This is a genomic window from Jiangella endophytica, assembly GCF_003427025.1.
Lineage (GTDB): Bacteria > Actinomycetota > Actinomycetes > Jiangellales > Jiangellaceae > Jiangella > Jiangella endophytica.
Genome location: NZ_QVAI01000020.1, coordinates 1 through 57,671, shown reverse-complemented (window position 1 = coordinate 57,671; position 57,671 = coordinate 1). Strand labels below are relative to the sequence as shown.

50 protein-coding genes and 1 tRNA gene (1 of these 51 running past the window's edge) are annotated in these 57,671 nt (G+C 72.8%); 12 read left to right on the top strand and 39 right to left on the bottom strand.

All coding sequences use genetic code 11. The features are described from left to right. Together DZA62_RS29565 and DZA62_RS29560 are read right to left on the bottom strand one after the other, a co-directional pair. Window positions 1-616, bottom strand: partial view of a metal-dependent hydrolase family protein gene (locus DZA62_RS29565; protein ID WP_116952544.1) — the start only. The gene continues 668 nt to the left of window position 1, outside the view; only the first 616 of its 1,284 coding nucleotides appear in the window; it begins with the start codon at window positions 614-616; its stop codon lies beyond the left edge, outside the window. 197 nt (window positions 617-813) lie between these two features. Then, window positions 814-3,249, bottom strand: a complete 2,436-nt coding sequence (locus tag DZA62_RS29560; RefSeq protein ID WP_116952543.1) for a lamin tail domain-containing protein — start codon at window positions 3,247-3,249, stop codon at window positions 814-816. Between the two features lie 184 nt (window positions 3,250-3,433). On the opposite strand from DZA62_RS29560, the gene DZA62_RS29555 reads away from it, so the two are divergent. The 3 genes from DZA62_RS29555 to DZA62_RS29545 are packed head-to-tail and all read left to right on the top strand — an operon-like array spanning window position 3,434 to window position 6,078. Further along, the gene (locus DZA62_RS29555; protein WP_116952542.1) at window positions 3,434-4,108 is read left to right on the top strand and encodes an ArsR/SmtB family transcription factor; all 675 of its coding nucleotides are present in this window, start codon (window positions 3,434-3,436) and stop codon (window positions 4,106-4,108) included. Next, entirely contained in the window at window positions 4,105-5,337 is a 1,233-nt protein-coding gene (locus tag DZA62_RS29550) for an MFS transporter (RefSeq protein ID WP_157987983.1), read from the top strand. Before DZA62_RS29555 ends, DZA62_RS29550 begins: the two co-directional genes overlap by 4 nt. 30 nt (window positions 5,338-5,367) lie before the next feature. Then, complete coding sequence (locus tag DZA62_RS29545) at window positions 5,368-6,078, top strand: helix-turn-helix domain-containing protein (RefSeq protein WP_116952540.1); 711 nt, start codon at window positions 5,368-5,370, stop codon at window positions 6,076-6,078. Here the strand turns inward: DZA62_RS29545 and DZA62_RS29540 are convergent. The 4 genes from DZA62_RS29540 to DZA62_RS29525 all read right to left on the bottom strand — a co-directional run bounded on the left by DZA62_RS29540 (window position 6,060) and on the right by DZA62_RS29525 (window position 9,979). Continuing rightward, window positions 6,060-6,638 carry a dihydrofolate reductase family protein gene (locus DZA62_RS29540; protein WP_116952539.1) on the bottom strand — a complete coding sequence of 193 codons (579 nt, stop codon included), beginning with the start codon at window positions 6,636-6,638 and terminating at the stop codon, window positions 6,060-6,062. The two genes, DZA62_RS29545 and DZA62_RS29540, sit on opposite strands and share 19 nt — an antisense overlap. Before the next feature lie 97 nt (window positions 6,639-6,735). Beyond that, window positions 6,736-7,707 carry a calcium/sodium antiporter gene (locus DZA62_RS29535; protein WP_198664343.1) on the bottom strand — a complete coding sequence of 324 codons (972 nt, stop codon included), beginning with the start codon at window positions 7,705-7,707 and terminating at the stop codon, window positions 6,736-6,738. After that, window positions 7,708-8,829, bottom strand: a complete 1,122-nt coding sequence (locus DZA62_RS29530; protein WP_198664342.1) for a baeRF11 domain-containing protein — start codon at window positions 8,827-8,829, stop codon at window positions 7,708-7,710. It lies immediately after the preceding gene. A gap of 271 nt (window positions 8,830-9,100) precedes the next feature. After that, window positions 9,101-9,979 (bottom strand): LysR family transcriptional regulator, encoded by an 879-nt coding sequence (locus tag DZA62_RS29525; RefSeq protein WP_198664341.1) that lies wholly within the window; start codon window positions 9,977-9,979, stop codon window positions 9,101-9,103. Between the two features lie 197 nt (window positions 9,980-10,176). Here DZA62_RS29525 and DZA62_RS29520 point away from each other — a divergent pair, with 197 nt between their 5' ends. Genes DZA62_RS29520 through DZA62_RS29510 form a run of 3 tightly spaced genes read left to right on the top strand, consistent with a single transcriptional unit; the run spans window position 10,177 to window position 12,077 of the window. Beyond that, the gene (locus tag DZA62_RS29520) at window positions 10,177-10,764 is read left to right on the top strand and encodes a class I SAM-dependent methyltransferase (protein ID WP_157987982.1); all 588 of its coding nucleotides are present in this window, start codon (window positions 10,177-10,179) and stop codon (window positions 10,762-10,764) included. Continuing rightward, on the top strand, window positions 10,761-11,351 hold the full coding sequence (locus DZA62_RS29515; RefSeq protein WP_116952537.1) for a DJ-1/PfpI family protein: 591 nt from the start codon (window positions 10,761-10,763) through the stop codon (window positions 11,349-11,351). The genes DZA62_RS29520 and DZA62_RS29515 overlap by 4 nt, the downstream gene beginning before the upstream one ends. A 60-nt stretch (window positions 11,352-11,411) precedes the next feature. Then, complete coding sequence (locus DZA62_RS29510) at window positions 11,412-12,077, top strand: DJ-1/PfpI family protein (RefSeq protein ID WP_116952536.1); 666 nt, start codon at window positions 11,412-11,414, stop codon at window positions 12,075-12,077. 530 nt (window positions 12,078-12,607) lie between these two features. Here the strand turns inward: DZA62_RS29510 and DZA62_RS29500 are convergent. The 12 genes from DZA62_RS29500 to DZA62_RS29450 all read right to left on the bottom strand — a co-directional run bounded on the left by DZA62_RS29500 (window position 12,608) and on the right by DZA62_RS29450 (window position 23,624). Beyond that, window positions 12,608-12,680: transfer RNA gene (locus DZA62_RS29500), tRNA-Ala, on the bottom strand. A gap of 112 nt (window positions 12,681-12,792) precedes the next feature. Next, window positions 12,793-13,428, bottom strand: a complete 636-nt coding sequence (locus DZA62_RS29495) for a histidine phosphatase family protein (protein WP_198664340.1) — start codon at window positions 13,426-13,428, stop codon at window positions 12,793-12,795. After that, on the bottom strand, window positions 13,425-13,823 hold the full coding sequence (rsfS, locus tag DZA62_RS29490; RefSeq protein ID WP_116952616.1) for a ribosome silencing factor: 399 nt from the start codon (window positions 13,821-13,823) through the stop codon (window positions 13,425-13,427). The genes DZA62_RS29495 and rsfS overlap by 4 nt, the downstream gene beginning before the upstream one ends. Window positions 13,824-13,874: 51 nt before the next feature. Then, on the bottom strand, window positions 13,875-14,471 hold the full coding sequence (nadD, locus tag DZA62_RS29485; RefSeq protein ID WP_232827639.1) for a nicotinate-nucleotide adenylyltransferase: 597 nt from the start codon (window positions 14,469-14,471) through the stop codon (window positions 13,875-13,877). 28 nt (window positions 14,472-14,499) lie between these two features. Beyond that, window positions 14,500-14,646 carry a hypothetical protein gene (locus DZA62_RS36585; protein ID WP_198664339.1) on the bottom strand — a complete coding sequence of 49 codons (147 nt, stop codon included), beginning with the start codon at window positions 14,644-14,646 and terminating at the stop codon, window positions 14,500-14,502. 17 nt (window positions 14,647-14,663) lie between these two features. Next, window positions 14,664-15,914 (bottom strand): glutamate-5-semialdehyde dehydrogenase, encoded by a 1,251-nt coding sequence (locus DZA62_RS29480; protein WP_116952533.1) that lies wholly within the window; start codon window positions 15,912-15,914, stop codon window positions 14,664-14,666. Window positions 15,915-16,032: 118 nt separating this feature from the next. Further along, complete coding sequence (gene proB, locus DZA62_RS29475) at window positions 16,033-17,175, bottom strand: glutamate 5-kinase (protein ID WP_116952532.1); 1,143 nt, start codon at window positions 17,173-17,175, stop codon at window positions 16,033-16,035. A 13-nt stretch (window positions 17,176-17,188) separates the two neighbouring features. Further along, the gene (obgE, locus tag DZA62_RS29470) at window positions 17,189-18,532 is read right to left on the bottom strand and encodes a GTPase ObgE (RefSeq protein WP_116952614.1); all 1,344 of its coding nucleotides are present in this window, start codon (window positions 18,530-18,532) and stop codon (window positions 17,189-17,191) included. A gap of 110 nt (window positions 18,533-18,642) precedes the next feature. Further along, complete coding sequence (rpmA, locus tag DZA62_RS29465) at window positions 18,643-18,903, bottom strand: 50S ribosomal protein L27 (RefSeq protein WP_116952531.1); 261 nt, start codon at window positions 18,901-18,903, stop codon at window positions 18,643-18,645. Between the two features lie 14 nt (window positions 18,904-18,917). After that, window positions 18,918-19,232, bottom strand: a complete 315-nt coding sequence (gene rplU, locus DZA62_RS29460) for a 50S ribosomal protein L21 (RefSeq protein ID WP_116952530.1) — start codon at window positions 19,230-19,232, stop codon at window positions 18,918-18,920. Window positions 19,233-19,357: 125 nt separating this feature from the next. Then, the gene (locus DZA62_RS29455; protein WP_116952529.1) at window positions 19,358-22,462 is read right to left on the bottom strand and encodes an Rne/Rng family ribonuclease; all 3,105 of its coding nucleotides are present in this window, start codon (window positions 22,460-22,462) and stop codon (window positions 19,358-19,360) included. A gap of 469 nt (window positions 22,463-22,931) precedes the next feature. Further along, window positions 22,932-23,624, bottom strand: a complete 693-nt coding sequence (locus tag DZA62_RS29450) for a TIGR03936 family radical SAM-associated protein (RefSeq protein ID WP_269813942.1) — start codon at window positions 23,622-23,624, stop codon at window positions 22,932-22,934. 150 nt (window positions 23,625-23,774) lie between these two features. Here DZA62_RS29450 and DZA62_RS29445 point away from each other — a divergent pair, with 150 nt between their 5' ends. Next, window positions 23,775-25,157, top strand: coding sequence for an FAD-binding oxidoreductase (locus DZA62_RS29445; protein ID WP_116952527.1), 1,383 nt, complete (start codon window positions 23,775-23,777; stop codon window positions 25,155-25,157). A gap of 4 nt (window positions 25,158-25,161) precedes the next feature. Here DZA62_RS29445 and DZA62_RS29440 read toward each other — a convergent pair whose 3' ends face one another. Next, the gene (locus tag DZA62_RS29440; protein ID WP_198664338.1) at window positions 25,162-25,986 is read right to left on the bottom strand and encodes a PhzF family phenazine biosynthesis protein; all 825 of its coding nucleotides are present in this window, start codon (window positions 25,984-25,986) and stop codon (window positions 25,162-25,164) included. Window positions 25,987-26,052: 66 nt separating this feature from the next. Next, window positions 26,053-27,975: a TIGR03960 family B12-binding radical SAM protein gene (locus tag DZA62_RS29435; RefSeq protein ID WP_116952526.1), complete on the bottom strand. Its 1,923-nt coding sequence runs from the start codon at window positions 27,973-27,975 to the stop codon at window positions 26,053-26,055. Window positions 27,976-28,108: 133 nt separating this feature from the next. Between DZA62_RS29435 and DZA62_RS29430 the strand changes: the two genes are divergently transcribed. Continuing rightward, window positions 28,109-28,507 (top strand): hypothetical protein, encoded by a 399-nt coding sequence (locus DZA62_RS29430; protein ID WP_116952525.1) that lies wholly within the window; start codon window positions 28,109-28,111, stop codon window positions 28,505-28,507. Further along, window positions 28,504-29,586, top strand: a complete 1,083-nt coding sequence (locus tag DZA62_RS36580) for a hypothetical protein (protein WP_198664337.1) — start codon at window positions 28,504-28,506, stop codon at window positions 29,584-29,586. Before DZA62_RS29430 ends, DZA62_RS36580 begins: the two co-directional genes overlap by 4 nt. Window positions 29,587-29,620: 34 nt before the next feature. On the opposite strand, the gene DZA62_RS29420 is transcribed toward DZA62_RS36580, so the two are convergent. From DZA62_RS29420 to DZA62_RS29370, 12 genes are all read right to left on the bottom strand, one after another. Next, window positions 29,621-34,303 carry an FtsK/SpoIIIE domain-containing protein gene (locus tag DZA62_RS29420; RefSeq protein WP_116952524.1) on the bottom strand — a complete coding sequence of 1,561 codons (4,683 nt, stop codon included), beginning with the start codon at window positions 34,301-34,303 and terminating at the stop codon, window positions 29,621-29,623. A 179-nt stretch (window positions 34,304-34,482) separates the two neighbouring features. Then, window positions 34,483-34,803 carry a WXG100 family type VII secretion target gene (locus tag DZA62_RS36015; protein ID WP_157987981.1) on the bottom strand — a complete coding sequence of 107 codons (321 nt, stop codon included), beginning with the start codon at window positions 34,801-34,803 and terminating at the stop codon, window positions 34,483-34,485. Between the two features lie 207 nt (window positions 34,804-35,010). Then, window positions 35,011-37,953, bottom strand: a complete 2,943-nt coding sequence (locus DZA62_RS36010; RefSeq protein ID WP_157987980.1) for a hypothetical protein — start codon at window positions 37,951-37,953, stop codon at window positions 35,011-35,013. Continuing rightward, window positions 37,950-38,339: a pilus assembly protein TadG-related protein gene (locus DZA62_RS29410; RefSeq protein ID WP_116952612.1), complete on the bottom strand. Its 390-nt coding sequence runs from the start codon at window positions 38,337-38,339 to the stop codon at window positions 37,950-37,952. Before DZA62_RS29410 ends, DZA62_RS36010 begins: the two co-directional genes overlap by 4 nt. Before the next feature lie 38 nt (window positions 38,340-38,377). Then, the gene (locus DZA62_RS29405) at window positions 38,378-38,752 is read right to left on the bottom strand and encodes a TadE family protein (RefSeq protein WP_116952523.1); all 375 of its coding nucleotides are present in this window, start codon (window positions 38,750-38,752) and stop codon (window positions 38,378-38,380) included. Window positions 38,753-38,799: 47 nt separating this feature from the next. Then, entirely contained in the window at window positions 38,800-39,219 is a 420-nt protein-coding gene (locus DZA62_RS29400; RefSeq protein WP_116952522.1) for a TadE family protein, read from the bottom strand. A 7-nt stretch (window positions 39,220-39,226) separates the two neighbouring features. Continuing rightward, window positions 39,227-39,466: a hypothetical protein gene (locus DZA62_RS29395; protein ID WP_198664335.1), complete on the bottom strand. Its 240-nt coding sequence runs from the start codon at window positions 39,464-39,466 to the stop codon at window positions 39,227-39,229. A 53-nt stretch (window positions 39,467-39,519) separates the two neighbouring features. Beyond that, on the bottom strand, window positions 39,520-40,440 hold the full coding sequence (locus DZA62_RS29390; RefSeq protein WP_198664334.1) for a type II secretion system F family protein: 921 nt from the start codon (window positions 40,438-40,440) through the stop codon (window positions 39,520-39,522). After that, window positions 40,437-41,297, bottom strand: a complete 861-nt coding sequence (locus tag DZA62_RS29385) for a type II secretion system F family protein (protein WP_198664333.1) — start codon at window positions 41,295-41,297, stop codon at window positions 40,437-40,439. Before DZA62_RS29385 ends, DZA62_RS29390 begins: the two co-directional genes overlap by 4 nt. Then, window positions 41,294-42,595 carry a CpaF family protein gene (locus tag DZA62_RS29380; RefSeq protein WP_116952521.1) on the bottom strand — a complete coding sequence of 434 codons (1,302 nt, stop codon included), beginning with the start codon at window positions 42,593-42,595 and terminating at the stop codon, window positions 41,294-41,296. The genes DZA62_RS29385 and DZA62_RS29380 overlap by 4 nt, the downstream gene beginning before the upstream one ends. A gap of 5 nt (window positions 42,596-42,600) precedes the next feature. Then, the gene (locus tag DZA62_RS29375) at window positions 42,601-43,380 is read right to left on the bottom strand and encodes a hypothetical protein (RefSeq protein WP_116952520.1); all 780 of its coding nucleotides are present in this window, start codon (window positions 43,378-43,380) and stop codon (window positions 42,601-42,603) included. A gap of 4 nt (window positions 43,381-43,384) precedes the next feature. Beyond that, on the bottom strand, window positions 43,385-44,116 hold the full coding sequence (locus DZA62_RS29370; RefSeq protein ID WP_116952519.1) for an SAF domain-containing protein: 732 nt from the start codon (window positions 44,114-44,116) through the stop codon (window positions 43,385-43,387). 367 nt (window positions 44,117-44,483) lie between these two features. On the opposite strand from DZA62_RS29370, the gene ndk reads away from it, so the two are divergent. After that, window positions 44,484-44,891 carry a nucleoside-diphosphate kinase gene (gene ndk / locus DZA62_RS36575; protein ID WP_198664332.1) on the top strand — a complete coding sequence of 136 codons (408 nt, stop codon included), beginning with the start codon at window positions 44,484-44,486 and terminating at the stop codon, window positions 44,889-44,891. Window positions 44,892-45,026: 135 nt separating this feature from the next. Further along, a complete protein-coding gene (locus DZA62_RS29360; protein WP_116952517.1) occupies window positions 45,027-46,085 on the top strand; it encodes a hypothetical protein in 1,059 nt (352 codons plus the stop codon). A 46-nt stretch (window positions 46,086-46,131) separates the two neighbouring features. Here the strand turns inward: DZA62_RS29360 and DZA62_RS29355 are convergent, their stop codons facing one another. Genes DZA62_RS29355 through DZA62_RS29345 form a run of 3 tightly spaced genes read right to left on the bottom strand, consistent with a single transcriptional unit; the run spans window position 46,132 to window position 50,434 of the window. After that, window positions 46,132-46,479: a DUF4233 domain-containing protein gene (locus DZA62_RS29355; protein ID WP_116952516.1), complete on the bottom strand. Its 348-nt coding sequence runs from the start codon at window positions 46,477-46,479 to the stop codon at window positions 46,132-46,134. Then, window positions 46,476-47,807, bottom strand: coding sequence for a bifunctional folylpolyglutamate synthase/dihydrofolate synthase (locus DZA62_RS29350; RefSeq protein WP_116952515.1), 1,332 nt, complete (start codon window positions 47,805-47,807; stop codon window positions 46,476-46,478). The genes DZA62_RS29355 and DZA62_RS29350 overlap by 4 nt, the downstream gene beginning before the upstream one ends. Further along, window positions 47,804-50,434 carry a valine--tRNA ligase gene (locus DZA62_RS29345; protein WP_116952514.1) on the bottom strand — a complete coding sequence of 877 codons (2,631 nt, stop codon included), beginning with the start codon at window positions 50,432-50,434 and terminating at the stop codon, window positions 47,804-47,806. Before DZA62_RS29345 ends, DZA62_RS29350 begins: the two co-directional genes overlap by 4 nt. A gap of 89 nt (window positions 50,435-50,523) precedes the next feature. Between DZA62_RS29345 and DZA62_RS29340 the strand changes: the two genes are divergently transcribed. Further along, window positions 50,524-51,495 (top strand): ketopantoate reductase family protein, encoded by a 972-nt coding sequence (locus DZA62_RS29340; protein WP_116952513.1) that lies wholly within the window; start codon window positions 50,524-50,526, stop codon window positions 51,493-51,495. Between the two features lie 281 nt (window positions 51,496-51,776). Here DZA62_RS29340 and DZA62_RS29335 read toward each other — a convergent pair whose 3' ends face one another. Genes DZA62_RS29335 through DZA62_RS29320 form a run of 4 tightly spaced genes read right to left on the bottom strand, consistent with a single transcriptional unit; the run spans window position 51,777 to window position 57,517 of the window. Next, window positions 51,777-52,709, bottom strand: coding sequence for an NADP-dependent oxidoreductase (locus tag DZA62_RS29335; RefSeq protein ID WP_408619912.1), 933 nt, complete (start codon window positions 52,707-52,709; stop codon window positions 51,777-51,779). Further along, entirely contained in the window at window positions 52,703-54,139 is a 1,437-nt protein-coding gene (locus DZA62_RS29330; RefSeq protein WP_116952512.1) for a GuaB1 family IMP dehydrogenase-related protein, read from the bottom strand. Before DZA62_RS29330 ends, DZA62_RS29335 begins: the two co-directional genes overlap by 7 nt. Before the next feature lie 32 nt (window positions 54,140-54,171). Further along, entirely contained in the window at window positions 54,172-55,875 is a 1,704-nt protein-coding gene (locus tag DZA62_RS29325) for a metallophosphoesterase (protein ID WP_116952511.1), read from the bottom strand. 10 nt (window positions 55,876-55,885) lie between these two features. Continuing rightward, the gene (locus DZA62_RS29320; protein WP_116952510.1) at window positions 55,886-57,517 is read right to left on the bottom strand and encodes a PucR family transcriptional regulator; all 1,632 of its coding nucleotides are present in this window, start codon (window positions 57,515-57,517) and stop codon (window positions 55,886-55,888) included. Between the last annotated feature and the right edge of the window lie 154 nt (window positions 57,518-57,671).

Sequence of the window (57,671 nt, the reverse complement as noted above, 5' to 3'; positions counted from 1 at the left end):
CGTAGCTGGAGGCGACGCCGCCCCCGGCCATGAGCTTGATCTGGGCCGCACCCTGCCGGAGCTGCTCGCGCGTCGCGCGCAACACCTCGGCGGTGCCGTCGGCGATCGCGCCCGCGCCCATGATCTCGCCGTGGCTGAGGTGACCGGCCACCCCGCGCGGCACCTCGTACGGCAGCCGGAAGTCACCGTGTCCGCCGGTCTGCGAGATGAACGCCCCCGACGACAGGATGCGCGGCCCGGACACCACGCCCTCGTCGATGGCGCGCTTGAGGCCGAACGTGGGCCCGCCCAGGTCGCGCACCGTCGTGAACCCGCGCATCAGGGTCCGGTGGGCGCCCCGGACGGCGTTGGCGAACAGGTAGCCGGCGTCGGCGGTGAGCGCGGCCTGCATCGGGATCGTCGCGAACGCCGCGTGCCAGTGCGCGTCGATGAGACCGGGCAGAAGAGTGCGGCCGGTTCCGTCGATCGCCGGGACGTCGCCATGCGCGGCGCCCGCGGGGGCGACGCTCGCGATGGCACCACCACGCACCGTGACGTCCATGGGTGCGGTGAGGTGTCCGGTCTCGCTGTCGAACACCACGACGTCGGTGATGAGCAGCGCGTTCGGGTCGGCCATGGTCTCTCCCCCTGCGAGTCGTCGGCCTTGTCACTCTAGGCCGCGCGGCGATGTCGCAGGAGGGCGATTCGCCAGATCGGCGCTCCCACCGGCTGATCGGCCCGGACCGCCGCTGCGGACCGCGTTCCGGACCGTGCGCCGGGACGGACCCGGACCGCCGTCCCGGGGACGACGGCGGTCCGGGCGACCCGGCCGGATCAGCTCGGCCCGAACCCACCCCGCCATCGACCGGCCGCCGCCAGGGCGACCCCGGCCAGGGCCAGCAGCACCCCGACGACCAGGAGCGGGCCGGCCGCGCCGCCGGTGTCCGGCAGTGCCTCGGCGCCGGTGTCACCGCCGTCCGAGCCGGTGTCACCGCCGTCCGAGCCGGCGTCGCCGGGGTCTCCCGCCTCGTCGCCGGGCTCTTCGGGCTCTCCGGCCTCGTCACCGGGCTCACCAGGCTCGCCGGGCTCTTCCGGGTCCGGGCACGGAAGCGTGCCGGCACGCAGCGAGTGACCGTCGGTGTCGTTGTCGTCGGACCAGTAGACCGGCCGCAGGCCGTCGACGCAGTGCTCGACCGGGGTGATCGCGAAACCCTCGGTGTTGAGGTTCGCCATCCCGCCCGGACGGGCGACCCGGCCGGTCGCCGCGAACGCGCCGTCCGCCCCGACCCGCAGCAGCGCCGACGCACCGTCGCAGCCGTCGTCGCAGACCACCCAGAGGGTGTCCGTGGCGAGGTCGAAGTCCAGCGCCATGACGCCGCCCAGCCCCGGGTCCAGTTCGGCGAGCCGGTGCACGTCGCCGCCGTCGAGGAGCAGGTAGGCGTAGACGAGGCCGGTCCCCTCGATGCCGACGAAGTACACGCCGCCGCCGTGCGGGGCGTAGCCGTCCGGGTCGTACGCGGCGCCGGCCGACGCGTCGGCGAAGCCGAGGCCGGTCAGCACGTCGTCGGGCACCCACTCGACCGCCTCGATGCCGGTGTTCGGGCCGGTCGGCGGCAGCTGCGGGGTGAGGTCCCACTCCGCCGACGCCGTCAGGCTCGGCTCGGCGCCGGAGACGTCGAAGCGGAGCAGGCTCAGCTGGCTGAGGTCGTCGGCGTCGTTGTCGCGCTCGGTCCCGACCACGACGGAGCCGTCGCCGGTCACCGTCACGCCCTCGCTGTCAGGCGTGCCGACGCCGCCCGGGTAGCGCAGCGGCTTTCCGGCCGCCCAGCCGTCGTCGGCGCTGTTCCGCCAGGCGCCGCCGTCCCACTCCAGCCTGTGCAGCTGCCCGCGCCCGTTGTCGACCGCCCACAGGACGCCGTCCTGGTGGTCCAGGCCGCTGAGGTCGCCGTCGAAGTCGTCCGCCAGGTCGACGACGGTGATCTCCGGCCCGCCGGGCCAGGGGCTGCCCGGGTCCGGTTCCGGCTCGGGCTCCGGGTCGCCGTCGCAGTGGTTCGGCGCGCCCTTCGCCGGCGTCGTCGTGGCGCGGAACTCACCGGTGCCGTCGGGGCAGCGGCCGTACGTCGCCGGCGCGTGCTCGTCCCAGGCGTAGCCGTCGACCAGCGTGCCGTTCGGCGTGTAGAGGCGGGCCATGTCGGCGCCGCCGAGGCCGAAGCCGAGCGCGGCCTCCTCGTGCACGTAGAAGCCGCCGGGCGCGATCACCGTGCCCGCCGCGATGGTGGAGAACCGGGTGTCGTCGTTGTCGCGGACCAGCCAGCCGGACAGGTCGACGGGCTCGGCGCCGGTGTTGACCAGCTCGATCCAGTCGCCCGGCACGCCGTCGCTGGACTCCACCTCGTTGACCCGGACGACGTCCTGGCCGGCGACCGGCACGCAGTCGTTCGGCCCGCCCGGCGTCGCCGACGCCGTCACCGTGAACGCGCCGGTGCCGTCGGGGCAGCGGCCCGTGCTCGGCTCCGGCAGCGCGTCCCAGCCGTGCTCGTCGGCCACCGCGCCGTCACCGTCCACCAGCTCGACCCCGGAGACCTCGCCCGGCGCGAACCCGAGCGCGTCCGCATCGATCACCACCAGCTCGCCCGGCGCCAGCGACCCGGCCGGGACCTCGTAGCCGCCGCCGGCGCCCGCCGCGCGGACGACGAGACCGTCCAGGTCGACGCCGGCGCCGCTCGGGTCGACCAGCTCGACGAATCCGGCCGCGACCTCGTTGATCCGGACCGGCGACGTGCAGTCGTTGGCCTCGCCGCGGGTCGCCGTCGCCGTCTGCCGGACCTCGCCGGTGCCGTCCGGGCAGCGGCCGTACGACGTGGCGGCATGCTCGGTCCAGCTGAGGCTGTCGACCAGCCCTCCGCCGGCGTCGGACAGCCGGACGGTGTCGGCCGCGCCCAGCCCGAATTCGAACCCCGGCGTGTCGTCCTCGGCCGCGTCGAGCACCAGGTACCAGCCGGCCGGGATCACCGTGCCGGCCGGGAACACGTAGTCCTCCGGCCCGCGGTCCTGGTCGTCCTGGAGCTTCCAGCCGGACAGGTCGACCACCTCGTCGCCCGGGTTGTACAGCTCCACCCAGTCCGGGTTCACCCGCTGCGAGACCTCGTTGACGACCACTCCCGGGAGGTCCGGGCCCGCCGCCGCCGGAACTCCGGCCACCCCCAGCGGGACCAGTCCCGTGACCGCCAGAACGGCGACGGCGGCCCTCTGCGCCTTGCGCGCACTCATGCCTGCTTCCCCCTCATCGATGACGGCGGCCCCCAGCCGCCCCGCACAGCAAAGAGGAACGAACCAGATACTTCGCGACCATCGGGTGAATGCCTGGCGAACGGGAGGCGGGGCGAGCCCGGGCCGCACCCGAGCAATCGCAAAACGTCTTTGCAAATCGCGTTTGCAAAGCTATTCTGCACACATGACCGAGGATCCCGACGACCCCGGCGCCTGGCCGCCGCCGTGGTTCGACCCCGAGCGATACGCGCTGGTCACGCCCGTCAACGTCCAGGCACTCGCGCACCCGATCCGGGTGAGCCTGCTGCGGCTGCTGCGCGAGGACGGGCCGGGCTCGGCGACGACGCTGGCCGAGCGCATCGGCCAGTCCAGCGGCGTGACGAGCTACCACCTGCGCGCCCTCGCCGACGCGGGATTCATCGAGGAGGACGTCGAGCGCGGCACGCGGCGCGAGCGATGGTGGCGGCCGGTGCACGAGGGCATCACGTTCTCGTTCCGCGTTCCCGGACACGGCGGCAGCGACGCGCAGGTCGAGGCGGCGGAGCGGTACATGCGCGCCGTCGCTCAGGTGGCGTACGAGCGGGTCCTCGGCTACATCGACACCTTGTCCGCACGGCATGACGAGCTGCATCTCCTGCCGTGGCAGCTCGGCGAGACGACGCTGTCGCTCTCCCGAGCCGAAGCACGCGAGCTCGCGCTCCGGATCCATGCGCTGGTCGCTCCGTACCGCAGCGACCAGCGGGGCAGGGCACGCGGGCCGGGCGGCCCGGACGACGACGGCGAGGGTCGCGAGCGCGCCGTCCTCCAGTTCCAGTTGGTCCCGGACGAGCCCGACGCCACGGCACCGCGCAGGGCGTGACGGCACAGCCGGTCTCGAGGCTGCCGCTGCATGCGGTGCTGGCCTCGAACCTCGTCTCGGTCCTGTTCACGTCGGTCTCGGCCCTCGCCATCCCCTGGCTCGTGCTGACGACCTCCGGCAGCGCGGCTCGCACCGGTCTCGTCGTCTTCGCGGAGCTGGCGCCCTACGTGACCATGCAGGCGCTGGCCGGACCGTGGGTCGAGCGGGTCGGGCCGCGCCGAGCGGCATGGGCGGGGAACGTCATCGCGGGACCCGTCATCCTGTGCGTGCCGGCCCTCTCCGCGGCGGGTGCGCTCGGCCTGGCCGCCATCGTCGCCGTCGTCGCGGTCGTCGGCACCCTCCGCGGCGTCGCCGACTGCGCGGTCGCCCCGCTCGTCCCCGAGGCCGCGCGACGTGGGGGCACCCCGCTGGAGCGGGCGGCCGGCCTGAACTCCAGTGCCCGCGAGGCGGCCATGCTGCTCGGCGCTCCCGCGGCCGCGGCGCTGCTCACCGTCCTCGAGCCCGCCATGGTCCTCCTGGTCTGCGGCTCGGGGTTCATCGCCACGGCGATCGTCCTGCTGGCCGGCGTCCCCGCGGACATGGGCGGACCGGCGCGAGGCGGCGCGACCGAGGGGCGGTACCTGCGGCGCGTGACGGCCGGGCTCGGGTTCGTGTTCGCCGACCCGCTGCTGCGGTGGATCGTCCTCATGGTCGCCGCCTCGAACCTGCTCAACAACGCGCGCTACAGCGTGCTGCTGCCCAGCTGGGTGCGCGAGGACGGCCTCGCTCCGGCGACGCTCGGCCTCGTCTCCGGTGCGATCTCACTGGGCGCACTCGTCGGCAGCCTCCTCGGCTCGTGGCTGGCTCCCCGGCTGCGGCGCTGGGCGGTGTACGCCATCGGGTTCGCGCTGGGTGGCGCACCGCTCACGATCGCGATGGCGATCGGCTGGTCGCCGTCGGCCACGGCCGCCGTGGCCCTGGTGAGCGGTCTTGCCGCCGGCGGCATCAACCCCATCATCGGAGCGGTGCAGTACGAACGTGTTCCGACGGAACTGCTCCCGCGCGTGCTGGGCGCCATCAAGGCACTCGCCTGGACGGGGCTTCCGCTGGGACCGGTGCTCGGCGGCCTGCTCGTCGACGGTTCCGGCCTGCTCGTCGCGCTGCTCGCGACCGGGGCCGTGTCCCTGCTGCTGGCCCTCCTCCCGTTCACCGTCCGCACCTTCCGGCTGCTGGACCAGCGGCCCGGCTGAGGCCTGCGACCCGCGGCGTATTCTTCGGCCGTGGGACTGCGGTTCGAGACGCGCGGCTCCGGATCACCGTGGGTCGACGAGGTGTGGACGTGCACCAGCGAGCACGTCACGCAGATGACCGCGGTCGCCGGGGTGCGCTGGGGCCTGGTGTTCTGGGAGCAGCGGGGCCGGTCGTACGCCGGCGTCTCCGGGCCCGAGACGACCTCCGGCACGGCGCCGGTGCCCGAGGGCGCCACCTTCACGGGCATCGACTTCGCCGTGGGCACCTCGCTGCGGGTCGCGCCCACGTCCGCCCTGGTCGACGGCGGTATCGAGCTGCCCGACACCACGCGCCGGACGTTCCGGCTCGACGGCGCGCGGTGGGAGACGCCGGGCGCCGACGACGCAGAGGCTCTGGTCGAGCGGCTGGTGCGGGCCGGCGTCATCGTCCGTGACCCGCTCGTCACCGACGTGCTCCGCGGCGGCGACCCGGCGGTCTCGGGCCGCACGATCGAACGTCGCTTCCGCGCGGCGACCGGGCTGACCCGGGGCGCCATCCGGCAGATCGAGCGGGCCCGGACGGCGGCGGAGCTGCTGGCCGCCGGCGCCCTGGCCGCCGACGTCGTCGCCAAGCTGGACTACTTCGACGAGCCGCACCTGGCCCGGGCGCTGCGCACGTATGTCGGACGCACGGCCGGGCAGCTGCGCGAGGGTAGCGGCACAGCGATCGCCCTCGACGTGGCTCAGCGCCGGACGTCGTAGACCAGCTTCATGATCCCGTTCGAATAGGTGTCGAACTCGCGCAGCGACAACATCTGCTTGGCGCGGTCCGCACGGCTGAACACGCTCGTGCCGGCACCCAGCAGCACCGGGAAGACCAGCAGGTTGTACTGGTCGATCAGGTCCGCGTCGGCCAGCCGCCGGGCCAGCTCCGCGCTGCCGTGGATGAAGATCTTGCCGCCGTCACCCTGCTTCAGCGCAGCGACGTCCTCGGTCGAGCGCAGGATCGTCTGCGGCCCCCAGCCGTCGACGAGCGCGTCGTCGGGCAGCGTCGTCGACACGACGTACTTGGGCAGTTCCTTGTAGTCGGCGTGGTCCTCCGACGCCGGCCAGGTCGTGGCGAACGACTCGTAGCTGTGGCGCCCGAACATCAGCGCCGTCGTCTCCTCGAGCTCCTCACCCTTCAGCGACCATGCCTCGGGGACGAACTCGAGGTCCTTGACCACCCAGCCGGCGCTGCGGTGCTCCTCGCCCGGCCCGCCGCCGGGCGAGTCCACGACGCCGTCGAGCGACATGAAGCCGGTGTAGACCAGGTCACGCATGATGCTGTCTCCTCGTGATCGGACGAACTGCTGGTGACCACGCTAGAGGGCGTCCGCCGCCGCCGTCTTGGACGGAACCGACAGCCGGTGCGCTCAGTCAGGCGTGGGAGAGGAGCAGCCAGGTGAGATAGCCGCCGTACGCCGCGACGAACAGGCCACCCTCGAGGCGGCTGATCCGGCTGCCCGAGACGAACACCGGCACGCAGGCGAGTGCGACCGCGACCATCAGCAGGAGGTCGCCGCCGAGGACCTCGTCGGGTACCTGGACGACCTCCGGCGCCACCAGGATCGTGATCCCGAGGATGATCGCGATGTTGTAGACGCTCGAACCCAGCAGGTTGCCCAGTGCGATGTCGCGGTTGCCGCGGATCGTCGAGACCACCGTGGTCACCAGTTCGGGCGCCGACGTGCCGATGGCGATGACCGTCAGCCCGATGACCGCGTCGCTCACGCCGATGGCCCGCGCGGCGTCGACCGCGCCGTCCACGAGCAGCGTCGCCCCGACGACGACGACCGCGATGCCCACGACCAGGCTCGCCACGTCGCGCCACGGACGAGCCGGCGCCCGCCCGGTGTCCTGTGGGACGTACTCGGCGCTGTACTGCGCCCGCACGGTGCTGGGCTCCCGGCGGCTGACGTACAGGATCGCCAGCGTGTAGCCGACGCCGAACAGCACCAGCACCAGGCCGTCCAACCGGCCGAACGTGCCGTCGAGCGCGACGACCAGCAGCAACAGCGCCGCTGCGGCCATCAGCGGGAGGTCGAACCGTACGGTGCGCGTGTCGAGCGCGATCGGGCTGATCAGCGCGCTCAGCCCGAGGATCAGCAGCAGGTTGACGAGGTTCGTGCCGACGATGTTGCCGACCGCCAGGCCCGCGTTGCCCTGCCGCGCGGCGTCGATCCCGACGGCCAGCTCCGGCAGGCTGGTACCGAGGGCGACCACCGTGACCCCGACGACGATCGGCGCGATCCCGAGCCGCAACGCCAGACCGGTCCCGCCCCGGACGAGCAGCTCGGCGCCGCCCACGAGCCCGGCGAGGCCGACGACGATCAGCAGCGCGCTGGACACTCAGAACGCGTACCGGAACACCGCCGCGACCGGCCCGCCCTCGGGCACGTCGTCGGCACGCACGGCGAGCACCCGGCCCCCGGCCAGCAGGACCCGCCTGGCCAGTTCGTCGACGACGCCGTAGCTGGCGGCGTCGTCGGCGGCGAGGGTCACCGCGCCGGACTCCTCGTCGACGTAGCCGGGCACCTTCTCGTCGATGTCGACGACCAGGGTGTCGACGACACCGTAGGTGGCCGCGCGGGCGACGGTCGCGAGGTCGGCGGACGCGCGGCCCTGGTCGAACCGCTGCCCGAACAGGTCGCGCAGCTCCGCGAGCTGCCGCGCGTAGAGCTCGTCGAGGACCGGCCGGGCGAGGTCCGCGAGCTCGGCGTCGGTGGCGCCTTCCGGGCTGCCGGCGATGCCCGGGCCGGCCAGGTGCGGATAGCTGTTCACCGAGCGGTAGATGGCCTCCATCGGCTCGACGGCGGCGAGGATCAGCGGCAGCTCGAGGCCCGTGAGCACGCCGCGCAACGCCTGGTCGACCTTGCGCGCGTACTGCCGCAGCCGGACCTTCTGTCCCTCCGAGCCCTGGATGCGCCCGACCGGCGCGCGGTCCGCGATGGAGGACTTGCCGGCCGCGGACGCCGCGTCGGTGGGCAGGCCGGGGACGTCGACGGTGAACGGCGGCCCGTCGCGGGTGACCTCGACCAGCCGCACCGATCCGGCGGCCAGCGCGAGGACGAACGCGGCCTGCGGGAACGTGACGGCGCGCAGCAGCGGTTTCACGTAGAAGCGGTCGCTGACCTCGACCGCGCTGGTCAGCTCGTTCGGCAGCCGGAACACGGTCACACCGCCCGGCGACGCGAACAGCGCCAGGCTGCGGGCCTGCTCGGCCCAGAAGTCGTCGTCCTCGACGAGGTCGTCCAGGGACTCCCGGACGTCGGCGACCGCGGCGCGGCCCGCCCCGGACTCCTCCAGTTGCCGCGTCGCCTCGGCGGCGAGGTTCTTCAGCTCGATCCGGCCCGCCTGCGCCTGCTGGGTGACCGGGCTCGTGGGCACGTAGACCGACACGCTGACGTCGTCGCGCGCCGAGATGAGCCGCTCCAACTGGGACCGCGTCGGGATGTCCGTGTGCAACGTCACACGTCCACCGTCTCATGGTGCGGATGGCGGGCCAAGCGAGAACAATAAAATGCCCCGCCTGACGGCCGGGCAGAACTTGCGGCTACTCGACTCGAGTGGAGCGGCTTGCCGAGGAGGTGCTCCTGACGGCATCGAGTCATGGTGGCGTTCGGTCCTGGCCTGCGCGGCTCCGTCGATAGCCACGATCGGAACGATGCGCCCGCCGATCGGGGCGTCTCACCGTCGGGCCGACCACCACCGCGCCGTCCCGACGGCCTCGAGCGAACAGCGCTCAGCGGTAGCTGGCCCCGAGGTCGGTGAGGACCCGAAGCATGGCCGTGGTTGCCGGGCTACGGGCCTGGCTCGGCGCGGTGGCCGCGAGGACGCCGCGAGAGGGTAGTCGCGGTGCAGTGGGCCGGAGAACAACGCCGGGACGCAGGGCCGCCGCCGCCAGGGTGGAGATGATGGTGACACCCATCCCGGCGGCTACGAGCGCCTGCTTGCCCGTCCAGTCCTCGCATGTGAAGCCGACTCTAGGCGGGCCACCGAGTGCCTCCGCGAGGATGTCCAAGGGACCGAGGCAGTCGGGGTGACTGCCTTCGACCCAGCTGTCGGCCCGAAGCTGCCGCAGGGGAACGGTGGTGAGCGAGGCCAACGGATGCGCTTCAGATAGCGCTACCCAGTGCTCTTCATCGAGCAGAGGTACTGTCACGACCTCCTCGGGTGCGGTGTCCCAGGTGGTCAGCATGGCGAGGTCGACGTCGCCGGCCCTGATCCCAGCTACGTCCCCCTGCACGAGACTGACCTCGACGCCTGGATACAGATCTCGGAATCGTCGTATCGCCGCCGGTACGAAGTCGGTGTTCGCACTGGGGAAGCTTGAGATGCGGACGTGACCGGTGCGCAGATCAGCGAATGCTTCCATTCGCGCCTGGAGCGTCCCCAGCCTGTCCAGGACGTTTCTGGCTTCCTCGATGGCGATGGCGCCAGCGGCGGTGGGTTCGACGCCACGGGGAACACGACGGAACAGTCCGACGCCCAGCTTGCGTTCGAGGGAGGCGACCTGGCGGGAGACGGCCGGCTGAGTCATCGACAGTTCCTGCGCCGCGGCAGAGAACGAGCCTTGGTCAGCGACTTCCACCAGCACCTGGAGCGACCAGGTATCCAGCATGCATGAAGCGTATACCGTGCCTGCTAAACCTGCGGTTGTGCTCATGGCCTCGCCGTCTCGGGGTGGGGACATGGGCTTGGCGACTCGGTTCATGGACGAACTCGGTCTCGCCGACCAGGTTTGGTATGCATGAAGCGCATGGCTTTCCTGATCAGCCTGCAGTTGTTCTCATGGAGAGCGTCATCCACTGTTGCTGTATGGACTTCATCTCCGACCAGCTTCCCCCAGCTCCGGCCCGGGTACTCGACGCTGGATGCGGCCGTGGAGAGTTGGCCCGCCGGCTTCGGAACAGGGGTTACGACGTCACCGCGATCGATGTTGACCCGGCCATGGGCGGCCCCGGAGTGGAAGTCGCTGACATGTGTGACTTCAACCGTGGGCCGTACGAGGCCGTCATCCTGGCTCTGTCACTGCATCACGTGGAGTCTCTCGACCGTGCGGTCGACTCGGTGTGGAGGCTGCTCGCGCCGGGGGGCCGTCTGATTGTCGACGAGTTCGCCCACGAACGCGCAGATGGCGAGATCGCCGATCGCTTCTACGCCTCACCCGCGTCCCTAGGTCGCTGGCGGGAGCACCACCGCACCTTCCACACGGGGACAGCCATGGTCGATGCCATTTCGGAGTGCTTCGACATCACCTCCCTCGCCAACGTGCCGTACCTCCACCGATACCTCGAGGACGAGAGCCTGCGTGATTTCGAGGCCGTGCTCGGTATCCAGCTCACCGCGGTACCTGCGAACGGGTCTCCGCAACCCCCGCCACATCCTCAGAAGGAGCACGCATGACGAAGCACATTGGCATCCTGCTCTTCCCCGAGGTCGAGGAACTCGATGCGATCGGGCCCTGGGAGGTCCTCGCCTGGTGGACCAACGCGTTTCCGGAGGACGGGTATACCGTCACCTGCCTTGCCCGCGAATCCGGCCCGGTCGAGTGCGCAAAGGGCTTGACCGTGCATGCACACCACGGCTTCGACGACGCGCCGACCTACGACGTACTCGTGCATCCCGGCGGCAGTGGCACCGGGGCGTTGCGGAGCGACGAGGCGCATCTTGACTGGCTGCGAAGGATGCGCAAGAAGGTTCCGCTGATGACCAGCGTGTGCAGCGGCTCCCTGGTGTTTGCGGCCGCCGGACTACTGCGCAATCGTCCGGCAACGACCTACTGGAGCCAGCTCGACCGTCTGGCCGAACTCGACCCCACGATCGAGGTGCGTCACGATGACAGGTTCGTCGACGACGGTGACGTGATGACGTCCGCCGGCATCTCTGCCGGCATCGACATGGCCCTTCACCTCGTGTCCAGGCTGGCCGGAGACGAACGAGCTCGCCAGGTGCGCCGTGGCATCCAGTACGACCCAGCCCCGCCAGTGTGATCCGTGGCGCCTGCGGACATGAACAGCAATCCGTCACCAGACCCACCAAAGGAGAATGCCGTGCGAGTCGCCGTCGCCTTGTTCCCGAAGGTCACCATCCTTGACGCGATCGGTCCGTACCAGGTGTTCGCCGGAATGCCCGACACAGAGGTTGTGATCTGTGCAGCGGAGAAGGGGCGGATCACTGATGCCAACAACTGGCTGCACATCGACGTCGAGCACACCTTCGAGGACATCCCTCACCCCGATGTGCTCCTCGTTCCCGGAGGCAACGTGACCCGGGAGATGACGAAGGGCCATCCGATCCTCGAGTGGATCCGTTCGGCGCACGAACACACCACCTACACCACGTCAGTCTGCACCGGCTCGGTGCTCCTCGGCGCAGCGGGCCTGTTACGCGGGCTGCAGGCCACCTCCCACTGGGTCGCCTACGACGCTCTTCGCGGGTTCGGCGCAGAGCCGGTCGAGCAGCGGGTCGTGTTCGAGGACCGGATCGTCACCGGCGCCGGAGTCTCTGCCGGAATCGACCTGGCTCTGGCGATCGCTGCCCGGCTACACGGTCCAGAGGTCGCCCAGGCCATCCAGCTCGGCCTAGAGTACGACCCTCAGCCCCCATTCGACTCGGGGTCGCCATCCAAGGCGCCGCAGGCGATCATGGGCCGTCTCGACACCCTGGTAGCCATGTGGCAGGAGCCCATCACAGGCAACTACCGAGGTGGCAGCTAGTAGGCCGCTGGGCTTCCTCAGCTTCGACCCTTCACCAGCGACCTCGTAGAGCTGAACCGCCCCGGGACACGCCACAGCAGTCCAGGAGACAACGAGGATTCGCCGCCCACATCATCGGAGGCGGGTGTGCAAGGAGACGTCGACCATGACACTGATGGCCCCGGCGCCGAGACTGACGCACTGCCGTTGCTGACGGCGGTGACCTATCAACGGCCTGGCGACCTCGAGCGGCACCAAGACCGCATCCGCGCCGGCCTGGCCGACGTCGACCGATGGCTCGCCAGCGAGCCCGACCAGCACGAAGGATCGCGCAGACGACTCAACGCCGCGCTGAGCCTCCTGGTCGACGGCGCCACGCTCGACGCCCGCACCAACGACCGAGGCAAGCGACCGGCGACCCCAGCCCTCACCAACGGCATCGAGATCAACGAAGACGACAAGGGCGACGATCCGACTCGTCGAGCCGTTCGCCGCCCTCGCACCCGAACCGGCATCTACCGATGTCGGGTGTTCTACTACCTCTTCAATTGTGGAGCTGAGGGGACTCGAACCCCTGACCCCCTCCATGCCATGGAGGTGCGCTACCAGCTGCGCCACAGCCCCGTGCCGAACGGCTTCGTCAGCTTAGCCGACGGCGGGGTGAACCTCATAATCGGACCCACCCGCCGGAATCGGCCGCCAGAGGCGGCCGATCGACCTCGGAGAGGCTACCAGATCACCCCTCTTCGATCACCACCGGAGTGGGCAGTGTGCCGGCGTTGTGCTCGACCAGGATCCAGCCGTCCTCGCCCTCGCGGAGCATGGACCACGAGCAGTTGGACAGCCCGCCGACGTTGGTGAATCGGTGCAGCGGCATGCCGATGAGCGAGGCGATGCCCAGCCTGGCCGCGCCTCCGTGGGAGGTGAGGACGGCCAGGCCGTTCTCGGGCAACCGGGCGGCGGCGTCGGTGACGGCGGCGACCATGCGCTCGGCGACCTCCTGGCGGGACTCGCCGCCACCGACGCGCAGCAGCGGGTCGCCGCCGCGCCAGGCCTTGTACTCGTCGGGCCAGCGGGCGGCGATCTCGGCCGACGTGCAGCCCTGCCAGTCGCCGGCGTACGTCTCGCGCAGCCGCGGGTCGAGGTCGACGTCGAGGCTGACGAGCGTCGCCAGCGCGGCGGTGGTGTCCTGGGCGCGTTGCAGGTCCGACGACACCAACACGTCCGGCGCGAGCGAGGCCAGCCGGGAGGCGGCCTCCCGGGCCTGGTCACGGCCCAGATCGTCGAGGTCGACGTCGGTCTGGCCCTGGAACCGCCCGGCGACGTTCCACTCCGTCCGGCCGTGTCGCCAGAGGACGACGCGGCGGCTCACGCCTCGTCTCCGGAGCGCGGGCCCCGTCCGGCGTTCACCTCGGCCGGCAGCTCGATGGTCGGGCAGTCCTTCCACAGCCGCTCGAGGGCGTAGAACACCCGCTCCTCGGCATGCTGCACGTGCACGACGATCTCGACGTAGTCGAGCAGGACCCAGCGGCCCTCCCGCTCACCCTCACGGCTGACGGGGCGGGCGCCGAGGTCGCGCAGCCGCTCCTCGACGGCGTCGACGACGGAGCGCACCTGGCGGTCGTTGGAGGCCGAGCACACCAGGAACACGTCGGTGATCGCCATCCGCTCGGACACGTCGAAGGCGACGATGTCGTCGGCCAGCTTGTCGGACGCGGCCTCCGCGGCGGCGACCGCCAGCTGGATGGCGCGATCGGTTGCGGTCAAGCGGCGTTCCTCTCTTCTCCCCGGGGACCGGATGGTGACCGGTCCAGGGTCTCATGCCTCGACGTAGAGGCCGCGTTTGTTGATGTACTGGACGATGCCGTCGGGCACCAGGTACCAGATCGGCTCGCCGCCGACGACCCGGTGCCGGCACTCGCTGGACGAGATCGCCAGCGCCGGCACCTCGACCAGCGTGACCTTGCCCTCGGGCAGCCCGACGGCGGAGAGGTCGTGTCCGGGCCGGGTGCAGCCGACGAAGTGGGCCAGCTCGAACAGCTCGTCGTGGTCGCGCCAGGACAGGATCTGCCCCAGCGCGTCGGCGCCGGTGATGAAGTACAGCTCGGTGTCCTCGCCGTAGTGCGCGCGCAGGTCCCGCAGGGTGTCGACGGTGTACGTGGGCCGGTCGCGGTCGATGTCGACCCGGCTGACGGAGAAGACCGGGTTCGACGCGGTGGCGATGACCGTCATGAGGTAGCGGTCCTCGGCCGGTGTGACGTCGCGGTCGCTCTTCTGCCAGGGCTGCCCGGTGGGCACGAAGACCACCTCGTCGAGGTGGAACCAGTGCTGCACCTCGCTGGCCGCGACCAGGTGCCCGTGGTGGATGGGGTCGAACGTCCCACCCATGACGCCGAGCCGTTTCGGGTTGCTCACCGACGACACCGTAGTGCCCGCAGCCTGCTCAGGCGTGCGGGCGTCCCCTGCCGAAGCTCACGACGATCAGCAGCAATACGAAGAGGATGGCGAACGCGGAGACGCCCCAGGCCCAGGCGGGGAATCCCTCCGACGAGGAGTGCGCCTCCTCGGCCAGCAGCACGACGGTGTTCATGGGGCAGAAGCCTACCGTCAGCCCCGCACGTGCCCGTCACCGGTGACGACGTATGTCGTGGTGGTGAGCTCCGGCAGCCCCATGGGGCCCCTGGCGTGCAGTTTCTGGGTGGAGATGCCGATCTCGGCGCCGAACCCGAGCTGCTCGCCGTCGGTGAACCGGGTGGAGGCGTTGACCATGACGGCGGCGGAGTCGGTGGTGGCCGCGAACCGGCGCGACGCCTCGAGCGACCGGGTGACGATGGCCTCGGTGTGCCCGCTCCCCCAGCGCCGGATGTGCGCGACGGCGTCGTCGAGGGTGTCGACGACGGCCGCGGCGAGGTCGAGCGAGAGGTACTCGGCGGCCCAGTCGTCGTCGGTGGCGGGCACGACGGCATCGTCGTAGCCCTGGACCCGGTGGTCGCCGTGGACGGTCACCCCGGCCTCGCGCAGGGCGGCCAGCGCCGACGGCAGGAACCCCGCCGCGACGTCGGCGTGCACGAGCAGCGTCTCGGCTGCGTTGCACACGCTGGGCCGATGGGTCTTCGCGTTGAGCAGGATCTGCAGCGCCATGGCGAGGTCGGCCTCGGCGTCGACGTACACGTGGCAGTTGCCGACCCCGGTCTCGATGACCGGGACGGTGGACTCCTCGACGACGCTGCGGATCAGTCCGGCGCCGCCGCGCGGGATCAGCACGTCGACCAGACCGCGCGCCCGCATGAGCTCCTTCGCCTGGTCGTGGCCGCCCGGCACCAGCTGGACGGCGGCTCCCGGCAGCCCAGCCGACTCGGCCGCCGCCGACAGCACGCCGACGATGGCTTCGTTGGACGCCGCGGCGCTGGACGACCCCTTGAGCAGGACCGCGTTGCCGCTCTTGAGCGCCAGTCCGGCGGCGTCGGCGGTGACGTTGGGACGGGCCTCGTAGATGATGCCGACGACGCCCAGCGGCACCCGGCGCTGGGTGACCTGCAGGCCGTTGGGCAGCGTGTAGCCGCGCACGATCTCGCCGACCGGATCGGGCAGGGCGGCGACCTGCCGCAGCCCGCTCGCCATGCCCGCGATGCGCGAGTCGTCGAGCCGGAGGCGGTCGATCATGGCGTCGGCGGTGCCGGCCTCGCGGGCCCGCTCGACGTCGGCCGCGTTGCGCTCGATGATCGCCGCCGCGTCGGCGACCAGCGCGCCGGCCATGGCGTGCAGGACGGCGTCCTTCTCGGCGCGGGTGCGGACGGCGAGGTCGGCGGCGGCCGTGCGGGCCGCGCGGCCCAGGTCGGCGACGGAGGTGATGGTCACCCCGCCAGTTTAGTCCGAGCGACCCAGCCCTCGTTGATCTTGGAGTTCTTCGGCCATCTATCGGGCACATCGGACTTCATGCGCGAACAACTCCAAGATCAACTTGGGTGGCGGGCGGTCAGCGGCGCGGCCGTCCGAGCAGCACCAGGTCGTCGCGATGGACGACCTCGCGCTCGTACTCGGGCCCCAGCTCGCGGGCCAGTTCCTTGGTCGAGTGACCCAGCAGCGCCGGCAGCTCGGCGGCGTCGTAGTTGACCACGCCGCGGGCGATCGTGCGGCCGGTCTCGTCGAGCAGGTCGACCGGGTCGCCGGCGGTGAACGTGCCGGTGACGGCGGTGATGCCGGCCGGCAGCAGCGACGCGCCGCGCTCGACGACGGCGCGGACGGCGCCGGCGTCGAGGGTGAGGCTGCCGCGGCCGTCGGTGGCGTGCTCCAGCCAGAGCAGCCGCGTGGCGCGCCGACCGGCCCGGCGGTGGAACCAGGTGCCGGCGGGGTCGCCGGCCAGCACCGCGGACACCTCGGGCGCCGACGCCAGCACGACGTCGGCGCCGGAGCCGGTCGCGATGGAGGCCGCCTCGACCTTCGTCACCATGCCGCCGCTGCCCAGCCCGGACCGGCCGGTCGAGCCGATGTCGATGCCGTCGAGGTCGGACAGGCTGTGGACGTCGGTGAGCCGGGTGGCGCCGGGCTTGTGCGGGTTGCCGTCGTAGAGGCCGTCGACGTCGGAGAGCAGCACCAGCAGGTCGGCGTGGACCAGCTGCGCGACCAGCGCGGCCAGCCGGTCGTTGTCGCCGAAGCGGATCTCGTGGGTGGCGACGGTGTCGTTCTCGTTGACGATAGGCACGACGCCGAGCTGCAGCAGCTGGTGCAGCGTCCGGTAGGCGTTGCGGTAGTGCGAGCGGCGGGTGACGTCGTCGACCGTCAGCAGCACCTGCCCGACCCGCAGGCCGTGGCCCGCGAACGCGGACGTGTAGGTGGCCATGAGCAGGCCCTGGCCGACGCTGGCGGCCGCCTGTTGCCGGGCGAGGTCGCGCGGGCGGGTGGCCAGGCCCAGCGGTGCCAGCCCGGCCGCGATGGCGCCGGACGACACCAGCACCACCTCGCGGCCCGACGCGCGCGCCTTCGCCAGCGCGTCGACCACCGTGGCGACCCGGGCGTCGTCGATGCCGCCCTGCGTCGTGGTGAGCGACGACGACCCGACCTTCACGACCACCCGCTGCGCGGTCGCGACGGCGCCGCGGGTGCTGCCCGTGCCGGTCACGGCGTCCTCCTCGTCAGCTCAGGCGGGAGTCGGTGCCCCGGGGGCCGAGGTGCTCGCCGCCGGCGCTGATGCTGGGCTCCCAGTCGAACACGACCGCGTCCTCGCCGCCGATGACCACCTCGTCACCGGCCTGGGCGCCCGCCGCGATGAGCCCCTCCTCGACGCCGAGCCGCGCCAGCCGGTCGGCGAGGTAGCCGACCGCCTCGTCGTTGGTGAAGTCGGTCTGCCGGATCCACCGCTCCGGCTTCACGCCGCGGATGCGGTACCGCTCGCCCTCGTCGGTGACGGTGAACCCGGAGTCGTCGACGGCGGCCGGGCGCAGCACCAGGCGGGTCGGCTCGGCCGCGGGCGCCGCGGCCCGGGCGGCGGCGACCAGCGAGCCCATGGCGTAGGTCAGCTCGCGCAGGCCCTCGTGGGTGGCGGCGGAGACCGGGAAGACCTCCCAGCCGCGCGCCTCGATGTCGGGCCGGATCAGGTCGGCCAGCTCGCGCCCCTCGGGGACGTCGATCTTGTTCAGCGCGACCATGCGCGGCCGCTTGTCGAGACCGCCGTACTTCTCCAGCTCAGTCTCGATGACGTCGATGTCGGTCAGGGGATCACGCCCGGGTTCCATGGTCGCGAGGTCGACCACGTGGAGCACCGCGCTGCATCGTTCAATGTGGCGGAGGAACGCGTGGCCGAGGCCGCGGCCCTCGCTGGCGCCCTCGATCAGCCCGGGCACGTCGGCGACGGTGTAGCGGACGTCGCCGGCCTCGACGACGCCGAGGTTCGGTGTCAGCGTCGTGAACGGGTAGTCGGCGATCTTCGGCCGTGCGGCGGAGATGGCGGCGATGAGGCTGGACTTGCCGGCGCTCGGGAAGCCGACCAGTCCGATGTCGGCGACGCTCTTGAGCTCGAGGACGACGTCCCTGGCCTCGCCGGGCTCGCCGAGCAGCGCGAAGCCGGGCGCCCTGCGCCGCTTGCTGGCCAGCGCGGCGTTGCCCAGCCCGCCGTTGCCGCCTTGGGCGGCGACGAAGCGGGTGCCGGCGCCCACGAGGTCGACCAGCACCTCGCCGTCGCGCGTGCTGACGACCGTGCCGTCGGGGACCTTGAGCTCGATGTCCTCGCCGTTGCCGCCCGCGCGGTTGCTGCCCTCGCCCTGCGAGCCGCTCTTCGCCTTGCGGTGCGGCGAGCGGTGGTAGTCGAGCAGTGTGGTGGTGTTCGGGTCGACGACGAGGACGATGTCGCCGCCGCGACCGCCGTTGCCGCCGTCGGGACCGCCGAGCGGCTTGAACTTCTCGCGGTGGACCGACACGCAGCCGTGTCCGCCGTCGCCCGCTGCCAGATGCAGCACGACGCGGTCCACGAACGACGGAATGGCCATGTCTTCTCTGTCCTCACGCTGTGACATTCCACAAAACAGGGCGGGCCGGTCGAGTGACCGGCCCGCCCTGATGATTCAGGTGTGTTGCTCGTGTGGAGCGGGGGTCACTCCCCCGCCGGCACGACGATGTTGACGACCTTGCGGCCACGCTTGACGCCGAACTCGACGGCGCCGGAGGACGTGGCGAACAGGGTGTCGTCCTTGCCACGGCCGACGTTGTCGCCCGGGTGGAAGTGGGTGCCGCGCTGGCGGACGATGATCTCGCCGGCGTTGACGACCTGGCCGCCGAAGCGCTTCACGCCGAGCCGCTGAGCGTTGGAGTCGCGCCCGTTCTTGCTGGACGAGGCGCCCTTCTTGTGAGCCATCTCGAGGTACCTGCCTACTTCGTCTCGATGCCGGTGACCTTGACCTGGGTGTACTTCTGGCGGTGCCCCTGGCGCCGCCGGTACCCGGTCTTGTTCTTGTACCGGAGGATGTGGATCTTCGGGCCCTTGGTGGCGCCGACGATCTCGGCCGTGACGGACACACCGGCCAGCTTGCTGGCGTCGGTGGTCACGGTCTCGCCGTCGACGAGCAGGACCGCCGGCAGCGTGACGGTGGCGCCGACCTCGGCGTTGTCGAGCCGGTCGACGTCGATGACGTCTCCGACGGAGACCTTTCGCTGGTTACCGCCGCTGCGGACGATCGCGTACACCGCGGACTCACTCTCTCGCTCGGGCTTCGGGCGCGCATGCCGATGCTCAGTGAGCGGGCACGCGGGTATGGGCGCGAAGAGCGCCGACGCCCTAGGGTACGGAATTGGTCAGGGTCGGGTCAAACTCAGGGGACGGGACTGCCGGCCGGACGCTCGGCCCGGCGCCGGGTGCGGCGCGGACGAGTCGCTTCGGCCGACTGCTCGGCCGCCTGCTCCGTCGTGGGTTCGGGCGGCGGAGGCGGCGGAGGCGGAGTGGACGGCGTGGCCGCCGTGCCGGCGTCGTTGCCGGTGATGGCGGGCTCGGCCGCCGGAGTGGTGCTGTCGGCGGAGCCCGCCGCTCGCACGGCCCGCCGGCGCCGGCTGGTGGCCGGCCGCGTCGCCTTGGTGGCGTCGCCCCCGGCCGTGGCGCCGGTGTCGGCGGTACCACTGTTCTCGAACGGCGCGCCGCCCTCGGACGACGCGGAGTCGCCGCCGGACGCCGCGGCGGGCTCGGCCGGCCGCTCGTCGTGACCGTTGCCGTTGCCGACCGGCATGAGGTCCGCGGGCGAGGCCTCGCCGGGGCTGGCCAGTGCCTCGAGCTTGGGTGTCAGAGCCTCGACCGGCTGCGGCGCGGGCACCGGCGCCGGCTCGGCCTTGCGGCGCCGGCCACGGCGCTCGGAGCGGCCGGACCGGCCCTCGTCGGACCCGGACGACCCAGCGGACGACCCACCGGACGAGCCGCCGGACGAGCCGTTGCCGGACTCGACCGGGTGGGCGTGGATGAGCAGGCCGCGGCCCTTGCAGTGCGGGCACGGCTCGCTGAACGCCTCGAGCAGGCCGGTGCCGATGCGCTTGCGGGTCATCTGCACCAGACCCAGCGACGTGACCTCGGCGACCTGGTGCTTCGTGCGGTCGCGGCCGAGGCACTCGACCAGCCGGCGCAACACGAGGTCGCGGTTGGCCTCGAGCACCATGTCGATGAAGTCGACGACGATGATGCCGCCGATATCGCGCAGCCGCAGCTGACGCACGATCTCTTCGGCCGCCTCGAGGTTGTTCTTGGTGACGGTCTCCTCGAGGTTGCCGCCGGACCCGGTGAACTTGCCGGTGTTGACGTCGACGACGGTCATCGCCTCGGTGCGATCGATGACCAGCGAGCCGCCGCTGGGCAGCCAGACCTTGCGGTCCATGGCCTTGGCGATCTGCTCGTCGATGCGGAACGCGGCGAAGACGTCGTCGGTGCCGGTCCACTTCTCGACGCGGTCGCGCAGCGAGCCGGCGACGCTGGAGACGTATTCGTCGATGGTGTCCCAGGCGCGGTCGCCGGAGACGACCAGCTTGGTGAAGTCTTCGTTGAAGAGGTCGCGGACCACCTTGATGGCGAGGTCGGGCTCGCCGTGCAGCAGCTGCGGCGCGTTGCCGGAGGACTTCTTGCGCAACGCCTCCCACTCGGCCTTCAGCCGCGCGACGTCGTTGGTGAGCTCCTCCTCCGAGGCGCCCTCGGCGGCGGTGCGGACGATGACGCCGGCGTCCTCGGGGACGACCTGCTTGAGGATCTTCTTCAGCCGGGTGCGCTCGGTGTCGGGCAGCTTGCGGCTGATGCCGTTCATCGACCCGCCGGGGACGTACACGACGTACCGGCCGGGGAGGCTGACCTGGCTGGTCAGCCGGGCACCCTTGTGGCCGATGGGGTCCTTGGTGACCTGCACGAGCACCGACTGGCCGGACTTGAGGACGTCCTCGATGCGCTTCGGGCCGTCGGACTTGCCCAGGCCGCTCCAGTCGACCTCGCCGGCGTACAGGACGGCGTTGCGGCCGCGGCCGATGTCGACGAACGCCGCCTCCATGGCGGGCAGCACGTTCTGCACCCGGCCGAGGTAGACGTTGCCGATCAGCGACTGCTGCGAGGCGCGGCTGACGTAGTGCTCGACCAGGACGTCGTCCTCGAGGACGGCGATCTGGGTGAGGTCGCCCGTCTGCCGCACCGCCATGACCCGGTCGACCGCCTCGCGGCGGGCCAGGAACTCGGCCTCGGACAGGATGGGCGGACGACGCCGGCCGGCCTCGCGACCCTCGCGGCGGCGCTGCTTCTTCGCCTCGAGCCGGGTCGAACCCTTGACCGAGGTGACCTCGTCGTCGAGTTCGCGGCCGTCGCGCACCCGGACCACGGTGTTGGGCGGGTCGTCCGGACGGGGCTCGTCGCCGTCGTCGTTGCGGCGGCGCCGGCGGCGGCGACGACGGCGGCTGCCGCCCTCGTCGGAGTCGGCGTGGTCGTCGTCGGACTCGCCCTGCGAGTCGTCGTCGCCGTGGTCGGCGGCCTCGTGCCGGCCGTGCCGCTCGTCGTCGGAGTCGGATTCGTCGTCGCCGGAGGCGTCGGCGCCGTCGTCGTCGGAGCGACGGCGGCGGCCGCGGCCACCGCGGCGGCGCCGCCTGCGGCGGGTGGCGTCGCCGTCGTCGTCGGAGTCGTCGGCATCGCCGGTGGTGTCGTCGGCATCGGCGGTGGTGTCGGGCTCTTCGGTCTGCTCGACCTCTTCCTCGGCCTGCTCGGCCTCGGGCTCAGGCGCCGGCTCGGCCTTCGCCCGGCGGCGGCCGCGGGCCGGCTCGGCGGCCTCGGGGTCGGGCGCGGCGAACAGCGGCGCGGCGGAGAACGCCGGGGCCTGGAACAGGACGGAGGAGGCGCGCGCCTCGCTGGCCGCGCTCTCGTCGCCGGACGGCGCGAACGCCGGCTCCGGCTCGGCGAGGTGGGCGGCGGGGGTGTCGTCCTCGGCCTCCGCCTCGGCCTGCAGCGGCTCGGGGGCGGGCTGGGCGGCCTTGCGCGACCGCGACCGCTTGCGCGGCGCGGGGGGCGCCTCGGTGACGGCGACCGGCGCCGCCTCGACGACCGGCGCGGGCTCGGCGACCGGCGCGGGCTCGGCCGGGTCGCCGACCGCCAGCAGTCCGTCGTCCACCTGTGCGGCGGCGGTCTTGCGGCCGGTCGCCTTCTTGGCCGGAGCCTTCTTGGCGGTCTTCTTCGCGGCCGTCTTCTTGGCGGCGGCCTTCTTCGCCGTCTTCTTGGCCGGCGCGGCCGCAGCGTCGTCGCTGCTCATCGGCTCGCCGGCGTCGTGCAGCGTGGGCTCGGCGGCCGGCGGGCCGGCGGCCCGGCTGACGGCGCGGCGCCGACGCGACTGGGCGGGCTCGGTGCCGGTGGCGTCGGCCTGGACCGGCGCCGACGAGTTGGTATCGCCGGACGAGCCGGGGTTCTCTTCCGTCATATGGTGCACTCCTGTCGGCCCGGTGGATGGGGCGCCGCGCCTCGCTCGGCGCGCTGCTGCCCATCTGCCGGGGCACTACATCGGGCCACCTGGAGCGTCCTGACGACGGCCGCTACAGGTGGAAAGCCTGTGATCGGCGACGTCCACCGGACCTGCGCGTCGTCGGGCCCGTGCTCAGCGCCTGCCGCGGCGGCGCACCCTGTTCAGGGCGCCTCGCGGCCGGGCCGCTTGGCGGACCCACCGTGCCGAGCATCTCCGCGGCGACCATGGTCGACCACACGGGACGTCGGCGAGGACGTCGTCGGACCGAGCGGCGTGTACCGCCCGACCAGTTCCGAGTATCGCACATGTCCACCCGGAAACCGTGACAACGGCCGCCCGCACCCCCTCCGCACGCCGCCGCCGGAATGGTATCGCCGCAGGTCGGCGGGCTCGCCTTGCCGTGTGCCGTAGATCACGTCGGGTCATGTCACGTGTCGTGCCGCCCGGGCGCGTCCGCGAGCGGATCGGCCAGCACGCCGGCGTCGTCGTCCCACTCCCCCTGGGCCAGCCGGACGGCGCGGTGCGGCTGCGGCGGGGTGAACCCGGCGACGACGCGCAACCCGGCCAGCACCTCGTCGGGCCGCACCGTCGGCGACTGGTGGCGCACCACGGTGCGCAGCGTGACGGGGTCGGCGGCGGTGTCGGCGGTCAGACGCAGCACGGCGGCTCGCGGGTCCAGCTTCCGCACGCCGTTCTTCGTCAGCCGCTCGACCGGCACGGAGCCGGCCGCCAGGAACACCGTCACCGCTGCCGCGACCTGCTCGGGCACCGCACCGGGCAGCTCGATCGCCCAGCTCGACGCCTGCAGCCGGTCGGCGAGAGCGCCCGGGCCGGCCTCGACCACCTCGACGACGTCCAGGCCCGGCGGCAGCGCCGCGTCGAGCGTCGCCCGCACCTGCTCCGGGTCGCAGACCCGGGTGACGGCCAGCTCCAGGTACTCGGCCTCGCTGGCGGCGCCCGTGGGCGCGGCGCCGGCGTAGGAGACCCGCGGGTGCGGCGTGAACCCCTGCGACCAGGCCATCGGCACGTCGGCGCGGCGCAGCGCCCGCTCGAACGCGCGCTGGAAGTCGCGGTGGCTGGTGAACCGCAGCCGGCCGCGCTTGGCGAAGCGGACGCGCAGCTTCTGGACGGCGGGCAGCTGCTGGTGGGGCGCGGTGCTCAGGGTCGGTCCTCTCGGTGGACGTGATTGCCGGGCCAGGACCCATTGTCACGTGGGCGCGGCGGGCGTACGTTCCATTTCACCAGTCATCTGTCTTTGGGGGGCAGAGCGATGACCGGTCTCGACGACGATGTGGCGGTCGGCGGCCTGCGTTCGCTGCTGACCGGCGACGTGCTGACGCCGGACTCACCGGGCTACGACGACGCCCGGACCGTCTTCAACGCCATGATCGACCTGCGGCCGGGCCTGATCGCGCAGTGCGCGAACCGGTCCGACGTCGCGCTGGCGGTGGCCTTCGCCCGTGAGCACGGCCTCGAACTGGCCGTCCGCGGCGGCGGACACAGCGTCGCCGGCCTGGCGAGCACCGACGGCGGGCTGGTGGTCGACCTGCGCCGGATGAACTCCGTCAGCGTCGACCCGGTGGCCCGCACCGCCACCGTCGGCGGCGGCGCCACCATGGCCGACCTCGATCGGGCCTGCACGCCGCACGGCCTGGCGACCACCGGCGGCCGGGTGTCGACGACCGGCGTCGGCGGGTTCGTGCTCGGCGGCGGCAGCGGCTGGCTGGACCGGCTGTTCGGTCTGGCCTGCGACAACCTGGTCGAGGCCGAGGTGGTCACCGCCGACGGCGAGACCGTCCGGGCGGCCGAGGACAGCCACCCCGACCTCTTCTGGGCGCTGCACGGCGGCGGCGGCAACTTCGGCGTCGTGACGTCGCTGACGCTGCGGCTGCATCCGCTGACGGAGTCGGCGCTGGGCCTGCTCCTCTGGGCGCCGGAGCACGGTCCGAAGGTCGTCCGCGCGTTCCGCGACCTGATGGCCGACGCCCCGGACACGCTCGGCGGCGGCGTCATCTACCTCACCGGACCCGAGGGCGAGGAGTTCGTGCCCGCCGAGCTCGTCGGCCGGTTGGCGGTGGCCGTCGGACTCGTGCACGCGGGAACCGAACGGTCGCTGCGCGAGCTGGCGGCGCCGCTGTTCGACGCGGCCCCGGCGGGCGCGATGGTCGCCGAACTGCCGTACGACCAGCTGCAGTCCGCCCTGGACGACCCGCCCGGCCACCGCAACTACTGGTCCGCCGAGCACCTGGCGACGTTGCCCGACGAGGCCGTCGACGCGTTCTGCGCCCAGGCGACCGGCATGATCGTCCCGTCGGCGTCCCAGCACGTGCTGTTCTGCATGGGCGGCGCGGTGGCCGGCGGCCCCGGTGACTATCCCGTCCCCTGGCGGCGGGCCGACTGGGTGGTGCACCCGTTCGGGCTGTGGACCGACCCCGCTGACGACGCCCGCGGCCGGCAGTGGGCGCACGACGTCTGCGCCGCCGTCCGGCCGTGGAGCACCGGCGCCGTGTACCTCAACTTCATCGGCGACGAGGGCCGTGGCCGGGTGGTGTCCGGGTTCGGCACCGAGGGTTACGCACGGCTGGCCGCCGTGAAGGCGCGCTACGACCCGGCGAACCTGTTCCGGCGCAACCACAACGTGGCGCCGGCCTGACGGTTCAGGAGAGGCGTAGCTCGCCCTCGAGGACGGTCCGCGCGCGACCGGCCAGCTCGAGGCGGTCGCCGCGCATCGTCACGCCGACGGTGCCGCCACGGGCGGAGAGCTGCGCGCCGGTCAGTGTGGTGCCGTCGGGACGGCCCAGCTCCTTCGCCCAGTACGGCCCGAGCACGCAGTGCGCCGACCCCGTCACCGGGTCCTCGGCGACGCCCACCGCCGGCGCGAAGAACCGGGACACGAAGTCGTACGGCGAGCCGTCGTCGGCGCGCGCGGAGACGATGACGCCACGCGCCTCGACCGCCGCCAGGGCGACGACGTCGGGCGCCAGCTCGCGCACCACCGTCTCGGACTCGACCACCGCGAGCACGTCGAACCGGCTCCGGCCGGTCCAGGTGGGCGTCGCGCCGAGCGCCGCCACCAGCCCGTCGGGCACCGGCGCCGCCTCGGGCGGCAGCGCCGGGAAGTCCATGCCCACGATGCCGGTCCGGTCGCGGGTGACGGCGAGCACGCCGCTGCGGGTGCTGAACCGGATGGGCCCGGCCTCGCCCCGCTCGAACAGCACGTGCGCCGTCGCCAGCGTGGCGTGGCCGCACAGGTCGACCTCGACCTCGGGCGTGAACCAGCGCAGCCGGTAGTCGACCGCAGGGGTCGCCCGAGCCGCCTCGTCGCCCTCGACGGGTTCGACGAACGCGGTCTCGGAGTGCTTCAGCTCCGCCGCGACGGACTGCATCCACTCGTCCGTGACGGGACGGTCCAGCAGGCACACACCGGCCGGGTTGCCGCCGAAGGGACGATCGGTGAACGCGTCGACGACGAGGATCCGCACGGTGTCCAGCGTACGAGCCCGCCTCCCCATGATCACCCGCGATCCCACAGGTCCGGAATGACCGGGTCAGACGACGGTCAGCGGGAGCAGCGCGCGGCCGGTCGGGCCGGTCTGGATCTCGGTGCCCATCGACGGGCAGACGCCGCAGTCGAAACACGGTGTCCACCGGCAGTCGTCCAGCTCGACCTCGTCGACGGCGTCCTGCCAGTCGTCCCACAGCCAGTCGCGGTCGAGGCCGCTGTCGAGGTGGTCCCAGGGCAGCACCTCGTCGCGGTCGCGTTCGCGGGTCGTGTACCAGGCGAGGCCGACCGGCTCGCCGGCCAGCGCCGTCTCGGCGCCCGTGACCCAGCGGTCGTAGGAGAAGTGCTCGCCCCAGCCGTCGAACCGGCCGCCTGCGTCCCACACGGCCTTGATGACCCGGCCGACGCGGCGGTCGCCGCGCGACAGCAGGCCCTCGACCATGCTCGGCTTGCCCTCGTGGTACCGCAGCCCGATGGACTTGCCGTAGGAGCGGTCGGACTTCACCTTCTCGCGCAGCTTGCGCAGCCGGGCGTCGACGACCTCGTGGTCGGCCTGGCCGGCCCACTGGAACGGCGTGTGCGGCTTGGGCACGAACCCGCCGATGGACACCGTGCAGCGGATGTCGCCGCGCCCCGACGCCTTGCGGCCGGCCTCGATGACGCGCTTGGCGAGATCGGCGATGGCCAGCACGTCGTCGTCGGTCTCGGTCGGCAGGCCGCACATGAAGTACAGCTTCACCTGCCGCCAGCCGCTGCCGTAGGCCGTGCTGACCGTGCGGATGAGGTCGTCCTCGCTGACCATCTTGTTGATGACGCGGCGCATGCGCTCGGTGCCGCCCTCGGGCGCGAACGTCAGCCCGGACCGGCGGCCGTTGCGCGACAGCTCGTCGGCCAGCGTGACGTTGAACGCGTCGACCCGCGTGGACGGCAGCGACAGCGACGTGTTGGTGCCGTCGTACCGGTCGGCCAGGCCCTTCGCGATCTCGCCGATCTCTGAATGATCAGCGCTCGAAAGCGACAGCAGGCCCACCTCGGTGAAGCCGGAGTTCTTCACGCCCTCGGCGACCATCGCGCCGACGGTCTCGATGGAGCGCTCGCGCACCGGCCGGGTGATCATGCCGGCCTGGCAGAACCGGCAGCCCCGGGTGCAGCCGCGGAAGATCTCGACGCTGTACCGCTCGTGGACGGTCTCGGCCAGCGGCACCAGCGGCTTGCGCGGGTAGGGCCACTGGTCGAGGTCCATGACGGTGTGCTTGCGGACGGTGGCCGGCACGCCCGGGCGGTTGGGCACGACCGCGGCGATCGCGCCGTCGGGCCGGTAGCTGACGTCGTAGAACTTGGGCACGTACACCCCGCCGCCGGCGGCCAGCCGCAGCAACAGCTCGTCGCGGCCGCCGGGCCGTCCCTCGGCCTTCCACTCGCGCACCACCTCGGTGACGGCCAGCACGATCTCCTCGCCGTCGCCCAGCACGGCGGCGTCGAGGAAGTCGGCGACCGGCTCCGGGTTGAACGCCGCGTGCCCGCCGGCGAGGACGACGGGGTGGTCGTCGCCGCGGTCGGCGGCCAGCAGCGGGATGCCGGCGAGGTCGAGCGCCGTCAGCAGGTTGGTGTAGCCGAGCTCGGTGGCGAACGAGATGCCGAGCAGGTCGAACGCGCCGACCGGGCGGTGGGCGTCGACGGTGAACTGGCCGATGCCGTGTTCGCGCATGAGCTTCTCGAGGTCGGGCCAGACCGCATACGTGCGCTCGGCCAGCACGCCGTCCTGCTCGTTGAGCAGTTCGTAGAGGATCTGGACGCCCTGGTTGGGCAGGCCGACCTCGTAGGCGTCGGGGTACATCAGCGCCCACCGCACCTGCGCGTCGTCCCAGTGCTTCACCGTCGCGCCGAGCTCGCCCCCGACGTACTGAATGGGCTTGGACACCCTCGCCAGCAACGGCTCGAGCTGGTCGAACAGGGACTCGACGGGCATGGACGTCCTACTCACGAGTGGTCTCTCAGGCGGTCACGGGTATGGTAACCACCACGAAGGGATCGGGTCTCGGGCACGACCGGACATCCATGCGTCTGCGATACAGCCATATCGGCTATGAAAGGCAGCAGGTATGACCGACTCCGCCCATGTCGTCCCGGACGGCTTCCAGACACCGTCGTTCGAGACCCGGCCGCTGGAGACCCAGCCCGGCGTCGAGAACGCGCCCGACATCATCGCCCGGCCGCCGACCTGCCCGCCGCACGACCCCGGCACCAGCAGCCGCGAGGAGCTCGAGATGGCGCTGCAGCGCGCCCAGCTGGTCGCCGACGACTGCGAGTCGCTGTTCTCGGCGGCGCAGCGGGCCATGGAGGACGGCGCCTGGGTGAGCAGTCTGGCCGACCAGTTCTCCGGTGGCCTCGCCACGCACGCCCGGCTGGCCGGTTCGGTCGCCGAGTCCTGTGTCGAGGTCATCCAGGCCGCGCTCGACGCCTGCGGCGACGACGAGCTGCTGGAGGTGCGGCCGCGGTGACGAAGGCCAGCGACAGCCTCGCCCCCGACCCCGGCAAGCTCGGTGGCGCCTCCACCGACAAGCTGGCCGGCGGATCGGTCGAGAAGGAGTACGTCGACCACACCGCCATCGACTACTCGGCCTACGCCGACGACGGTGGCGGCGGCGGGTACGACGGCGGCGGTGGCGGCGGGTACGACGGTGGTGGCGGCGGCGGGTACGACGGTGGTGGCGGTGGCGGTGGCGACGACACCGCCGAGGACCCGCCCGCCGAACCCGACGACGAGGCGCCCCAGGACCCGCTCTACGCCGACAGCGACGACGACGGCGACGAGGACACCCCCGTCGCCGACGTCTTCGGCGACACCGAGCACCCCACCAAGCCCGGCGACCCGGACGCCGACCTGCCCGAGCTCGAGGACCCGGTCGAGCCGCAGCCACCGAGCACCACGGTCTCCATCGACGTCGAGGCCATGACCCGGCTGGTGGCCGCCATGGAGCGGTCCGGCGAGCAGATCCTGTCTCTGCAGGACGAGATGCGCACGATCCTGTCCGGCGTGCATCTCGAGACCTCCGGCACCGCGCGCTTCGACCAGGTGCACGCCTGGATCGAGGAGGAGCTGCCCGGCCTGCGGCGGCGCCTGGCCATGGCGCAGGACCTGCTCGGCGGGGGCGGCATCGGCACGCAGCCGGACGAGCACCACCCGACGCCGCGCCCATACGTCGGCGACGAGTCGCAGATCAGCACCAAGCCGGCGCACGAGTCGTACGACGCGGGCCGCACCACCGCGCGGCACTTCGCCACCCCGCACGGCGACGAGACCACGCGCACGCTGGTCACCGAGCTCCGCGCCAACCGCCACGACCCCTACTACGCCCGCGAGGTCGCGCACACCGCCGACCCCGAAACGCTGGTGCGCGCCGTCGTCCAGGCCGGCGACGACGAACTGACCGAGCTCACCGCCGCCACGGTGGCCACGGCCGCCCGTGGCACCGGCGAGCTGGCACCGCCGGCCGGCTACGAGGAGCAGTGGGCGGCGCTGCGCGAGAGCGACGACCCCGCCGTCGCGGCCGCCGCGGAGCAGCTCCGCCCGGCCTGACGGCCGGTACCGGCACGACGGCCGGCCGCGGCGCTCAGCCGCGGCCGGGCCGGTCGGCGAGCGTCGTCTCGGGGACCTGCACCAGCTGCCACTGGCCCGCGGCGGAGAACAGGCCGCGGCCGGGCGGCATGCCGCCGGTGAGCGAGCGGGGCAGCTTGATGCCGAAGTGCTCGCCGTCGGCGGTGGCGGCCGGCGACAGCAGCAGGCCGGAGCGGGACTTCTTCAGCACCGATGCCGGGCCGCGGTAGCTGCTGCCGAGGTCGTCGGTGGTGCCGGCCGCGATGATGACGCTGCCGGTGTCGCGCAGCTTCGGCAGGTGCTTGGTCAGCAGGTCGACCATCCAGCCGTCGACGCCCATCAGCTCGAGGTCGTCGACGACGACGGCGGTGGGCCGGCCGCCCTTCTCCGGGACCATCGACTCCCAGAGCTTGGTGCCCTCGTCCTTGTCGATCTCGAGCCCGGTGACGGCCTCGACGCCGGGCTGGCCGGCGAGCTCGCGCAGCGGGCTGCGCCGCGGCGTGATGATCAGCAGCTTCCAGTCGCGGTCGAGCATCGACCGGGTCATCGTCAGCAGCGTGGTGCTGCGACCGGACCGGCGCGGCCCGAGCACGAGGATGCCGGGACCGTGGTCGATGGCGTCGAGCGCCCGCAGCGTGAGGGTGTCGCCGCCGACCGCGACCGGGATCTCCGTCGGCGCGAGCGGCCGATCGACCAGTTCCATGGCGTCGGCGTAGCCGATGCGCGAGGGCAGCTGGTCGACGCGGAACGGCAGCATGCGGCGCCCGACGCCGGCGTGGCGCTCTTTGGCCTCGCGGGCGATCTGCTGCAGCGCCGCGACCTGAGCGGTGCCCTCGACGTCGTCGGTGAGCAGCGCGATCTGGGTCTCGCGCAGGCCCTCGGCGCGGAACCCGCGCCCGGCCGCCATGTGCTCGGGCACCTTCTTCGGGTGCAGCCCGATGCTGTTGAAGTCGCCGTTGTCGGTCATGCGCAGCATCAGCTTGTCCTCGACCAGCGCCGACACCCGGCCGACGAGCGCCGTCCGGTCGGCCGCCATGACGACCTTGACGCCGACCCCGGAGCCCTCCTGCAGGATCTGCAGCCACTGGTCGATGAGCCGGCCGCTGTCGAAGTTCTCGAACGACTGGACGAAGCCCTCCCAGCGGTCGAACAGCACCAGGATGTAGGGCAGCCGGGCGTCGGGCTCGGCCGCGGCCCGCTGCTCGCTCAGGTCGGAGAAGCCCTGCTCGGCGAGGAGTTGCTGCCGGCGGCCGATCTCGGCCCGGATGCGGGCGGACAGCGCGGACAGCCGCTCGGGCTGGTCGCGGCTGACGACGGCGCCGGTGTGCGGCAGCCCGACCATGGGCAACAGCGCGTTGTTGCCACAGTCGATGCCGTAGAGGTGGACGTCGCGCGGCGAGAGGGTGCGGCCGACGAGCCCGGCGACCGCCCGCAGCGCGGTGGACCGGCCGCTGCGCGGCGCGCCGTAGATGCCCAGGTGCCCGCCGCCGGAGAGGTCGTAGACGGCCACCGAGCGGCTCTGCTGGTGCGGGAGGTCGACGGCGCCGAACGGGATGCGGATGTCGCGCCCGCTCTCGATGACGGCTCTGGGGTCGGCGAGGACCTGGTCGAGCGTGACGACGTCGTCGAGCGGCGGCAGCCACGGCGGCGGCGGCGCGGAGATGCCGGTGCGCTGCGACGCCTCGTTGATGGCGGTGACCAGGCTCTCGAGGTCGGTCGGGATGGAGACGTCCTCGTCCTTCTCGCCGCCGTTGTCCTGCCGTTGCGGCGGCCGGCCGAGAGTGTCCCACTGGAGCGCGCGCAGGTCGACGGCCACCGCCGCGCCCGGCGTGTGCGGCCGGCCACCGACCCGGGAGGACTGGAACGGCACCAGCGACGACGCGCCGAGGCGGGCGTAGGCGCGGCCCGGCGTCGACTTGGAGATCTCGGCGGCGTCGCGGGCCTCGATGACGTCCTGGCTGTCGCCGGCGTCGGTGACCCGCAGCGCGATGCGCAGGTTGGTGTTCGACTTGATCTCGGCGCTGACGACACCGGCCGGCCGCTGGGTGGCCAGCAGCAGGTGGACGCCGAGCGAACGACCGCGGCGGGCGATGTCGACGAGGCCCTTGACGAACTCGGGCAGCTCGGTGACCAGCGCGGCGAACTCGTCGATGATGATCATCAGCCGCGGCATCGGCTCGTCGTCGGGCCCCTTGGCGGCGAGGTAGTCCTCGATGTCCTTCTTCCCGGCGCGGGCCAGCTGCCGCTCGCGGCGGTGCAGCTCGGCGGCGAGGCTGTCGAGGGCCCGGGTGGTGAGGTGACCGTCGAGGTCGGTGACCATGCCGACGGTGTGGGCGAGGTTGTTGCAGTCCTTGAACGCCGCGCCGCCCTTGTAGTCGACCAGCACGAACGTCATCTCGTCCGGCCGGTTGGCGACCGCCAGCGACGCGATCAGCGTCTGCAGCAGCTCGGACTTGCCCGAACCGGTGGTGCCCGCCACCAGGCCGTGCGGGCCGTCGGCTTTGACGTCGACGGCGAACGCGCCGTCCATGCCCTCGCCGATGATCGCCTTCGTGGTGCGCCCGACGGTGGCCCACCAGCCCACGATGGCGTCGGGCGTGGGCGGGTCGAGCTTGAGGACGTCGAGCAGCCGGCTCGCCAGCGGCAGCGCCGAGGACAGGTCCTCGGAGCTGACGTCCTTGACCGGGGCCAGGGCGCGGCCGAGCCGCTCGCACCATCGCGGCGACACGACGTCGAGCCGGATGCCCTCGACCGTCGGGTTCCCGGTGCGGCGCACGGTCGCGACGCCGTCCTTGATGGCCACCACGGCGCGGCACTCCTCGGGCAGCAGCCGCTCGTCGGCGTCGATGCAGAGGAACAGCATGCCCAGCTTGGGGCCGTCGCGCAGCAGCGTGATGAGGCCGGGCAGCAGCCGGATGCGACGGGCGCCGTCGAGCACCACGAGCAGCGGCGGGAAGCTGATGCCGCGCGAGGACGAGATGGTGTTGCGGTCGTTCAGCACGGCCTTGCGCTGCTCCATGATCGACATCAGCTCGGCGACCCGGCGGTTCGTGGTCTCCTCGTCGGAGCCGATGCCGGCCAGGACGTCGGAGTCGTCGCCGCGGCGCACGTGTGGCAGCCACCGCATCCAGTTCCAGGCCGACTCGCCCTCGGCGTCGGAGAGGACGACGACGTCGATGTCGGCGGGGCTGTGCAGGGTGGCGACCTGCGCGATCATCCAGCCGGCCACCTGCCGGCGGACGTCGTCGTGGCCGGCCACGCCGGTGACGCCGGTCTGTTCCAGCGGCACGCCGACCGGCACGTCCGGCGCGGTCCACAGCAACGCGCGCTCGTGCTCCTCGCGTCTGGGGTCGGTCAGCGACACCTCGCTGGGCACGTCGGCGGTGCCCACCCGGACGTGCAGGAAGTCGGGGTCGGTGCGCCGGCGCTCCCAGAGCCGGGCCCGCGGACCGGTGGCGAACAGCAGCAGCGCCGACGGGTCGGGCAGGTCGCGGCGGCGGGCGGAGCGCTCCTCGACGAGGCCCTCGTAGGCCTGCTGCTCGATGCGCCGCATGCGCTCGACGTAGGTCTTCATGTCGTCGTGGTAGCGGTTCTGCTGCTGCGCACGGGTGCCGCGGTAGCGGGCGATCATCATGACCGGCGTGATGATCATGATCATCAGGCTGAACGGCGACCGGGTGAAGTAGTACATGCCGGCGCCCATGACCATCGGCGAGAGCGCGAGCGCCCAGGGCATCGGCTCCTTGTCGGGCTTGCGCGGCTCGGACGGCAGCCGGAACTCGGTCTGCCGGGGCGGCGGCAGCAGCCGCGGCGGCCGGTTGTAGTCGAGCGTGACGCCACCGGGGCTCCGCGACAGCGAGGCGTCGGGCTCGACCGGCAGCGCCAGTTCCAGCATGACGTCGCCGACCACCAGCGCGCCGCCCGGGAGCCAGGCGACCGGTTCGTCGACGGCCACGCGGTCGAGGTGCAGGTACGGGCGGTCGGCCTCGGGGTCGACGGTGAGGTTGGGGTGCTTGAGCCGGGCGAGGTCCTCCATGCGCTTCTTGAACCGGCGGCGCTTGCGCTTGCGCTTCTTGCGCGGGGCTTCCTCGTCCTCCTCCTTCGGCACCACGATGGGGCCTTCGAGCAGGCGGTCGCGCGGCGGCGGCGGAACCAGGACGCCGATCAGCGACGGGTCGGGCGTCAACGTGACGACGCCGTCGACGGTGACGTCGAGGCGGGCGGCCACCGGCGGGGTGTCCTCGCCGTCCAGGTGGACGCCGGAGCCGGCCCGGCTGCCGATCTCGTGGCTGCCCGGCGACAGGTAGTCGACCCGGCCCGAGCCCGGCCCGGACACGGTACGCACCTGGACGACGCCGGTGCGCTCGCCGAAGACGTCCGGCAGCGGGGCGCCGACGCCCACGAGGGCGCCGTTGTGCAGGGCGGACTCGGCCACCTTCTCGCCCGGGTGCAGTGGAACGCCGCCGAGATAGAGGACCGGAGGAAGATCGGAGTCGGTGAACGCCTCGTCGAGGACGCTCTCGCCGACGACGCCGAGGTGGCGGCCGGCGGTGTGGACGATGTGCGGTTCGGGCGCCGGGCGCACGCGGGCAGCGAGCTGCCGGGCGATGTCGGCGATGGTGGCGTCGTCCTCGCAGTCGATCGCGAGGTCGACGACGTCGCCGTCGACCGCCGCGGTGGCACTCAGCAACAGCCGCACGTACCCGTCCCAGTTTCCGCCCTCGGCCTCATGGCCCGTTCACGATGTAGCTTACCGTTCCGCGAGTGGCCCACATCCTCGAAAGAATGTGGGCCACTCGCGGGATGCGCCGAACCCAGCGTCAGACTTGTCCGACTGGAACGCTCGTTCCGGCGACGACGACAGCTAGTGAAGCTGTGTCACATCGGGTCTTCGCCGGTGGCGGCGGCGATGTTGTTGTGGTTGGTACGCACGTCGTCGGCGGCACCGGTCAGGGCGTCGCGCAGCGTGTCGAGATTCGTGCGGTACTCCTCCCACGCATTCCGGAAGTCATCCGCGTAACGCCCGGTCCACACGGCGTTCGACACGCCCGTGTCGACCTCCTTCTTGATGGTGTCAGCGGACTCGGAGTTCCGGGTGAAGGTTCCGTGGAGTTCCCGAAGGGTGGGAAGATCTGCACCTACAGCCATGTTACTTACTCCCTCGTGAATGACTCTGCCCCACCGCTTCAGGTGCGGCACGACACTGGAAATTCTACCGGTCGTCGCGCATTTTGCAACTGCTACGCCGGCCTTTTACGGAATTTCTCGGAGCGATTTCAGAAATGGCAACGACAGCATCATCCGAGGGTCATTGGAAACCCCGGACCGGACAATTTGTGTGCCCATTCATGAATTCATCCCGAGACTTTTCGGGTGACCTCCTTCGGCAATGACAGGTGCCCACGACTAAGCGAGATCGCGATGTCTCCCTCCGCCGCCCGGCACGAGCTCCTCGAGCAGCGCGGCCGTCTCCGGCGCGAGCTCGATGCCGCCGATGCCGAGGAGGGACTCGCTCATCTCGCCCTCCACCGCCATGACTCCGCCACGTCCGTCGACGGCGTGCTGGGCGAGGATCAGGTCGCGCCAGAGCAGCTGCTCGGACGGCCTGACCCGCAGCCCGGCCCGAGCAGCGGCGCCCGCCGTGCCCGGATCGCCGCCGTCGCGGGTGATGACGGACAACCGGTGCGCGGCGTCGACCAGCAGGTCCGACGCCACGCGTTCGACGCGCGCCCGGGCGATCCAGGCGTAGCGTCCTTGCGGCCGCTCACTGAGCACCGGGCCGCGGGCCACCCGCAACGCCCGGCGCAGCAGGTCGGCCTCCTCGGACGGACGACGCACCTGCCGCGCCTGGCTGAGCAGCGCGCACACGACGTCCCAATCGAGGACGACGGCCTCGCTCAGCTTCAGCCGGCCGTCCTCGGTCATCAGCAGGTACGGCGAGCCGGCGCGGTCGACGCCCAGCCACTCGCGCACCCGGGCGAAGGTGGACTCGCGCACCGCGGCGGTGACGCCGCGCGGCCACACGGCCGCCGCCAGCACCGTCGGGTGCACCCCCTCGCGGTGCAGCGCCAGGTGCACGACGATCTCGGTGGCCAGCGCGCGGCGCTCGGCCTCGATCTCGGTGCGGGCCTGCACCACCACCGGGCCCAGGATGTAGACCCGGACCGGAGCCGTGGCCAGCTCGGCCTCGGTGACCAGCGTGCGCACCTGCGGCACCTCGGGCCGGATCTCGGGCAGCCAGGCCTCGTTGAACGTCGGGCCCGCGGGATCGGGGTCGTTGCTGCGGTCGGGGTCGACCAGCCCGACGAGCGCCTCGATGCTGCGCCACGACAGTTGGTTCGCCCGGACCGACAGGCCCAGCGCCGGCAGCTCCAGGGTGCCGGCGGCGTCGACGTGGATGCGCCAGCGCGCGCCCGGCACGTCGCCGGCGCAGACCACGCCGAGCGGGGACCGGCCGGCGGCGTTGGTCAGCGCCACCAGCTGGTCGGCCAGTTCGCCGGTGGGCGGCGTGCCGAGCACGAGGTACTCCGGCATCCAGCTGCCGGCCCCGCCCGGGCGGACCCGGCCGGTCAGCACGTCGGTGCCGAGACGGTCGGAGCGGCGGGCGGCCAGCTCCGGCAGCAGCGGCTCGATGCCGTCGACCAGTCGCAGCCGGCCCGGGTCGAAGACGCTGAGCGCGTCGGGCAGGCCGTCGGCGGTGACCCGCAGGTGATCGGACCACTGGTTAGTGGCCAGCTCGACCGCGAGCGCCGTGACCACCTCGAAGGTGGCCTCCGGGTCGCCGTCGATGCTGATGGGCCCGCCGGCCGCCTCGAGGTCGACCAGCACGTCGCGGTCGCCGCTGCGGCCCAGCGACACCAGGCCGGGGTACGGCGCCAGCACGCGGCCGCGCAGTTCGGGGTCGACGGCGACGTCGGAGCGGGTCAGGATCCAGCGGCGGCCTTCGTCGAGCACCGACCACGGCTCGGGCCCGTCGGCCCGCGCGGGCGCCAGCAGCAGCTCGATCGACGTGTTGTCGACCACCGCGGCGTACACCGGGGGCAGCGGCCGGCCGGCCTCCTGGCACGCCGCGGCCAGCTGGCGCAGCGCGTAGTCGAGCCAGCGGGCGCGGTCGGGGTCGGCCCCGACCCGTAGGGCCACCTCGGCCTCGAGCTCGTCGTCGCCCGGCTCCGGCGTGCGCCGCCGGCGGCGCACGAGCTCGAGCGAGGCCAGCAGACCGGCGGCCAGCAGACCGGCGTCGATGAGCCCGGCGTGCGGGTTGGTGTTGACCGACTCGGCCTCGCCGGTGGCGACGAAGTCGGCGAACAGGCCGGCCCCGGTCTCGCCGATGCCCTCCTGCTGGCCGCCGCCCTCCTCGGGCGCGACGGGCGGGGTGGCCGGCGGCGCGGGCGGGGTCTCAGGCACCGGCGCCTCGGCCGTGACGACGTCGACGCCGGCGGCGTCGGCCGGCACGATCAGCAGCCAGTTCGGGTAGATCAGCCGGGCCAGCGACAGCTCGTGACCGTCGGGCTGGGTGCGGCCGCTGTTGAGGTCGAAGATCTCCTGGTAGCGGCGGCCGTCGCCGAGCGTGCGCTCGGCGATGTCCCAGAGGTTGTCGTGGTAGCGGCCGTCGGGCGGCTGCACGATGTAGACCTTCTGGCCGACCAGCGAGGCACCCTCCTCGGGGTCCAGCACCATGTCGCCCAGCCGGTACTCGACCTCCTCCGACGCCGCGGGAGCGGCGGGCGGCGCCTCCTGCTGGACGGTGACCTCGGCCTGACCGTCGTAGGCCTCGGCCGAGATGCTGGTTCCGGCCGTCGGGGCCTCCGGCGCCGCGGCCGGCGCGGCGGCCGCGGCCTGACCCACCGCCGCGGTGGCGACCAGCACCGACGCGACCAGCGCGCGGGCGAACCGCTGGGTCGGCCCGGACAGCGGCACCCGGCTGGGCAGCCCGACGCCGCGGACGGCGCTGCGCAGCTCGATCAGCACGCAGAGGGTGAACTGCAGCCAGGCCAGCCAGACCACCCACAGCAGCACGCCGACCAGCTGCTCGGCGCCGATGGTGGCGGTGAGGTCGTCGCGGGTGGGCAGCGACGTCGGGATGGGCGGCGGACCGCCCAGGATCAGCAGCAGCACCGGCACGCCGATGACCAGCAGCGCGAGCGCGAACCCGGCCGCCATAGCCTGCGGCATGCTGCGCTTGGCCTCGGGCACGCCCCGCTGCTGGAACCGCTGCGGCCCGGTCTCGCGCAGCGACGCCGTCGCCGTGACCGACGCCTCGATCGGCGACACCGGACGGGAGGTGCGCTCGGCGCGGCCCTGCGGCCGCGCGGCGCGGCGCCCCGTGCCCGATCTCCTGTTCTCACTCATGGCAATTCCCCCGTGATGCCGACCGCCGGCCGTGACGTGGCCTGTCCCGCGATGGAGAAGTCCTCGATGAAGATCAGCTGCAGCAGCGACGTGTTGACGGTGTCCTCGGCGCGCACGAACACCTCGTCGCCATTGACCTGCACGCTCACCCGGCCGGCGTCGTAGCCGCGGGCGGTCATGTAGTCGACCGCCGCCTGCCGCGCCTCGGACGCCAGCAGGACCACCTGTCCCGTCTCGCGCAGCGCGTCGATGTCGATCTGGTTGGCGGCCGCGCGGGCCGCCTGTTCGGCGTCGTCGTAGATGCGCTGCCGCGCGTTGATGGCGAACCCTCCGTCGATGACCAGCCCGGCCAGCATGAACAACATGACGGCCAGCGTGACGACCATCGCGCTGATGGCGCCCCGCTCCGACCGCGCCGCCCGCCTCACAGCGTCCCCCGCAGCTCGTCGATGGGCGCGAAGCTCTCGCCCTCGAGCGTGGTGCCGCCCGGGAAGCCGGCGAACCCGAGCCCGCTGAAGCTGACCTGGCAGCTGACCCGGACGCTGATCATCTCGCCCGGCGCGAACGTGCCGGCGAGCTGGACCGGCGCGCAGGTGACGCCGTCGGGCCGAGTGCTGTCGACGATGGCCTGAGCCGCCTGACGCGCCGACGACACGTCGCGCTGCAGCGACGCGGACCGCACGGCGTCGCGGGCCATCGCCTCGACGTCGCCGCGGCGGTCGACGTAGCGGCCCAGCCCGACGATCAGCATCATGACCGCGATGAGGACAGGGGCGAGGATCACGACCTCGATGGCCATGGATCCCTCCTCTCTCCTCGCCGCGCGCGCGGCCCGCAGTCGTGTGATCACAGGTCCGGGACGAACTGCTCGATCGGGCCCTCGATGGTCTGGGTGACCTCGGGAGCCAGGTTGTTGATGATCTCCGTCGACCGGCCGCGGACGGTGACGCGGACGTTGTCGCCCACCTGGATCGCCTCGATGCTGGTGATGATCAGGTGGCCGTTCCCCACGGCGTCGGCGTACTCGCGGCCGCGGGCCTCGGCGGCCGTCAGCGCCGCCGGAGTGCCGCCGCCGACCCGGGCCGTACGCGCCGCCTCACGGGCCGCCGCCGCGGCGATCTGGTTGCCGTGCCAGGTCAGCGTGAACTGCACGATGATGAAGATGATCAAGAACATGATCGGGGTGTAGAGCGCGAGCTCGATCGAGCTCGCTCCCCGCTGTGGTCTCGATCGCAGTCGTGCGATCCGCGCCTGGACGACGTTCATGCTGGGGTCAGAGCCCGCCGCCGCCGGGGGCGTCCGGGATGTCGATGGACTCCGCCTCGCTGGTGACCAGGTTGTAGATGACGACGCCGACCGCGGCGGCCAGCGCCACGAGGATCGCCGTGATGATGACGAACTCGATGGCCGACGCGCCCCGCTCGGGCGCACGGCGGGCGCGGTCGGTGCGCGCCCGCAGGCTCAGCAGCAGCCAGCCCAGCGGGGCGCTTGGCGAGGTGTTCAGCAGCTTCATGGGGGTGGTCTCCTGGTCGTGTCGTGGGTTCGGGCCGTGGTTCCGGGGGTTCGTCAACTCTGCTCCAGCACCCCCATCACCGCCGGGTAGACGAGGAAGAGCAGGAAGCCGCAGCACAGCACCAGCTGGGCGACCAGCATGGACTGTGAGCGCTGCCCGGCCTTCCCTTCGATCTCGGCCAGTTCGCGCCGGCGCAGCGAGCTGGCGCGGGCGGCCAGCGACTCGCGCACCTTGGCGCCGTCCTCGGCCACCAGCGCCAGCGCGGCGGCGAGGTCGCGCAGCTCGTCGACGCCCACCTCGTCGCCCAGCTCGCCCAGGGCCGCCCACGGCGTGACGCCGTGCAGCCGGGCGGTCAGCAGGGTGTCGCGGATGCGGATCATGGCCCAGCCGTCGCTGAGCGAGGACGCGGCCTGCAACGCCTCGGGGACGCCGCGGCCACCGGCGAGGTTCATCGCGACGAGGTCGAGGAAGGAACCGACGACGTGGCGGAAGTCGCGGCGACGGTCGGCCGCGCTGGACCGCGCCGACAGCGTGGGGATCGCCCCGAAGACGATCGCGAGCACCAGCCCGATGGCAGTTCCCGCCGGGATGCTCAGCCCGATGTGGGCCGCCGACATGATCGCGGCCAGCACGACCGGCAGCAGGAAGCCGACCAGTGCGGCCAGGACCGACGTGGCCAGGTGGCCCTCGACGGTCCGCCCGAGCAGTGAGAGGTCGCGACGCAGCGACCCCAGCCGGATGCCGACGCTCTCGAGGGTGCCGCGCAGTTGGCCGCCGAACCGGCGCATGGCGGCGGACTCGCCGGTGCCGCCGGTGACGGTGACCGCGGTGAGGCGGTCGCGCCGGGCCCGGCTGCGCTCGGCGTCGAGCCGGGCCAGCGCGGCCGCGGGGTTGACCCGCTGCACCGACAGCACGTAGCCGAGCAGCAGCGCACCCGCGCCGGCGATGGCGCCCGCGACGAGGATCAGCGTCACGATCGCACCTCCGCCGTCTCGGCGGTGACGAGGAACCGGCCCGGCATCTCGAACTTCGCCAGCCGGCGCATCCAGAAGAAGCCGATGGCGAAGATGGCGATGACGACGCCCAGCACGATCTGGCCGGTCGCGGAGTTGTACGGCTCGACGAAGTCGCGATTGACCAGCGACAGGCCGACCATGAAGAACAGGCTGACCCCGACGACGATCTGCACCGAACGGCGCGTGCTGGCCCGGCCGGCCATGACCCGCTGGCGCATGTCGAGCTCGGCCCGGGCGGAGTCGGCCAGCGACGAGAGCACCTGCCGCAGGCCGGGCCCGCGCAGCCGGGCGTTGAGGATCAGCGCCGACACGACGAGGTCGGCGCTGGCGTCGTCGAGGTCGTCGGCGAAGCGCTCCAGCGCCTCGGGCATCGGCATGCGGATGCGCAGCCGGTCGGCCAGCAGCCGCAGCTGCGGCTGGATGGACGGCGCGGCGGCGTACACCGTGGCCGGGATGGCCTGCTCGAGGCCGACGGCGCCGGCGATGGTGTCGCGCAGCGACTCCGTCCACGATGCCAGGCCCTCCAGCCGGGCGATGGACGTCCGCTCCTCCTTCGCGCCGCCGAACAGCGCCGGCCAGAACGCGACCAGCAGGCCGGCGCCGATGGCGGCGACCGGCCACTGCGTGAGCGCCAGCGTCGCGACGCCGGCGATGATGCCGTACACCGTCTGCCGCCCCAGCCGCTCGAGCAGCGAGCGGGACGAGCCCGGCGACGGCGGCTTCGGCTCGCTGCCGCGGATCGCGACGATCAGCAGCAGGACCGAGGCGCCGACGACGGCCCCGATGAGGGTGATGAGCAGGATGGTGGGGCTCACGCGATCACGCCCGCGTTGGCGTCGTAGCCCACCGCGATGAGGTCCTCGATGCAGGCGATGGGCGCGGCCGGCACGGCGACGCCGTCGGGGCCGGCGGCGAAGATCTCGCTGGACAGCACCCGGCCGTCGACGCCGTTGATCTCGCGGATACTGGAGACGAACCGGCGCAGCCGGCCGCCCTCGGCGAACTCGTTGCGCTTCTCGACGAACACGACGAAGTCGATGGCGCCGGCGATCAGCATCATCGTCGCGTCGACCGGCAGCCGCTCGACCGACTGGATGGCGTAGGTCGAGATGCGGTTGAACACCTCGATGGAGCTGTTGGCGTGGATGGTCGACAGCGAGCCGTCGTTGCCCTGGCTCATCGCGTTGAGCATGGTGACGATCTCGTCGCCCAGCACCTCGCCGACGATGACCCGGCTGGGGTTCATGCGCAGGCTGCGGCGGACCAGCTCGGCCATGGTGATGGCGCCCTGGCCCTCGGAGTTGGGCAGCCGCTCCTCGAACGCGACGACGTTGGGGTGCAGGTCGGCGAACTCGCCGAGGCCCAGCTCGAGCGCCCGCTCGACGGTGATGAGCCGCTCGCCCGCCGGGATCTCGTTGGCCAGCGCCCGCAGCATGGTGGTCTTGCCGGCGTTGGTGGCCCCGGCGATCATGATGTTCTTGCGCGCGGCCACCGCGGCCGACAGGAACGCGGCCAGGTCCTCGGTGACGGTGTCGTAGCGGACGAGGTCGTCGAGGTGCACCCGCGACAGCCGGGCCCGCCGGATCGAGATGGACGGCCGGGCGCACACGCCCATGACGGCCGAGAGCCGGCTGCCGTCGGGCAGCCGGAGGTCCAGCTGCGGGTTCGCGGAGTCGAACGGGCGGCTGGTGAGGCCGGAGTAGGCGCCCAGGATCTGCACCAGCTCGACCAGCTCGTCGTCGCTCTCGGCCACCGGCGCGGCGGTCACCTCGCGGCCGTCGGCGTACTGGATGAAGACCTGGTCGCAGCCGTTGATGTCGATGTTCTCGACGTCGAGGTCGTCGAGCAGCGGCTGCAGCCGGCCCACACCGAACAGAGCGGCGTGGATGCCGGAGGAGATCTCCTCCTCTTCCTCCGCCGACGGCGGCGTGCGCCCGGCGCCGATCTCGGCCCGGGCGTGGGCGTCGAGGACCCGGCCGATGACGGCGCGGGCGAACTGCCGCTCGTCCTCGCCGGTCATGGGCGGGATGCCGTTGGCGGCGTCGTCGCGGCGCTGCCGCGCGAGGGTGTCGGCGACCTCCTCGCGGAGGGTGCGGACGAGGTTCTGGTCCACCGTGGTCAGCTCCTGCTCGGGATACGCGCATGCGCCTGGGCCAGGGTCCGCACGGAGTCGCTGAGCTCGCGCGCCGAGCGAACGAGCAGCGAGCGGTCGATGCGGCGGCTCCACCGGCCGGCCAGGGCGCCGGCGGCCTTGGGGTCGTCGGCGACGCGGCCCAGCACGGTGACCTGGTGGCCGTCGTGCTGCAGCAGCCGGTCGAGGTCGCGCGCGCTCGCGGTGTCGCGGCTCTCGGTGACCAGGGCGATGCCGACCGGGATGCTGCCGGCCTTGCCGATCTGCAGCGGCTCGGCCAGCCAGCTCAGCCGCTCGCGCAGATGCGCGTAGTACTCGATGCCCGGCCGGACCACGAAGACGACGGCGTCGGCGGCATTCATGACCGGCAGCAGCGGCGTGCCGGGGACGATGCGGCCGCAGTCGACCAGCACGTCGACCGGCAGCGTCTTGAGCATGGTGGCCATGGCCGGCCACACCGAGCCGATGCCGGTGAGCTGCTCGGGCCGGACGACGCCGGCCAGCAGGTCGAGGCCGCCGTCGGCGGTCTGCAGGTGCTCGGCCATGTTGGCCTCGGCGACGCCCCGGCGCGCGGCGGCGGCCAGCGACAGCAGGCCGCGCTCGGGGTCCAGCGGCTCGCCCTCGGCGTCGCGGTGACGCAGCGCGAGGTCGCCGCCGGCGGGGTCGAAGTCGGCCACCACGACGTCGGACGGCCAGATGGCCCCGAGGGCGTTGACCGTGGTGGTCACGCCCGGGGAGCCCTTGGCGGACGCGAACGCGATGAGCACCGGCTCAGTCCTCCTCGGACTCGAACGGGACGCCCCGCTCGACCAGGGTGACGACGAGCTGGTTGGTGGCCGCGAGACCGCCGACGGTGGCGGCGTCGCCGCGGTCGACCAGCAGGGTGACCAGCGAGCCGGTGCCGCCGCCGGTCTCGTCGGCGCCGGCCGCCGCCCGGGCGGACGCGACCCGGGCGCCCTCCACGACCGTCTCGCCCTCGCCGGTGACGATGGAGACGAGGTCGACGATGTCGCCGGCCTGCAGGCCGCCGGCCGGCAGGAAGCTCTGCGCGAGGAACGCGCCGACCGCGGTCTGCCCCGACGACAGCGGCGTCTCCTGGCTGAGCATGGTGGTGTCGAGCAGCTGACCCTCGGCCAGGCTGACCCGGGCGTACCGGCTGGTCACGACGTCGAGCTGGGACTCCGGGATGAGCCGGGTGTCCTCGGCCGCCACCTGCGTCGTGCCGATGGCCTCGGCGGGAATCCGCTCCCCCGCGGCGACCGGCTGGGTCACCACGAGAACCGGCGTGCGTTCGTCGACGCGCATGGCCAGCAGCGCGGCGACCGCGGCCCCGCCGACGATGAGCAGCACCGCGAGCGCGGCCAGCGCCGGGCGCCGCTGTCGTGGTGGCGACGGCAGCCGCGTGTTCTCGGCGCGAACGCGTTGGTTACTGCGGATGCCGCGCTGTTCGCGCGCACGCTGGCGCTCGTTGGCCGCGTCAGTCGTCTGAGTTGTCCCCGCCATGAGGTGCCTCTACCGCTCCTGCCTCGTCGCCCCGTCGCTGCCCTCCCGAACCGGCCGGGACGGCCGGGCGCAGCCGGGGGACCGTATCGGAGCACCCGGCCGAGGCGACCGGTGTGGACGCCGCGTCGCCGGACGCTTCGACGTGCAAGCAACCCCGCTGCCCCCTGGACGTTCGGGGGAACTTTACCTTGGATGCCTGACCGTGGTCATTCCCCCTGCCGGATGCGTGCATCCAACAGCGTGGACGCTACCCGCGGCCGCTTTCACGACGCTTTCACCGGCCCGCCACGCACCTGACGAGCATCGGGGCGGCCGTATTGGCTACTGTCTGGACATTGCCGATCCACACGACCGCACAGGAGCACCCGTGTCCGAGCGCACGCTCGTCCTGATCAAGCCCGACGCCGTCCGCCGCGGCCTGGTCGGGGAGATTCTGGCCCGCTACGAACGCAAGGGCCTGACCATCGTCGCGATGGACCAGCGCACCATCGACCCCACGCTGTCGGACGCGCACTACGCCGAGCACGTCGAGAAGGGGTTCTACCCCTCGCTGCGCGAGTTCGTCACCGGCGGCCCGCTGGTCGCGCTGGTGCTCGAGGGCGACCAGGCCATCGACGTCGTCCGCGCGATGAACGGCGCCACCGACGGCCGCAAGGCCGCGCCCGGCACCATCCGCGGCGACCTCTCGCTGTCCAACTCCGAGAACCTCGTGCACGCGTCCGACTCCCCCGAGGCCGCCAAGCGCGAGCTCGACCTCTGGTTCCCCGGCGTCTGAGCGTTCCGCTGCCCCGATGGCGGGTGGTTCGGTGGTGTCCTGACGCCACCGAACCACCCGCCATCGTCATCCACAGGGCGCGCATACGCGCTTTCCTCAGCGGCGTCCGGCGCGCAGGATCGCGGTGTGGCCCACATGTCCGTACCGGCTCTCGCCGTCGCCCGCTCCCAGGACGGGCTGATCACCCGTCCGCAGGCGCTCGCCGTGGGCATGACCAAGGACGCGATCCGGCACGCGATCCGGCCCGGCGGGCACTGGCAGCGGGTCCTGCCCGGCATCTACGCGACCTTCAACGGCTTGCTCGCTCCGGTGCATCGGCGCCGGGCGGCGGTCCTGCACGGCGGCGCCGGTGCCGCTGTCAGCGGCTCCTGGGCGTGCGAGATGAGCGGGCTGGAGTACGGGCCACCGGCCGGCGACGAGATCGACGTCCTGGTGCCGTGGGAGTCGGCCCGACGGACCAAGGGCTTCGTCCGGGTCTGCCGGACCACCCGGCCGCCGGAGCCTCGGCGGTGGATCGACGACGATCGCATCGGCGTCCCGCTCCAGGTGCTCGTGGACGGACTCGGCGACAGCCCTGAGCCCGGGGTCGTCCCCGTCGTTCCGCCGGCTCGAGCCGTGCTCGAGACCGTCGTCCGCTCGGCCTGTCTCCCGGCCGGCTGGCGACCGGTCTGCGCCTCTGCGGACGGCTGTCCCAGCTGCTGGGACCACCCGGGCCACCACCACGACAACGCTCTGCGTCATACCCGCGCCCTCATGTGCGAAGTCGTCCAACGACGCCGCGCGACCCTCACGGCGCTCCGCGCCGAGGTCGCCGCCGCCCCGCGCCGCGGGTCGGCGCTCGCCCGCCTGGCCATGCAGGACATCGAGGCGGGCTGCCGCTCCGCGCCCGAATGCGAGCTGCGCGACCTCGTCCGCACCAGCCGGCTGCTACCCGAACCACACTGGAACCAGCCGCTCCCGGGCCACCGCGGCATCCGCCCGGACGCCTGCTGGGACCACGCACGCCTCGTCGTCGAGGTCGACTCCCGCAGCTTCCACGGTTTCGGCGACGCACCCGCACGCACGGAGGAACGCCGCGCCCGCTACGCCGCCCTCGGCTGGCGCGTCCTCCCGGTCTCACCAGCGCGCCTTCGCGCGGAGCCCGCCGCGGTCCTCCGCGAGATCGAAGCCGCCTACCTCGCGGGTCGCTCGTGATGGCGGGTGGATCGGTGGTGCCCTGGCGCCACCGGAACGCCCGCCATCACTCCGGGTCGGGTGGTGCCGCCTCTCGCGCCGCCTTCTCGCGCTCGACCTGCGGGCCGATGCGCAGCAGGATGAACCACAGCAGGGCGAAGATCCCGCCCAGGATCAGCATCTCCGGCACGACGAAGCCGGCCGCCACCGAGCCGACCTGGGCCGCCGTCCCGAGGACGTAGCCGGGCCGTCCGCGGCGCACCGTCGCCGCCCCCAGCACGCACAGCAGCGCGATGCCGCCGCCGGCCAGCCAGGCCGCGCCTCGGCCGACGTCGGCGATGTGGATGGCGACCGGGACGGCCAGCAGCACGACGATCAGCTGGATCGACAGGAGGGCGGCGGCGATGCGGTTCACGACGCCGCCCCGAACGCCACCCGCGCGTCGCCGGCCGTCACGACCGAGCCCGTGACCACGACGCCGTAGCCGCCCAGCGACTCCTCGCGCTCGGCCAGCCGCAGCCCGGTGTCGATGGCTTCGGGCAGCGGCACCGCCTGGTGGACGCGGTCCTGGCCGAACACGTCGACGGCGATGTTGGCGAGGTCGTCGAGAGGCATGGTGCGCGGCGACGAGTTCTCGGTGACGACGACCGCCTCGACCACCGGCTCCAGCTCGGTGAGGATGCCCTCGACGTCCTTGTCGGCCATGGCGGCGACGACGGCGACCAGCGCGGTGCCGGCGAACTCCTCGGTGAGGGCCGCCGCGAGCGCCGCCGCGCCGGCCGGGTTGTGCGCGGCGTCGGCCAGCACGACCGGGCCGCGGCGCAGCGCCTCGAGCCGGCCGGGCGAGGTGACCCGGCTGAACGCGGCCCGGACGAGGTCGGCGTCGAGCGGCTCGCGGCCGCCGCCGACGAACGCCTCGACCGCGGCCAGCGCGGCCGCGGCGTTGTGCGCCTGGTACTCGCCGTGCAGCGGCAGGAAGATCTCGTCGTACGGGCCGGTGAGCCCCTGCAGGCCGATGACCTGCCCGCCGACGGCCATCTCTCGGCTGCGCAGGCCGAACTCCAGCCCCTGCCGGGCCACCGTGGCGCCGGTCTCCGCGATGCGGGCGAGCAGGATCTGCGCGGCGGTCGCGGTCTGCGGGCCGAGGATCGCGTACCCGCCGGGCTTGATGATGCCGGCCTTCTCGGTGGCGATCTCCTCGATGGTGTCGCCGAGGTACTCGACGTGGTCGACGGCGATCGGGGTGACGACCGAGACGCGGCCGTCGGCGACGTTGGTGGCGTCCCACGCGCCGCCCATGCCGACCTCGACCACCGCAGCCTCGACCGGGGTGTCGGCGAACGCGGCGTACGCCAGCGCCGTCAGCACCTCGAAGTAGCCCAGCGGCACGTCGTGCTTGGAGTCGACGAGGTCGAGGTAGGGCTTGATCTCGGCGTACGTGCCGGCGAACCGGGCCGGCGCGATCGGCTCGCCGTCGATGACGATGCGCTCGGTGACCGACTGCAGGTGCGGGCTGGTGTACCTGCCGGTGCGCAGGTTCAGCTCGCGCAGCAGCGCGTCGGCCATGCGCGCCGTCGACGTCTTGCCGTTGGTGCCGCCGATGTGCAGGACGGGATAGGCGCGCTGCGGGTTGCCGAGCAGGTCGACGAGGTCGCGGATACCCTCGAGCGACGGCTCGACCCGCGATTCCGGGCGCCGGGCCACCAGCTGCGCCTCGATGGCCCCGAGGACGTCGTCGGTCACGGCGTGCCCTGCGGCAGGCCGGCCAGCTGCGCCTCGAGCCGGGCGATCTCGGCCTCGGCGGCCGTGCGGCGGCCGCGGACCTTGTCGACCTCGGTCTCCGGCGCCTTCGCGAGGAACTGCTCGTTGCCGAGCTTGCGGACGGCCTGCTCCAGCGCCTTCCGCTCGTTGGCGAGGTCCTTGCTCAGCCGCTTGCGCTCGGCCTCGACGTCGACCGCGCCGGACAGGTCCAGCTCGACGGTGACGGCCCCGACCACGACCTGCGCCGTGGCGGTGAAGCCTGCGCCGGGCTCGGTCAGCCGGGTCAGCGACCGGAAGGCGGCCTCGTGCTCGGTGAACGCGAACGTCTCGGTCACCGCCGCGCTGACCTGGGCCGGCACCTTCTGGCCGGGCTTGAGGCCTTGGTCGCTGCGGAACCGGCGCACCTCGGTGACCAGGCGCTGCAGCTCGGCGACGGTGGCCTCGGCGGCCGGATCGCGGCGCGCGGCGTCCGGGGCCGGCCACGGCGCCACCACCAGCGACTCCTCGCCGGTCAGCGTCGTCCAGAGCGCCTCGGTGACGAACGGCGTCACCGGGTGCAGCACACGCAGGAGGCGGTCGAGGACGTGCCCGAGCACCAACTGGGTGCGGTCGGCGACCGCCCCGCCGGCGCCCAGCTGCGTCTTCGCCAGCTCGACGTACCAGTCGCAGAACTCGTCCCAGGCGAAGTGGTAGAGCGTGTCGCTGAGCTTCGCGAACTGGTAGTCCTCGAACTGGGCGTCGACCTCGGCCAGCACGGTGTTCAGCCGCGACAGGATCCACCGGTCGGTGGCCGTCAGCTCCTCCGGCGGCGGCAGCTCGCCCACGCGGGCGCCGCTGATCAGCGCGAACCGTGTGGCGTTCCACAGCTTGTTGCAGAAGTTGCGCGACGCCTGGACCCAGTCCTCGCCGATCGGCACGTCGGCGCCGGGGTTGGCGCCGCGGGCCAGCGTGAACCGCAGCGCGTCGGACCCGTAGGCGTCCATCCAGTCCAGCGGGTCGACGGCGTTGCCGAACGACTTGGACATCTTCTTGCCGCGCTCGTCGCGGACCATGCCGTGCAGCGCGATGGTGTGAAACGGAATCGCCTGCTCGGGACCGGCGTCGGAGTGCGCGTAGAGCCCGAACATCATCATCCGGGCCACCCAGAAGAACAGGATGTCGTAGCCGGTGACCAGCACCTGGTTCGGGTAGAACTTCTCCAGCGCGGGGGTCTCGTCGGGCCAGCCGAGCGTCGAGAACGGCCACAGCGCCGACGAGAACCAGGTGTCGAGCACGTCCTCGTCCTGCACCCAGCCCTCCCCGCTGGGGACCTCGTCGTCGGGGCCGACGCAGACGACCTCGCCGCCGGGCCCGTACCAGACCGGGATGCGGTGGCCCCACCACAGCTGCCGCGAGATGCACCAGTCGTGCATGTCGTCGACCCAGCCGAACCAGCGCGACTCCATGGACTTCGGATGGATGGCCACGCGGCCGTCGCGGACGGCGTCGCCGGACGCCTTGGCCAGCGGCTCGACCTTCACCCACCACTGCAGCGACAGCCGCGGCTCGACGACGGTCTTGCAGCGCGAGCAGTGGCCGACGGCGTGCACGTACGGCCGCTTCTCCGAAACGACGCGGCCCTCCGCGCGCAGCGCGGCCACGACGGCCGGCCGGGCCTCGAAGCGGTCCAGACCCTGGAACGGGCCGTGCGCGGTGATGACGCCCCGCTCGTCCATGATGGTGAGCATCGGGAGGTCGTGGCGACGGCCGATCTCGAAGTCGTTGGGGTCGTGCGCAGGCGTCACCTTGACCATGCCGGTGCCGAACGACGGGTCGACGTGCGGGTCGCCGACGATCGGGATGCGCCGGCCGGTCAGCGGCAGGTCCACCTCGGTGCCGATGAGGTGCTTGTAGCGCTCGTCGTCGGGGTGCACCGCCACGGCGGTGTCGCCGAGCATCGTCTCGGCGCGCGTGGTGGCCACGACGACGTCGTCGCTGTAGCGGATCGAGACCAGCTCGCCGTCGTCGTCGCTGTGCTCCACCTCGATGTCGGACAGCGCGGTGTGGCAGCGGACGCACCAGTTGATGATGCGCTCGGCCCGGTAGATGAGCTCGTCGTCGTAGAGCCGTTTGAAGATGGTCTGGACGGCGCGCGACAGGCCCTCGTCCATGGTGAAGCGCTCGCGGCTCCAGGCGACACCGTCGCCGAGCCGGCGCATCTGCGCGAGGATCTTGCCGCCGGACTCGGCCTTCCACTCCCAGACCTTCTCGACGAACGCGTCACGGCCGAGGTCGTGCCGCGACACGCCCTCCTTGGCCAGCTCGCGCTCGACGACGTTCTGGGTGGCGATGCCGGCGTGGTCCATGCCCGGCATCCACAGCGCCTCGTAGCCCTGCATGCGCCGGCGCCGCACCAGCGCGTCGATGAGCGTGTGCTCGAACGCGTGGCCCAGGTGCAGCGACCCGGTGACGTTCGGCGGCGGGATGACGATGCAGTACGGGGGCTTGTCGCTCTTCTCGTCGGCCTCGAAATAGCCGCGGTCGACCCAGCCCTGGTAGAGCGGCGCCTCTACGGCCGCCGGGTCGTAGACGGACGGCAGGGCGGGCTCGGGAAGAGTGGACTCGGTCACGCCGCGGAATTCTACTGCGCGCGGGCGATTCGGCGCCGACCGACGTCGGACCTCGCGGCCGGCGACCGGCGCACCGATACCGTACGGCCATGGCCTTCGTGATCTACGGCGCCGGCGCGATCGGCGGCGTCCTCGGCGCACGTCTGCATTCGGCGGGGTTCGACGTCCGGCTCATCGCCCGCGGCGCGCACCTGTCCGCCATCCGGTCCGGAGGGCTGCGGGTGCAGTCACCGGACGGCACGACGACGGTGCCGGTGCCCGCGTACGGATCGCCGGCCGAGGCCGGCGTCGAGCCCGGCGACGTCGTGGTCCTCACCATGAAGAGCCAGGACACCCCGGCCGCGCTGGAGCAGCTGCGTGCGGCCGCCGAGCCGTCGACGCCGGTCGTCTGCGTCCAGAACGGCGTGGCCAACGAGCGACTGGCGCTGCGGCTGTTCTCGCACGTCTACGGCGTGTGCGTGATGTTCCCGGCGGCGCACGTCGAACCGGGCGTCGTGCAGGCGCGGTCGACGCCGGTGCCGGGCATCCTCGACCTCGGCCGCTACCCCGGCGGCGTCGACGAGACGGGGCGGTCGGTGGCGGGCGCGTTCGCGAAGGCCGGGTTCGTCTCCGAGCCGCGCGAGGACATCATGCGGTGGAAGTACCGCAAGCTGGTGATGAACCTGGGCAACGCGGTCACCGCGCTGTGCGGCACCGGCGACGGTGACGCCGCGCGGGTCACGGCGCTGCTGCGCGACGAGGGCGAGTCGGTGCTGGCGGCGGCGGGCATCGACGTCGTCGACGACCAGACCGACCAGGCCCGGCGCGGCGACCTGCTGCGGATGCCCGCCTTCGAGGGGCAGGCGCCCGGCGGCGGGTCGTCGGTGCAGAGCCTGCTGCGCGGCACCGGCTCGATCGAGGCCGACTACCTCAACGGCGAGATCGTCCTGCTGGCGCGGCTGCACGGTGTGCCGGCCCCGGCCAACGAGCTGGTCCGGCAACTGGCCGTCGTGGCGGCGCGGGAGCGGGTCGCACCCGGCTCGGTCCCGGCCGGCGAGCTGCTGGCGCGCCTCGCGGCCTGAGCCGCCGTCGCGGCTCGGCGACCTGGTCCTCGGCCGAGCGCCGCGGGTGAGCGATCATCCACGATCGCGCACGTCACCAGGCGTTCTCCCGCTCGACCAGGCATGCATGCCTGGTCGAGCGAACACAGTCCTCGGCATGGGCCCCCGGATCGCCCGGAGACCTCACCCAGTGGACACCACACGTACGGCGGCTCCGACGAGGCCGCGGCTGCGAGGGCGGCGGAGCGCCACGGCGAACGGTGCACGCCAACTCGCCGCCACGGGTCGTCGACGACCTCGGTTCAGTCCGGCGAGCCGACCGTCAGGACGATCTTGCCGCGCAGGTGACCGGACTCGCTGAGCGCCTGGGCTGCGGCCACCTGCTCCAGCGGGAACGTCGCGGCGATCGGCACCCGCACCGTCCCCTGCTCGACCAGCGGCAGCAGGGTCTGGAACACCTGCGGCAACGGGAGGTCGGCGCTCCAGGTGGCCCGCACGCGGTACTGCGACGCCGAACCGTCGGCGATGGTGACGACCCGCTCCGGACCGCCGGCCAGCTCGATCGACACCGGCAGCACGCCGCGCCCGGACGCGTCCAGCACGGCGTCGACGCCGCCGGGCGCGATGGTGCGCACGCGGGCCGCCAGTCCGTCGCCGTAGAGCACCGGCTCGATCCCGAGCGACGCCAGGAACTCGTGGTTCGCCGTCCCCGCGGTGCCGATGACCCGGGCGCCGCGGGCCAGGGCCAGCTGGCTCGCGACCAGTCCGACGCCGCCCGCGGCCGCGTGCACCAGCACGACGTCGCCGGTGCGGACCTCGAGCAGCCGGATCGCCCGGTACGCCGTCTCGCAGGCCACCGGCAGCGCGGCCGCCTGCACGAACGTCAGCCACCCCGGCTTGGCCACCAGCCCGTCGGCCGGCACGACGACGTGCGTGGCGGCCGAGCCGGGCGCCAGCCCGAACACCGCGTCGCCCCGCGACCAGGCCGTGACGCCCGGGCCGAGCGCGTCGACGGTGCCGGCGTACTCGAGGCCGACCCGCGCAGGCTCGGCCGGCGCGCCGGCACTCGCGTAGAGGCCGCGCCGCGCCTTGCTGTCGTAAGGGTTGACGCCGGCCGCACCGACCGCGACCCGCACCTCGCCGGAACCGGGCTCGGGCAGCTCGACGGCGTCCAGCGAGAGCACACCGGGGTCGCCGTACCGGGCGTACCGGACGGCCAGCGCGGTGGTCACCAGCTCACGTCCACGGGCATCCCCTCGGTGTACCCGGAAGCGCTCTGGACACCCACCACCGCGCGCTCGCGGAACTCCTCGATGGTGCCGGCGCCGACGTAGGTGAAGGCGCTGCGCACGCCGGCGACGATGGTGTCGACGAGGTCCTCGACGCTGGGCCGCGACGACGACAGGTACATGCGCGCCTGCGAGACGCCCTCCTCGAAGATGCCTTTGCGGGCCCGTTCGAACGCGGAGTCCTCGGCGGTGCGCAGCCGCACGGCGCGGGCCGACGCCATCCCGAAGCTCTCTTTGTACAACCGGCCCTCGCCGTCGCGGAGCACGTCGCCGGGCGACTCGTAGGTGCCGGCGAACCAGGACCCGATCATGACGTTGTCGGCGCCCGCCGCCAGCGCCAGCGCGACGTCGCGCGGGTGCCGCACCCCGCCGTCGGCCCAGACGTGGACGCCCAGCTCGCGGGCCCGCCGGGCGCACTCGAGGACGGAGGAGAACTGCGGCCGGCCGACGCCGGTCATCATGCGGGTGGTGCACATGGCGCCGGGACCCACGCCGACCTTGACGATGTCGGCGCCGGCCGCGACGAGGTCGCTGACCCCCTCGGCGGTCACGACGTTGCCGGCGACGACCGGCACCTGCGGGTCCAGCGACCGGACCCGGCGCAACACGTCGAGCATGCGCTCCTGGTGGCCGTGCGCGGTGTCGACCACGAGGACGTCGGCGCCGGCCGCCAGCAACGCCTTCGCCTTGCCCTCGACGTCGCCGTTGATGCCGACCGCCGTGCCGATGCGCAGCCGCCCGGCGTCGTCGAGCGCCGGCGCGTACAGCGTCGCCCGCAGCGCCCGTTCCCGGGTCAGGATGCCGACGATGCGGCCGTCGGGCCCGACCACCGGGGCGAGCCGGTGTCGTCCGTCGTGCAGCTGGTTGAACGCCTCCTCGGGCGCGATGCCGTCGGGCAGCGTCAGCAGCTCACGCGACATGACCGAGTGCAGCTGGGTGAAGCGGTCGACGTCCTGGCAGTCGCCCTCGGTGACGACCCCGACGGCGCGGCCGTCGTCGACCACGATGACGGCGCCGTGGCCGCGTTTGGGCAGCAGGTTGTACGCCTCGCCGACCGTGCCGTCGGGCGGCATGGTGAGCGGGGTGTCGTAGACGGTGTGCCGGCGCTTCACCCACGTGATGACGTCGGCGACGACGTCGGGCGGGATGTCCTGCGGGATGACCGCCAGGCCGCCGCAGCGGGCCAGCGTCTCGGCCATGCGCCGTCCGGACACCGCGGTCATGTTCGCCGCGACCAGCGGGACGGTGGTTCCGGTGCCGTCGGCGGTGGTGAGGTCGACGTCGAGCCGGGAACCGACCTGGGATCGGTTCGGCACCAGGAACACGTCGCTGTAGGTGAGGTCCGGGTCGGGGACCCGGTCGTGCAGGAACCGCATGTCGCCTCCCCCGGCTCGGCCAGGAATCCAGCCTATCCGGAGGCGTGCGGCGACCCACCGGCCAGGATGGGAGGACCGTCGACCAGGACCGGCGGTTCGGCGAGCGTGGCGTGCAGCGGCTCGGCCGGGACGATCCACGGCGTGCCGGGCGCGCCGCCCGGGTCGGCCCGCCACTCGTGCGCCACCCGCTCGACCGCCACCGGGTACAGCGTCAGCGACCCGTCGCGGCCGATGTGGAAGCGCAGGAAGCTCTTGTGGTCCTCGCTGCCCAGCCCGGCGTACAGCTCGTTGACGTTGACGTCGAAGTACCGCGCCACCAGCAGATACGCACCGACGACCCAGGTGTCGAGCAGCCCGATGACCGGTCCGTAGACGGCGAACGCCAGCAGCGTGGCCCACGGGTTGGGCGCGTCGTCGAGCGGCAGGGCGGACCACGCCGCCGCTCCCCCGGCGGCCAGCGCCACGTGTGGCACCGCATGGAGCACCGCCGCGGCCATGTGCTTGCGCGTGCGCACGCCGAGGACCAGCGTGAACACCGTCGTCCCGGCCAGCACGGCGGCCACGCCGGTCACCGTCGCGGGCGTGATCAGGTGGTCCGGAGAGGTGACGAAGGCCAGCATGAGCAGCGTCTGCATCAGCCCGAGCAGCCCGACGAAACCGGGGTTGCGCCGTGGCAGCCGGGAGAACACCTGCCAGCCGAGCCGCCGCGACGCCGGCTGCGTCGGGTAGGCCGCGGCGAGCTCGTAGTGCTGCGGGGTGCTGCGTCCCCGGGTGATCGTCTGCTCCGGCGGGACGGAGACGGCGGCGGGCAGGTGGTCGGTGCCGACGAGGTAGGCGCCGCCTCCGCCGCAGGTCACCAGCTGGCGGCCGCGTCCGTCCGGTCCCTCGCCGGCGTAGCGCGCGTAGTGGTGCATGTCGCCGGAGAGCAGCAGCGGCACCCGGGCGCCGGTGGGCTCGATGACGGTCCGGATGAAGTAGTCGACGCTGTCGTAGGCGTCCGGCCGCTCGTGCGTCTTCACCCACGACGGCTGCGCCGGCACGAGAATGATCCGGTCCTCCGGCGTCAGCCGCTCGGCGACACGGCCGAAGTAGTCCAGCTGCGGCTCGTCGATGTACGACGACAGCTGGATGTCGACGGCGAACAGCCACCAGCGGTGCGGCAGCTCCAGCGCGAAGTAGCTGCGCGCCTGCCGCGTGCGCCAGCCGCCGATGGTGTCGCCCTGGGCGAACAGCCGCAGGAACGCCGTCAGGCCGTCGTACCAGTCGTGGTTGCCGGGCAGTGCGTACAGCGACGGGGTCTCGACGGCGAGGTCGGGCAGCGCGGCGCGGTACGGGCCCTTCCACCGGTTCTCGTAGGCCGGGCTGGACGCCGTCGGGTACACCTGGTCGCCGCCGAGCACCAGCAGCTCGCCGCGCGGCAGCAGGCGGCCGTCGTCGAGCATCAGCTCCGGCCGGGCCAGCAGCGAGGCGATCGAGTAGGTGGCGTCGAAGCCGTCGCCGACGTCGGCGGTGTAGTCGAACCACAGCTCGTCGGCCGCGGAGTGGTCGTACGCGCGGTCCGGCAGCGCCGCCTGCAGCTCACGCTTGTCGAGGTAGCCGCCGAACAGGTACGCGAGCAGGACGCGGACGGCGGTGCCGGCGAGCAGGCCCGGGTTGAGCCAGGGCACCGGCCGCTGCCGCACGAACCCGGTCTGCGCCGGGCTGAGGTCGCGCGGCCGAGGCGCGGGTGCGGGCATGCCGCGAACCTTACGGTTCGTCCGTAGGGTGATCAACCATCGACCGCAGCCGAAATTCGAGCATGGCCGCGAACCGCGCGTCGGGGTCGGCGAGGTCGATCCCGCCGATCTCGCCGACCCGCCGCAGCCGGTACCGGAACGTGTTGACGTGCACGTGCGTCGCCGCCGCGGCCACCGTCACGTCGCCGAACGCGTCCAGCCAGGCGCCCAGAGTCGCGGCCATCTGCGACCGGTGCCGCCGGTCGTACGCGGTCAGCCGGGCGACCGGCCCGGACGGCACCCGGCGCTCGGCCGCCATGGCGCTGCCCAGCTCCAGCAGGAACGCGGAGATCTGCACGTCGGTGAGCCGGGCGACGCGCGATCCGGACGGCCGGGTCCGCAGCACCCGCACCGCGCGGTCGGCGTCGGCCCGCGACTGCGGCAGCTCCGCCGGGCCGGCCGCGACCCCGCCGATGCCGACGACGACCTGGCTGCGGGCGCCGATGCGGCTGAGGAACTCCTCGGCGACGGCGACCGCCCGCAGGTCCGCTCCCTCACCGTCGCCGGCCAGCGGGATGACGCCGTAGACGACCCCGCCCACCGGCGCGACCGCGGAGCGCGGGTGCACGGCGGCCAGGTGCAGCGCGAACGCCCCGGCGACCCGCTGCAGGTCGGCCTCGGCGGAGGACGGCTCGCTCTCCTCGCCCGGCACGGTCAGCGCCAGCACGCAGGCCGGGCCGCCGGCCAGGCCCAGCCGGCTGGCCGCGTCGCCGGCCGCGGGGCCGCCCTCGAGGACCGTCGCGACCAGCTCCGCACGCAGCCGCCGCTCGACGTCGGCGCCGGCACGGTGCCGCAGCAGGTGCAGCGCGACCAGCTTGGCGGCGTCGACGAACGCCTGCTCGCGCTCGGCGCTCAGCGGCTCCCGCACGGCCGCCCACATCGAGCCGAGGATCTCGTCGCCGGCGCGGACCCGGATGGCCACCCGCGGCAGCTGCGCCCCGTCGATCTCCGGCAGGTACACCGGCCGGTCGGATCCGTACAGCGCGCGGAAGGCGCCGCGCCGCTCGAGTTCGCGCAGGTAGCGCTCGGGGACCTGGCGGCCGAGGACGGTCTCCTTGCGGGAGTCGTCGGCGCGGTCCTGGTCGGCGGAGAACGCGATGACCCGTGAGTTCAGGTCCTCGATGGTCAGCGGTGCGTCCAGCAACGCCGACACCGCACCGGCCAGTGCGAACAGATCGCCCGCGCCGGCGCCGGCCAGCGTCTGGTCGTCGACACCGCCGAGGTCGTCCAGCGCGAGCAGACTGCGTAGCAGGGCCGCAACCTGCGCCCACGAGGCCCCGCGGGTCAGCCCGAACAGCACCAGCCCTTCCTCGGCGACCGCCTGCCGCACGTCGGCGTCGATGTCGACCGGGACCCGCAGCACCAGCCCGACCGCGCCCTCGGCGGCCACGGCTCGCACGACGTCGGCGATCTCGGCGGACGCCGCCAGCCCGACCCCCAGCACCAGTGCCTCGGACGGCATGGACGGCGGGTCGAGCGGATCGTGGATCACGACCCCGCCCACCGACCGGCCCGGGTCGACCCGCCCGGCCACGACCTCGAGCAGCGTCGACCCCAGGTCGTCGAGGACACGGCCGAGCGTGGCCCTCGGTCGCGGGGTCATGCGCAACACCTCTGAACTCAAGCACGCGATCGACGGGAAGGAGTTCGTCGAACCCTACAATCCGCACAGCCCGATTGGTGGTCCTGGACGAACGCCGGCGCGTCGCGATCGTCGTCGAATTGATCTTGTCGGAGCGGATGGCTAAGATTGTCCG

What these genes read in the sequence shown, in the direction of transcription:
- rpmA (WP_116952531.1), bottom strand. Translation starts at nt 18,903, where the DNA reads ATGGCTCACAAGAAGGGCGCCTCGTCCAGCAAGAACGGGCGCGACTCC.
- DZA62_RS36585 (WP_198664339.1), bottom strand. Translation starts at nt 14,646, where the DNA reads ATGAACACCGTCGTGCTGCTGGCCGAGGAGGCGCACTCCTCGTCGGAG.
- DZA62_RS29435 (WP_116952526.1), bottom strand. Translation starts at nt 27,975, where the DNA reads ATGCCCGTCGAGTCCCTGTTCGACCAGCTCGAGCCGTTGCTGGCGAGG.
- DZA62_RS29555 (WP_116952542.1), top strand. Translation starts at nt 3,434, where the DNA reads ATGACCGAGGATCCCGACGACCCCGGCGCCTGGCCGCCGCCGTGGTTC.
- DZA62_RS29395 (WP_198664335.1), bottom strand. Translation starts at nt 39,466, where the DNA reads ATGAAGCTGCTGAACACCTCGCCAAGCGCCCCGCTGGGCTGGCTGCTG.
- DZA62_RS29515 (WP_116952537.1), top strand. Translation starts at nt 10,761, where the DNA reads ATGACGAAGCACATTGGCATCCTGCTCTTCCCCGAGGTCGAGGAACTC.
- DZA62_RS36010 (WP_157987980.1), bottom strand. Translation starts at nt 37,953, where the DNA reads ATGAGTGAGAACAGGAGATCGGGCACGGGGCGCCGCGCCGCGCGGCCG.
- DZA62_RS29540 (WP_116952539.1), bottom strand. Translation starts at nt 6,638, where the DNA reads ATGCGTGACCTGGTCTACACCGGCTTCATGTCGCTCGACGGCGTCGTG.
- DZA62_RS29560 (WP_116952543.1), bottom strand. Translation starts at nt 3,249, where the DNA reads ATGAGTGCGCGCAAGGCGCAGAGGGCCGCCGTCGCCGTTCTGGCGGTC.
- DZA62_RS29400 (WP_116952522.1), bottom strand. Translation starts at nt 39,219, where the DNA reads ATGAACGTCGTCCAGGCGCGGATCGCACGACTGCGATCGAGACCACAG.
- DZA62_RS29445 (WP_116952527.1), top strand. Translation starts at nt 23,775, where the DNA reads ATGACCGGTCTCGACGACGATGTGGCGGTCGGCGGCCTGCGTTCGCTG.
- DZA62_RS29405 (WP_116952523.1), bottom strand. Translation starts at nt 38,752, where the DNA reads ATGGCCATCGAGGTCGTGATCCTCGCCCCTGTCCTCATCGCGGTCATG.
- DZA62_RS29370 (WP_116952519.1), bottom strand. Translation starts at nt 44,116, where the DNA reads ATGGCGGGGACAACTCAGACGACTGACGCGGCCAACGAGCGCCAGCGT.
- DZA62_RS29525 (WP_198664341.1), bottom strand. Translation starts at nt 9,979, where the DNA reads ATGCTGGATACCTGGTCGCTCCAGGTGCTGGTGGAAGTCGCTGACCAA.
- DZA62_RS29325 (WP_116952511.1), bottom strand. Translation starts at nt 55,875, where the DNA reads ATGCCCGCACCCGCGCCTCGGCCGCGCGACCTCAGCCCGGCGCAGACC.
- DZA62_RS29330 (WP_116952512.1), bottom strand. Translation starts at nt 54,139, where the DNA reads ATGCGGTTCCTGCACGACCGGGTCCCCGACCCGGACCTCACCTACAGC.
- DZA62_RS29520 (WP_157987982.1), top strand. Translation starts at nt 10,177, where the DNA reads ATGGACTTCATCTCCGACCAGCTTCCCCCAGCTCCGGCCCGGGTACTC.
- DZA62_RS29360 (WP_116952517.1), top strand. Translation starts at nt 45,027, where the DNA reads ATGTCCGTACCGGCTCTCGCCGTCGCCCGCTCCCAGGACGGGCTGATC.
- DZA62_RS29320 (WP_116952510.1), bottom strand. Translation starts at nt 57,517, where the DNA reads ATGACCCCGCGACCGAGGGCCACGCTCGGCCGTGTCCTCGACGACCTG.
- DZA62_RS29340 (WP_116952513.1), top strand. Translation starts at nt 50,524, where the DNA reads ATGGCCTTCGTGATCTACGGCGCCGGCGCGATCGGCGGCGTCCTCGGC.
- DZA62_RS29455 (WP_116952529.1), bottom strand. Translation starts at nt 22,462, where the DNA reads ATGACGGAAGAGAACCCCGGCTCGTCCGGCGATACCAACTCGTCGGCG.
- DZA62_RS29430 (WP_116952525.1), top strand. Translation starts at nt 28,109, where the DNA reads ATGACCGACTCCGCCCATGTCGTCCCGGACGGCTTCCAGACACCGTCG.
- DZA62_RS29410 (WP_116952612.1), bottom strand. Translation starts at nt 38,339, where the DNA reads ATGGTCGTCACGCTGGCCGTCATGTTGTTCATGCTGGCCGGGCTGGTC.